The organism is Rhodococcus sp. 1163, from assembly GCF_002091985.1.
Taxonomy (GTDB): Bacteria; Actinomycetota; Actinomycetes; order Mycobacteriales; family Mycobacteriaceae; genus Rhodococcoides.
In genome coordinates, this window is record NZ_MKKX01000020.1 from 287,864 (window position 1) to 329,545 (window position 41,682).

The window sequence follows — 41,682 nt, forward strand, 5'->3', positions numbered from 1 at the left end:
CGAGTCGGTGCTGACGGTGCTGGCAGTGCGCGAGGGAATCATTCCTCCCACACTGAATTTGGATAATCAGGATCCGAAGATCGATCTCGATGTCGTCAAGGGCGAGCCCCGCGTCGGACAGATCGACTACGCGATCAACAACTCGTTCGGATTCGGTGGGCACAACGTCGCGCTCGCCTTCGGTCGAGCTTGATCCTGTCCGAGTAGTTCACTCGTGACGATCGAGCTCACACTCGAACCCCGGGAGGGGTCCTACTCGACCTCTCCCGGGGATCGCCCGCCCCGGGCATCAAGAAGGAGAACGCGATGACCATCTTGTCCCCCGCTACTCGGTCCCACCACGCGACCGATCCCCGCGATCCGGTCGCGCGGCTCGAGAAGCTCTTCGACGCGGGGACAATGGTTCCGCTCCACGACCGTGACAAATCCGGTCTACTCGCAGCTTCCGGTGACATCGACGGCGTTCACAGCGTCGCGTACTGCTCCGACGCCACCGTCATGGGTGGCGCAATGGGTGTCGATGGGTGCAAGCACATTGTCTCGGCCATCGACATCGCACTCGAACGAAATGCTCCCATCGTGGGAATTTGGCATTCCGGCGGAGCCCGACTCGCTGAGGGCGTCGAAGCTCTGCATGCAGTCGGCCTCGTATTCGAGGCCATGGTTCGCGCCTCCGGGGTTGTCCCCCAGATCTCCGTCGTCCTCGGTTTCGCTGCCGGCGGCGCCGCGTACGGCCCAGCCCTCACCGACGTCGTCATCATGGCTCCCGAAGGACGTGTATTCGTCACCGGTCCCGATGTCGTACGCAGTGTGACGGGCGAGCAAGTGGACATGGTGTCTCTCGGCGGACCGGATACGCACCACAAGAAGTCCGGCGTCTGCCACATCGTCGCGGACGACGAGCTCGACGCCCTCACGCGCGCACGTCGACTGGTCTCCATGTTCAGCGAGCAGGGCGCATTCGACATCGCCGCCGCTGAACATGGTGACACCGACCTCAAAGCACTACTGCCCGAGTCGAATCGGCGCGCCTACGACGTACATCCCGTCATCGACGAGCTTCTCGACAATGTCGAGGGCGAGTCGACGTTCGAGGAATTCCAGGGCGGCTGGGCTCGTAGCATCGTCATCGGTCTCGGTCGACTCAGTGGCCGGACCGTCGGCGTGATCGCCAACAATCCGATTCGCCTCGGCGGGTGCCTCAACTCCGAAAGCGCCGAGAAGGCAGCACGATTCGTCCGCCTGTGCGACGCGTTCGGCATCCCGCTCGTGGTTGTCGTCGACGTTCCCGGCTACTTGCCGGGCGTCAGCATGGAGTGGGAGGGCGTCGTCCGTCGTGGCGCAAAGCTCCTGCACGCATTCGCCGAAGCCAAGGTTCCGCGAGTCACCCTGGTGACTCGCAAGATCTACGGCGGTGCGTACATCGCGATGAACGCGCGGGCCCTCGGCGCTACCGCGGTCTACGCCTGGCCTGGTTCCGAGGTCGCTGTCATGGGCGCCAAGGCTGCGGTTGGGATTCTGCACAAGAAGGCGTTGGCAGTTGCGCCGGAAGAAGAGCGCGAGGCGCTACACGACCGACTGACAGTGGAGCACGAAACCATCGCCGGTGGCGTCGACCGGGCCGTGGCCATCGGCGTCGTCGACGCGGTCATCGAGCCTGCCCTCACGCGTTCGACCATCGCAAAGGCATTGGCCGCTGCGCCTGCAGCGCGTGGCAACCACAAGAACATCCCGCTGTAACCGCTTGGAGCGGAAAGAAAAGCAGTGCGCTGGTGTCTCGGACACCGGGGCACTGCTTTTCCGGCTACAGAGAGTCAGCCTTCGAGCCACTTGTGTGACGCGGCGATCCGAATGACGGCCTCGCGCACGTCGAGCACTTGCTCGGCGGTGAGACCGCGGTTCGCCTGTAGGAGAGCTTCGGTCAATTCGGTCGAGAAGTCGGAACGCGCGAGGACGTCGCATACGACGTCGTCGTACTCGTGCCCGGTCGATGCTGTCGCTACGTGTGCAACTGGGTGCGCTGGTCGATGTTGCACCGGCGCCGCGGAGTCGACTATCTGGACCTGGCCTGCTTTGAGGCCTCGATCGCCGTGCTCGGCGACATACTCGACCCGAACCCCAGGGGCGAGAAGTCTTTTGTCGAAGTCGAGGTCGTTGACATGGATGAAGACATCCTCACCGCCCTCGTCGGGCGCAACGAACCCATAACCCTTGAACTCGTCGAAGCGAATTACTTTACCTGTCGACAACATAGAACCACCCCTCGAGAAACCGTCGAACCCGCATGCCTAGCCTGGCACAGTTCCGACCCTACCGAAGGATGAATTCACTGGGAGATCCGGTCATCCCGCGTTGCGGCTGAGCCAGGTGACCTCGGCCCCCGCTCCACCGGTCCGGTACGGTTCGAGCGCGTGATCCCAGGCGCTGCCCAGGGCGTGTTCGATCTCGGCCGTAAGGTTTCCCGAATTTCCCTCGATCATCGACTTGAGTCGCATCTCGCCGAGGATCACATCGCCGTTCGCGCTCGTGGAGCCACGCCAGAGTCCGAGACCTGGCACGTGGGCAAAGCGTTCGCCGTCGACGCCATCGCTGGCGTCCTCGGTGACCTCGAACCTCAGCATCTGCCACGTCCGAAGAATGCCTGCTAGCGCAGCTCCCGTACCCACGGGACCGACCCAATCAGTGGCAGCACGAAGCTGACCGCCGCTGGCCGGCTGCGCGGACCACTTGAGGTTCGCACGGCAGTTCAGCGCGTCGGATAGTGCCCATTCGACGTGCGGGCACAACGCGGCGGGTGAGGCGTGTATGTACACCACACCCGACGTGGCATCTGCGAACTGATTCAATGCACGCATTCGATTACTCCTCCAGCTTCGACGAGGGACGTCTTCCCCAACGACCTCTTACACGAACTGGTATGTGAAGCTTTCTCCTGCGTACATGCACTAGTGTGCCCCGAGTTACCCCTGTTGCGCCAGTGCACTAGTGATTCCAGTGATGATCTGGCCGGCGCCGATGGTTCTACCTGGGATTATTGTCGAGAACTTCATCGGACAGTTCTGTCCACAAAGGTTTGGCCCACTCGCCGAATGCCAGATCCGTGAGAACGACCGTGGCCAGTGAGACATCGGGGTCAACCCAGAGGAACGTTCCGGACTGCCCGAAATGACCGAACGTTCGAGTCGAATTCCGTTGCCCGGTCCAATGTGGTTCTTTACCGTCGCGGAGTTCGAATCCCAGGCCCCAATCGTTCGGCCGTTGAGATCCGTAGCCGGGCAGAATGCCGTTGAGGCCGTCGAATTGCACGCTGACCGCGGATGCGAAAGTCGACTCCGACAGCAGGGTCGGCGACAAGAGTTCTGATGCGAATACCGATAGATCGCGCACTGTCGAACGCGCACCGTGACCGGCCGGTCCATCGAGCGTCGAGGCGGTCATGCCGAGCGGCGCGAACACGGCCTCGGCGAGATAGTCGTCGAACGCGATTCCGGATTCTGACTCGATCAGTGCGGCGAGCAACTCGAAACCGACGCTCGAGTAAATGCGCTTGGTCCCGGGGGCCGCTTGTACCTTGTTCTCACCGAAGGCGAGTCCCGAACTGTGCGCGAGAAGATGACGGACGGTCGAGCCCTCGGGGCCCGCTTGCTGATCGAGATCGATTGCTTCTTCTTCGACTGCGACGAGTGCCGCATAAGCCACCAGAAGTTTGGTGACGGACGCCAGCTCGTACACGCGATCCATATCGCCGTACTGCTCGCTCGCACCTTCCGTCGACACCACCGCTGCGGATGCATTGTCGACGGGCCAACCAGCGATCAAATCCAAGGAGTGCACGCGGATGAGCCTAGTTGTAGACAAGAGAGTCGGTGCGGGCGTCTGCCCGCACCGACTCGTCTGCCAAGGCCAAGCGCTTGAATGGTCCCGTCAATTCAGCTGATCGTATGGATGTGTCATTCAAGCGATCCGGTGACTACCGGTCGGCGTCGGTGAACTTGATGACGCCGCGAATGTTCTTCCCTTCGAGCATGTCCTGGTAGCCGGTGTTGATGTCGTCCAGCGCGTAGGTTTTGGTGACCATGTCGTCGAGGTTGAGCTGGCCACTCTTGTACATCTTCAGCAACAACGGGATGTCGTGACGTGGATTGCCACCGCCGAAGATCGCGCCCTGCAGGTCCTTCTGGAGCATCGTGAACAAGAACAAGTTCAGCTTGACGTCCATGTCCTCCATGCGTCCCATTGCAGTGACGACACAGCGGCCCGCTTTGGCCGTCAGCAACAGTGCAGCCTCGATATCTTCGCCGGTGATCTCACCGACGGTGATGATGGTCTTGTCAGCCATCAGCCCCCAGGTCAGCTCCATCATCGGCATCAAAGCTTCGGCTGCCGTGGCATATACGTGGGTGGCGCCGAATTTGAGTGCCTGATCTCGTTTGTACTGGACGGGATCGATCGCAATGATCTTGGATGCACCGGATTGCACGGCACCCTGGAGGGCGCTCATACCCACGCCACCGACACCGATGATCGCGACGGTGTCTCCTGGAGTCACCTTGGCGACGTTCACCGCCGATCCCCAACCCGTCGGTACCCCGCAACCGACCAAAGATGCGACCTCGAACGGGATGTGTTCGTCGATTTTGATGGCCTGGGTCTCGTGCACGGTCATGTACGGAGAGAAGGTTCCGAGCAAGCACATCGGGATGACGTTCTGCCCGCGAGCCTGGATGCGGTAGGTGCCGTCGCTGATGGCCATTCCGCTGAGCAGGCCCATTCCGAGGTCACAGAGGTTCTGGTGCCCGTTGGCGCACGCCGGACAATGTCCACATGAGGGGATGAAGGAGAGCACGACGTGGTCTCCTTCCTTCAATGTCTTCACCTCGGGGCCGGTCTTGATGACGACACCGGACCCCTCGTGTCCACCCATTACCGGGAACGACGGCATTGGCGTCGCACCGGTCACGATGTGGTGATCGGAGTGGCACATCCCCGCAGCTTCCATGCGGATCTGAACCTCGCCGGCCCTTGGGTCTCCGATCTCGATTTCTTCTACCGACCATGGCTCGTTGAGGCCCCACAGCACAGCGCCTTTGGTTTTCATCGCGATTCGCCTTTCACACGCCGATAGACCCGTTGTTCGGGCCGCTTGATGTTGAGTTCGACGATAGTCATACGAACGGCAAATTGGAACACGTTCTAGATTTTTGGTCAGTAATCGACGCAGGAAGCAAAGACCGTGCGAGCGAGACCGGAACCGGGTCCTCCGAAGAATGCGTTGACCCTGTCGACGATGACTGGCTGCGATGCAAGAATTGCTTGGCGCTGCCACACCGGTGCGGCCAGGAACGCCGCGAAACTTCCCGCCATCGGTGATGCGGCGAGTGCTGCTCCCTCTTCTTCGTCCTGTGCGTACGTGGCGGCAACGATCTGCGAGAACGAGCACGGTGTGTTGACCACGGTCTCGGCGGGTGTGGCCGTGGCGACGCCGCCGAAGAGCAGAGCTCCGACAGCAGTAGCGCCGAGCACGGTTGCGACCTTGGTTGTGGACAAGCGAGAGATCATGAATTTCCCCAATCGAGGTGAGCGTTGTGGTGGGATCGACAAGTGTTCGCCAGCAACGATATCGGCAGTCCAGGCTTCCTGTCGCACTGGAGGACATACTGGTAGAACGCCCGAAAACACCTATCTCGGCGGGTTATCGGTCGGTTCGGCCGTGAGAGGGACGACTCTCGTCGATAGGGTCGAGCTACTAGGGACAGGAGACCCGATGACGATCGCTTACGGCTCGTGCAATCTGTGTGAAGCGATGTGCGGACTCGAATTCACGGTCGAGGAAAATACGGTCACCTCGATTCGAGGCGACAAGGAAGATCCGCTCTCTCGCGGGCACATCTGTCCGAAGGCACTGTCCTTGATCGATCTACACGCCGATCCCGACCGGTTGATCAAGCCTGTTCGACGCGAGGGCGCCGACTGGGTGGAGATCGAATGGAGCGAAGCGTACGGCCTGGTGGTCGAGGGCCTGGTGGCCACGCGTGAGCAGTACGGGTCCAACGCTGTCGGTGTCTATCAGGGGAATCCGAACGTCCACAGCCTCGGTTCGATGACGCACGGAATTCCATTCACGTCGATGCTGCGCACCCGCAATCGTTACTCGGCCACTTCACTCGACCAACTCCCCCATCAGCTCGTGAATCACCTGCTGTACGGCCACCAACTGGCCCTACCGATTCCAGATATCGACAACACCGACTTCTTTCTCATCCTCGGTGGCAACCCGATGGCCTCGAACGGCAGCATGATGACGGTGCCTGACTTCGCACGTCGCGCCCACGATCTGCAGGCGCGCGGCGGCACTCTCGTGGTGGTCGACCCCCGCAAGACCGAAACTGCGGACATCGCGGACGTCCACCACTTCATTCGGCCCGGTACCGATGGGCTCCTGCTCCTCGCGTTGATCAACGTCGTCATAGCGGAAGGGACAACCCGGGTCGCGGACTATGTCGACGGCACCGAGGAGGTGGCGAATCTGGTCCGGGATTTCACTCCCGACGCGGTCGCGTCCGTCGTGGGCATCGCGGCTGCCGACATCGTCTCGCTCGCGACACAGTTCGCCACTGCGCGATCCGCGGTCGCCTACGGCCGAATGGGTGTCTCGACACAGCAGTTCGGCAGTCTCTGTCAGTGGGCGATTCAAGTACTCAACATCGTGACAGGCAATCTCGACCGGGTCGGCGGTGCACTGCTCACCGACCCTGCGGTGGATCTCATCCGGAAAAAGATCGTCGGCCGAGGGCATTTCGACAAGTGGCGCAGTCGTGTTCGAGACTTGCCCGAGTTCGCGGGCGAATTTCCGTGCTCGACATTGGTCGACGAAATGACGACCCCCGGCGACGGTCAGATCAGGGCCATGGCGGTGTTCTCCGGCAATCCGGTGTTGTCCATGCCGGGCGGCACCAGGTTGAACCAGGCCTTCGCCGACTTGGATTTTTTGGTGTCCTTCGACTTCTACATCAACGAGACATCACGGCACGCGGATGTGATTCTTCCGCCCACGATGTCGCTCGAACGTGATCACTACGACCTGATCTTTCAGTCCTTCGCTGTCCGCAACACGGCGAAGTTCATGCCGGCAATCCTGGCGAAAAAGCCTGGTGCGAAATCGGATTGGGAGATCTTCCGTAATCTCGGCATTCGCTATCGGGCACGCCTCGCCGGGTCGTCCACGCTCGACCGCCTTCGTACGCGCCTGACACCGAAATCGCTTGTCGCGGAAGCTCGGCTACGCCTGTCGCCACGACGAACGATCGATCTACTGCTCCGCAGTCATCGCGCCGGCCTCTCGGTGGCGAAGCTGAAGAAGTCTCCGCACGGCACCGATCTCGGCCCGCTCCGCCCCGGGTTTCCCGGAAAGCTGCAGACCCGGAACAAGCGAATAAATCTGTTGCAGGACATCATCATCGCGGAACTTCCGGCTCTGCGCGATCTCATGACATCGGCGGCGGTGCCCAGCGGAGATCAACTTCTGATGATCGGTCGACGGCATCTACGCAGCAACAATTCCTGGATGCACAACTCTGCGAGGTTGACGAAGGGCAAACCGCGCCATCAACTCTTGGCGCACCCCGATGATCTGCTCGAGCGCAACATCGAAGACGGCTCCGTGGTGTCGGTGGCCTCGACCGCCGGATCGGTGCAGATCGAAGTACTCGCGACCGACCGCATGATGCCCGGAGTGGTGAGCATGCCGCACGGGTTCGGACACCAACGCCCCGGCGTCGAATTATCCGTGGCGACGACGGTCGTAGGAGCGAGCGTCAACGACATCACCGACCCACACCGGGTCGACGCGGTCTCGGCCAACGCGATCCTCAATGGCGTGCCCGTCACGATCTCGCCGACATGACCGACCCCGCGGGCACACGTCGGCGATGCTTTGAAGTAGCATTCGTCACGGCTCGCTCGGTGCGAGATGGGGCGGTAGCTCAGTCGGTTAGAGCCGTGGACTCATAATCCATTGGTCGCGGGTTCGAGCCCCGCCCGCCCCACCGATAAGGACAGGCCAGGGGTCGGCTCGCAAGGTAGTCGTCAGGACTGCGGTGCCGTCCGGGCCGCAGTGGGGTCGTTTTCCGGCTTACGCGCACTTGTGGTACCTATTCGGGATGGTTATCGCGGCATTTGTGGTCTCCCTGGTCGCGCTCTCGGTCTCGGCGCTTATGGGCATTCGCAATTTGAGGATGTCGCAACTGTCGACGTCTACCAAGGTCCTGGTCGACCTGTTCACAGAACATCGTGGCAAACGACTTGCAGATGCGCGCGAGTTCATTCACTCAGAAGAGTTCAAGTCTTATGACTACAAGAGTGGCTTGAAGGGGATGCCGGAGGAAAAGATGCTCCTGGTGCGCGATCTTGCCTGGTTCTACGACAATCTCGGGGTTCTCGTCGCTTACCGCGTAGTCGATATTCGACCAGTCGCTGGATACCTCGGGGGTTCAGTGCTCGACGCCTGGCCACGACTTCTTCCCATTGTGAAGGCCGAACGCCGCGGACGAGTCAAGGCCGGCTGCAGCGACCCTGGGATTTGGCAGAACTACTTCGAGTACCTTTACGAGAGAATTCATGAGTCGAGGACACTCGACGCTGCTAGGATTCATCCCCAAAGACGCTGGTATCACGTCATACTAGGGCCGTAAGACTGCTCAATCGCACCGCGGGTCCGGAGACGTTCTGGTTCGACGACTTCGCAAGGTGCGTAGTTTGCGTTCATCGCAGCTCTTCAGTTCTTCGTGGCGATCTACGGAACCACGGTGACGGGCCAGCGTCCGCTTTTCACCAGCCGCACCGCGACGGACCCGAATATCCGGTGGCCTGCATGTTCGGATGCCCCGACGACGATGGCGTCGACCCGTAGTTCGTCGGCGATTGCGACGAGGCCGCTGTAGGGATCCCCCTGTGCGGTACGAAACTCCCACCGGATCGATTCCATCCGCGTGGCAGAATCTTTTAGGTAGGCGAGCAATTCTTCGGCGATCTGTTTGCCCGTCTCGACGAGCGGGATGCCAGTTTGACCCCATCCGGTGGTGAACAACTGCTGGACGTAGGCGAGAACCAGCAGGGAGTCTTGGCGTCTCGCCAGCCCCGCGGCGTATGCCGCTGCTCTCCATGCGGAATCCGACCCGTCGATTCCGACGAGAATCGCTTTCGGCCCGTCGACACCGTATTCGAAGGTGTGCGCTTGGTTGTCGCGAGTTTCCGCTGACTCATCCACGTCTGCAGGTTACTCAGCAACACTACGTAACTCGCTGATACCCACCCCAGACCCCATTGCCGGGTTCTAGTCTGGACTTCCGCTAGCGGCCCACCGACGAGAGGTTCGTTTTCATGTCCAAGATCGTCCGCTCGGCCACAGTCGGGTTCTGCTGCATCGCTGCTGCGACGCTGTCTCCTGCGCTCGCCGATGCCACTCCGCCGTCGGGCGTCACGGCCGAGACGCTGGCGCACGTATCGTTTCCGCTCATTCCCGGCAGTGTCGACCTTGCCGGAACCGACTTCACTGCACGCAAGATCACGATCGCGCCCGGTGGCTCCACTGGATGGCATTTTCATGACGGCCCGGTGTACGCGTATGTCGAATCTGGTGTCCTGACCAGGACCCTGACGGATTGCAGCGAGGTGTCGACCCCGGCAGGCAACGTCGTCGCAGAGGATGTCGGGGGCAACCACGTACATGAGGGCATCAATGCCGGGACTGTTCCGGTCGTTCTGTACGCGGCGTACATCGAGCCTCCCGGTAAGCCGTTCGCAGAGGATGCGCCTGCTCCGCCGTGTGCCTGAGCCACCTGACGCTGGATCGGAGCTGTGCGGTCGGTACTCTTGTAGGTCGGATGTGGCTCCTCGAGAAACGGGCAGCGCACGGAAAGCATTCCTTTTTTCGAACGGAGTCTTGATGAACGACGACTCGATTCTCGACAAATCGGCCACGGCCGACCCCGCGACGGTCTTCGCCGCACTTGCGGACATCGTGTATCGCGGTCGGGCAGCGGACGAGGTCTACACGGCCATCTGCGTTGCGGCGACGCTGCTGGTACCCGGGTGCGATCATGCCAGCCTGATGCTGACCGGACGGGGCAAGCCGGTGACGGTGGCGGCTTCGGATCAGATCGCACGGGTCGTCGATGACATCGAGCGCGCTACCGGCGAAGGGCCCTGCCTCGACGCGATCACCAGCGAGGCAGCCCAGATCGAATCGGACTTCAACACTCCCGGGAAGTGGCCGGCCCTTGCCCGTGGTGTCCTTGCGCGGACGCCCGTGCGTGGCGCAATGGGTTTTCGATTGATGCTCGACAGCAAGAAGGTAGGCGCACTCAATCTGTTCAGCGACACCGCCGGCCGATTCGACAGCGACACCGCTGACAGGGCAATCGTGGTCGCAGCGTTCGCGGCCGTTACGGTTGCCGCCATCCTCAAAGGCGAACAGGCCGACACTCTGCGTCTCGGCCTCGAGAGCAACAGGGAGATCGGCAAGGCCATCGGCTTGTTGATGGCCATGCACGAGGTCACCGACGATCAGGCTTTCGAGATGCTGCGCAAGACATCTCAGGATATGAACGTCAAGATCGCTGCGTTGGCGCGATCGGTAGTCGAGTCGCACACCCGGAGCTTGCAGCCCTGAGTGACCGACCACTCGGGTTGTGTGCAGCCGGTCTCCGCGGACTGCACACAACCCCGGCTGGCTACTCGCTCGGAACCATGGGTCCCGGAGCGTCGACGCGCTTGGGCAGCGCGAACACCAGCAGCAGTGCCACGACTCCGAATGCCGCGCTGACAGACATCGCAATCGATGCCCCGTGCATGAATCCGCTGGCTACGGTCTCCGGTCCGGTGATGTTCAGATTGCCGAACAGAACGCTGCCGATGACCGCGATACCGACGGCGCTACCGATCCGCTGCATCGTAGCGATGACGCCACTCGCGGCGCCTGCATCTGCTCGGTCCACGGTTGCCACGATGAACTGAGCATTCGGGGCGATGAACGCTCCGTTACCCAGACCGCCGATCAGCATGGGCAGCAACAGTTTCCAGTTGGTGAGATCGGCGGCATCGGTGGTGGCCAGGACGAGCCACATCCAGATCAGGCTGATCGCGACGAACGAGGTGCCGATCAACAGAACTGTACGACCGAGCCTCTGTGTGAGCCGGTTGCTCTGGGACGCGGCGATGATGCTGCCGATTGCGAACGGAAGCATCACGATGCCGGAAGACAGTGCGGAGTTTCCGAGCCCGCTCTGCCACAGCAGCGAGATGGTGAAGAAGATACTGGTGAACGACGCGAAGTAGACGAGCGCGAGAATTGTCCCACCGGTGAAGGCGGGGTGAGCGAACAGCTTCGGCGGCACCAAGGGGTTGTCACGACGCTTGGTGTAGAACACTTCCCACGCGGCGAATACGGCGATGAGAACTACACCCGACACGATCGAGACATAGGTCCAGACCGGCCAACCCTGGTCCTGTCCTTCGATGAGCGGGACCAACAGTGCGACCAGACCTGCGGTGATGAGGATGAGCCCGATCCAGTCGATCCCGGTCTTCGCCGTGGCCGTTCGGTTCTCCGAGCGTCCTGGAAGCAACAGTGCAGCAGCAACGAGTCCGACGATTCCGATCGGTATGTTCACCCAGAACACGCCACGCCAACCGTTTTCATCGCCGAAGGCTTCGATGATGAGACCGCCTGCAATCGGCCCCAAGGCCGTCGAGACACCGATCACTGCGCCCATGATCGCGAAAGCTTTGCCACGCACCTGAGCTGGGAACAGGAGTTGGATGAAGGCCGTTACGGCGGGGACGAAGATTCCGCCTGCGAGTCCCTGCACGATTCGCGAGATGACCAATTGAAGGTCGTTCTGTGCGAGGCCGCAGGCAAAGCTGGCGACGGTGAACAGTGCCAGTCCGGTGAAGAAGACCCACTTGTGGCCGATCCGGTCGCCGATCTTTCCTGCCGGTATCAGCGCCAGCCCGAAAGCAAGGGCGTATCCGGAGATAATCCACGCAAGAGTTGCCTCGGAGGCGTCGAGGCTCGTGCTGATCGTCGGAAGCGCAACGTTGACGATGGTCGTGTCCAGCAAAGCCATGAACATCCCGAGCAGCAGTACAACCAGTGCCTGCCATGCGCGACGTGGCACTTCGACGGGAGGCGCCGATACCCGTGAGCTGTTGTCGGTCATCTTGTCTCGCTGTTCTGTGTTCAGGTGGGAAGTGGGGGGTGAATTCTGTGTCGTTCGTCGGCGAGAATGCCCGGTAATGCAGCAACGAACCCTTCGTGCCAGTCGATCTCTGCCCGCAGACGATGTTCGCGATGCTCGAGCGCGTAGGTTTCGGCCAATGTCAGATACGGATGCGCTTGCTCGTTCGCATCGACGGTGGTCCGAAGGAGGTCGTTCAACAGTCGGACCCGTTCCGCAATCACCTCGGGTAGGTGGTCGAGCCGGTCGGGGTCGAGCCTGGTCAGAGCCAAATCGAACGGGTCGGGGCGAAGCACGAAGTTGGACAGGCCCTCGCTTTGCAAGGCTCGCAGCTGCTCGCGCCCACGCTCGGTGATCGCATACACCTGCCGGGCCGGGAAGTTCCCGTCCTGCTCGGTCCGCACATCCGCGATCAGACCCTCGGCATGAAGTCTCTTCAGCGCACCGTAGAGGCCTCCCACCGAAATATCTGTCCACATCTGCACATGTTCTTCTTCGGCCAAGAGACGAAGTTGATGACCATGCATCTCGCCTCGTTGCGCGAACGAGCCGAGAATGAACAATCGGATCGAAGACACGCGAGTACTCTTGCACGAGTACTTATTCGTGTCAAAATCCGCTTCACCGTCACTGCGGTGCCACTGTGAGGACAACGTCACGTCGGGCTAACTGATGCGTCATCGACGTGAATCGTCCGGTGCGCATCGTGGGAGTCGTGTTGCCAATGCCCCTCGATATCTCCCCAAGTGATATCTCGATAGTCACGCACACCGTCAAGACGGTATGCGCGTACTGCGGCGTCGGTTGCGGAATGAAACTTCAGATCGAACAACGCCAGAATCACCCCTCGACCATCACCACCTCGGTCGGTGACAAGTCCCATCCTGCCAATTTCGGGCGCCTTTGCACCAAGGGCTCGACGACGTCGGACATGCTCGCTGCGCCCGGACGCCTCGACGCCGCGCGTGTACGGGCCAATCGCGGCGATGATCCGCAACCGGCGGACACGAGAAAAACGATCGAGCGAACGGCGCGGAAGCTGCGCGCACTGATCGACGAGCACGGTCCCGACGCTTTTGCGCTGTATGTCTCGGGACAGATGTCCATCGAGGCGCAGTATCTGTCCAACAAGTTGGTCAAGGGTTTCATCGGAACCAATCAGATCGAATCGAACTCTCGCCTCTGCATGGCGAGCGCGGGCACCGGTTACAAGCTCTCGCTCGGCGCAGACGGGCCGCCCGGGTCGTACGAGGATTTCGATCATGCCGATGTCTTTTTGGTGACCGGGGCCAACATGGCCGACTGTCACCCGATTTTGTTTCTGAGGATGATGGACCGCGTCAAGCGCGGCGCGAAGTTGATCGTCGTCGACCCTCGGCGGAATGCGACTGCAGACAAAGCCGATCTTCACCTGAAGCTCGCGCCGGGGACGGACTTGGACCTGCTCAACGGAGTGCTACATATCCTGCTGGCGGAGGGGCTGACCGACGACAGATTCATCGCCGAGTTCACCGATGGCTGGGGCGTCATGGAGGACTTTCTGGCCGACTACATACCGTCTCGCGTGAGTACCAAGACGGGTATCCCCGAGGCCGATCTGTACACGGTCGCACGGTGGATCGGCGAGGCAGAGAACTGGATGAGCTGCTGGACAATGGGACTCAATCAGTCTACGCACGGGACGTGGAACACCAATGCCCTGGTCAATCTGCACTTGGCGACCGGGGCGATCTGCAAACGTGGCAGCGGACCGTTTTCGCTCACCGGCCAACCGAACGCCATGGGCGGCCGCGAAATGGGTTACATGGGACCGGGTCTTCCCGGCCAGCGGACAGTGCTGATCGACGAGGATCGAGCCTTCGTGGAGGACAGGTGGAACCTCCCATCCGGCACGCTACGTACCGATGTCGGTGCGGGCACCATCGACATGTTCTCCCGGATGGCCGACGGGGATATCAAGGCATGTTGGATCATCTGCACCAATCCTGTTGCGTCGGTAGCTAATCGAAAGACGGTCATCGCAGGCCTCGAGCGGGCCGAATTGGTGATCACCCAGGATGCATTCGCCGACACGGAGACCAATGGCTATGCCGACGTCATCCTCCCGGCGGCCCTGTGGACAGAGTCCGAGGGCGTCATGATCAATTCCGAACGGAATCTCACTCTTTTCCAGAAGGCCGTGGACGCTCCCGGCCAAGCTCTGCCGGATTGGCAGATCATCGCGTTGATGGCGTGCGAGCTCGGCTACTCCGATGCGTTCACCTATTCGTGCGCAGAGGAGATATTCGAGGAGATCAAAGAGTTCTCCAACATCAGGACCGGATACGACTTACGCGGGGTCACCTATGAGCGACTCCGTACGACGCCGCTGCAGTGGCCGTGCCCACCGGACGACGACGAGGATCGCCACCCGATAAGATACCTCAACGACGGCGTCAGCCAACCTCTGCGCACGCTCGACGACGGCAGTACCCCGCGCCTGTCCTTTCCCACGCCATCAGGTCGGGCGCAGTTCTTCGCCCGGCCGTCGATGTCACCAGCTGAAATGCCGGACGACGACTATCCCTTCCTGCTCAATACCGGCCGCCTGCAACATCAATGGCACACGATGACCAAGACCGGGAAAGTGGCGAAGCTCAACAAGCTCAACCCGGGTCCTTTCGTCGAGATCCATCCGCGCGACGCCGAGCGCCTAGGGTGCGAGTCGGGTGACCGGATCGAGGTCGCGTCGCGCCGCGGGCGGGCGGTACTGCCCGCGCTCGTCAGCGATCGGGTCAGGCCAGGCGACTGCTTCGCACCGTTCCACTGGAACGATTCGTTCGGTGAATACCTGTCGATAAACGCGGTGACCAACGACGCGGTCGATCCGTACTCACAGCAGCCCGAATTCAAGATCTGTGCGGTCACTCTGACGAAGGTTCCTGCAGCGCAATCGCAGTCGTATTACGCCCCTGAGCACGGAGGAAATGCCTTGTCGCCGATCGACGCCTTTGCAGACCTCGTGGGCGAAGTCTCCGGGCCCTCGCTGCCCCTTCCGCTGATCGAGCAACGCTATGTGGCGGGCCTGTTGGCCGGATTACGCACGGACGCCGGGCGGAGTGCCGCAGGAGTTCCCACTCTGCCGACGACGACGCCATTGTCCGCAGAGACTCACGCCTGGCTCGGCGGCATGCTCGCCGGCTTGTTCTCACGCAGCGCCACCACTGCGGCGCCGCAGACACCCGTTCTCGTCGATTCGGCCGGGGATAACAAAGGCAATGACGAACCACCGGTACTCGTACTGTGGGCTTCCCAGACGGGGACGGCAGAAGAATTCGCGTCGAGCTGCGTCGAGCATCTCCGGTCGACGGGTCTTCTCGTCGAAGAGCACGTCATGGAGAACTTCGCACCAACCGAGCTGGTGCGGTACCGCGATGTGCTCCTGATCAGCAGCACTACCGGCGACGGCGACGCCCCCGACAACGGCACGTCCTTCCTCGACGGACTGTCCGGCGACAGCGCTCCCGATCTGTCCGGAAACAGATTCGCTGTTCTCGCCCTGGGTGATTCGAGCTACGAGGATTTTTGCGGAAATGGTCGACGTCTCGACAGTCGATTCGCTGAACTGGGCGCGCAGCGTCTGGTGGGACGCGTCGATTGCGAGCCGGAATTCGAGGAAGCGGCGTCGGTATGGCTGGACCGCGTGGTATCCAGACTGGGCACACCGCCGCCGATGCAACCCGCCGCCTCCACTGGAACCACGTTGGCTACCGCTACGCTCATCCCGACTTACGGGAAGAAGGCACCGCTGGCAACGGCTCTGGTGCGCAACACTGTTCTGACGGTGACCGGGTCGCGAAAGGATGTCCGCCAGTTCGGATTCCACCTCCCCGACGGCACGTTGAGCTACGAGGCAGGCGATGCGCTCGGTGTGTGGCCGCGCAACAGCGTCGCACTGGTGGACGAGTGGCTCGAATTGACGGAGCTCGACGGCGATAGCGTCGTAGACATCGCCGGGCACGATGCGATGCCTCTTCGCAACGCCCTACGTGAGCGGTTGGAGATCGCAAAAATTTCCCCGGATCTATTGAAGTTCATCCACTCCCGCACGCGCGACGACGACCTGGAACGCTTGTTGATGCCGGAGAGCAAGAAGGACCTGCAGGATTGGATCTGGGGCCGTCAGTCGGTCGACGTCCTGACGCATCTTCCGGTGCGGGCGGGAATCGACGAATGGCTCAGTGTCCTCAAACCGCTTCAGCCGCGGCTCTATTCGATCTCTTCGAGTCCCAAGGAGAATCCGCGGGAAGTGCAGCTGACAGTGTCCACAGTGCGTTACAACATCCATGGCGTCCCTCGACGCGGTGTCTGCTCGACGTATCTGGCCGATCACGCCGAAGGTGAAGAGGTCGGCATTTTCGTGCAGAAGTCGGCGCACTTCAAACCACCGGAGGACCCGACCGCGCCGATGATCATGGTCGGGCCCGGCACCGGCGTCGCCCCGTTCCGCGCCTTCCTGTACGAGCGTCGGGCACGCGGACACACCGGACCGAACTGGTTGTTCTTCGGCGAACAGCATGCCTCCACGGACTTCTACTATCGCGAGGAACTGACCACGATGCTCGACGACGGGTCGCTGAGCCGGCTCGATCTGGCTTTCTCACGTGATCAGAGCGCGAAGGTCTACGTGCAGGATCGTATGAGCGAACATGGTGCTCAGCTGTGGGAGTGGCTCCAGCGTGGTGCGCACTTCTACGTGTGCGGCGATGCTTCACGAATGGCAAAAGACGTCGACAGTGCCTTGAAAGGCATTGTTGCTCAACATGGTCGGCTCGCGCCCGCCAGCGCAGAGGCTTACGTCAAAGCGTTGGCGGCAGAAAAGCGTTACGTGCGGGACGTGTACTGACTATCCGTCGTGTTCTGACGCAACCTGGCTGATCGTCAGTCCGGGATTGCTGCCACGTCGGGGGCGACGACGCCGAACAGATCTGCGATCGACGCCAGGCTCGCGGCCTGGAGTGCGCCGGCGTCGACGCCGCCCGCACCGGGCAACGATCGGGTGGCTGTGGTGCTGGCGACGACTGTCGGACTGTAGCCCAGGCTGAACGCTCCCCGGGCGGTGGAGTTGACACACATATGTGTCATAAATCCGGCGAGCAGCAGATTTTCCACCCCGAGCGCACGCAATCTCTCGTCGAGGTCGGTACTCACGAACGAGTTCGGGTAGTTCTTCACGATCACCGATTCATCGCCGCGGGGAGCGACTCGCTCGACGATCTGACCGATGTCGGCGCTGATGTCGTACGGACTTCCTACCCCGGCGTCGTGCATGATGTGGAAGATCGGGGTACCAGCGCTGCGCGCCCGGTCGAGTAGGTCAGCAGCGGCATCCAATGCAGGTCGAACGCCGACGAGTTCCAAGACACCCTGGGTGTAAGTGTTTTGAAGATCGATCATGATCAAGGCCGAATCGGCGAGCGCAGACGGCACGTCGGGCATTCCGGTCAGTTGGCGAAGTGTCACGTTGTCGGTCATTCTTACATCCTCCTGGATGCTCGGAACTCGGACACCGAACCTAAATCCGCGCACGTTGCTTCCCCGTTGCAACCCGCGCCGATCGAGCGTCAGGCCAGCAAACCCGCAGTTCGAAGCGCTGCCCGGACGTCCTCGTAATGCCACTCGTCGAGCGGAACCAGAGGAAGCCTGATGCCTCCGGGCATCAATCCCATCTCCGCCAGCGCCCACTTCACGGGAATGGGGTTCGGTTCGGCGAACAAGGCCGTGTGCAGGCCGACGAGCTTCGCATCGATTTCCGACGCACCTTCTGAGTCACCGGCCAGCGCAGCTGCACACATCCGAGCCATCGCCTCCGGTGCAACGTTCGCGGTCACCGAGATGTTGCCGTGGAAACCGGCCAACATGCTGGCTCTGGCCGTACCGTCGTCACCCGAATACAAAGCGAATTCTCCGAGTTCGAGAGCAACCAATTCGCGGACGCGATCCAGGTCGCCTGCGGCCTCTTTCAGGCCGACGATGTTCGGGATCTCCGCGAGCCTGGAGACAGTCGAGGGCAGCATGTCGCACCCGGTACGCGAGGGGACGTTGTACAGGTATTGAGGGATGTCGACGGCTTCTGCGACCGCACGGAAGTGCCGGTACAGACCTTCTTGCGGGGGCTTGTTGTAGTACGGAGTAACCAGAAGCGCACCATCGGCTCCGGCGGCCTTGGCAGCCCGGGTGAGGTGAATCGCCTCGGACGTCGAATTCGCGCCGGTTCCCGCAATGACCGGAATCCGCCCGGCAACCACGTTGATGGTTTCTCGAATGATCTCGGTGTGCTCGGCCACCGAGAGCGTCGACGATTCGCCGGTCGTTCCAGCTGCAACGATCGCCGAGGTTCCGCCGCTGACCTGGCGCTCGACTAGTTCAGCGAACGATGCATGGTCGATCTCGCCGTTATCGGTCATAGGCGTGACAATTGCAACGATGCTTCCGATGATCACAGCGTGACGCCTTCCGTCCAGAGTTCGATCTACGTCGGGAATGGTAGACGAACGCAGCGATGCCCGGGCTTCGGCCATCGCGGCCAGTGGATCGCGGCGTCGCTGGGCGGGCCGAATCCGGTCGTTGTGGTTGACTTGAATTCAACCGAAGGGGCCCTGTGAACCAGCTCAACGTCGCAGCCACAACGCGGCCGCTCGAAAGCGCGAAACCATGATCGTCGACCCAACCACCCTCGCCTCGAAAGATCGCGAACTCTCCGAGCCCGAGGGCCCGATGGTCGTGTGGACCGAGAACGGGCAGGAGCGCTCGGCGCGGTGGCGTTCGGAGAACAACGCCCCACCACCGAAGGCCATCCACATCATCGGCGACGACATCACCGCCGATGTCGCATACAAGCGGGCGTCGATCGGTGAGTCCTTACTCTGGCGTGGCGATTTCAACAATGCACGCCAATTGCTGAAGGCGATCACCCGGCGAGCCGAGCCACGGGCACGACGGCCGTCGTCCACTCCGGCGGAAGACTTTCATCTCCACCGCCAGGATCAGGCGCGGCGTGCGCGCACTCTCGGAATGCTGCTCGTCGAACTCGATTCGAATTTTGTTCTCGACTACGGCAGAGCACCCGACGTCGGGCTCGCAGCCCGTGAGGTCTACGGCGAGGCCTCGACGCCCTCGCTGTTGTCTCTTCGAGAACTGCTCAGTCTCATCGGCGCACACGAATGGCGACGCAAGGGTGTTCGCATTCCCGCACTGGACGCCACCATCGAGCCACACTTCGGCGTCTTCTCGCCACTGCGTGGCGAATACGTGCAGCTCGTGGCGAACACTCCCCTTCCCGACGGAACGACCACGGCCTTCGACATCGGTACCGGCACAGGCGTTTTGGCTGCTGTCCTGGCACGACGCGGTGTCACCGACATCGTCGCGACGGATCGGGACCCACGGGCGGTTGCGTGCGCCACCTCCAATCTCGAGCGACTGGGTTTCGCCGACAGCGTCGACGTGCAGCTCACCGACATCTTTCCTGCCGGACGCGCATCCCTGGTGGTGTGCAATCCGCCGTGGATTCCCACGAAGCCGACCTCGGGGATAGAACATGCGATCTACGACCCGGGAAGCCGCATGCTGCGTGCTTTCCTGGATCGGCTTCCCAAACATCTCGAACCCGGCGGCGAGGCCTGGCTGGTGATCTCAGATCTGGCGGAACTCCTCGGGCTCGCGACACGCGAGGACCTCCTCGCGGCAATCGACCGCGCCGGCCTGGAAGTACTCGGCAGAACAGACACCGCGCCGACGCATTCCCGTGCGCGTGACACCGACGATCTCTTTCACGCCGCGCGGTCACGCGAGACGACGTCCCTGTGGCGGCTGGCTGCGCGCTGACCGACCGACCTGGTCATCTCATCCGTGCCGCCTGCGGTATTCCGCTTCGGCCCCGGGATGAAGAGGGATGGCGCCGGTCATGACGAGCGACCGAGCGTCGAGGAATTGGCTACCGATCGCCTGTCGGGGAACCAGCGAGGACGACTGATCGAGCAGCAGGCTCACCAATCCCGCCACAGTCCGATCCGGCACGTCCGGGTGGGCCAGCAGCAGGTTCGGGATTCCGACGGTCGTCACTTCCGGATGTTCGCCGTACACGTTCGCCGGCACCAGCACCGATTCGTACGCGGTCCCGAACTCACGCCGCAAGTCTGCGACCACGGCGCCCAGATCGAGTAACCGGATCGCCATCGGCGGGTCGGCGAACGCCGGGGTCGGCAATCCCCCAGCCCACATCACGGCGTCGATCTCGTTGTCGGACAACGCGTGTGCCGCGGAACTCATCGACATCTGGACTTCACGGACCGCACCGGGACCGGACAAACCCGTCGCGTCGAAGATACGCTGGGACACCAGGGTGGCACCGGATCCCGGGGCGCCGACGCTCACCGGCCGCCCCCGCAGATCACTTACCGTCTCGATGCCCGAGTCGGCTCGCACCGCAACCTGGAAGTAGTTCTCGTAGACGCATCCCACCGCCGCCAAATCTCGACTCGGATGGCTGTAGGCGGCGTCGGCCAACGTAAGTGCCAGCTCGGCACGTCGGCAGTCCAAGGCTTCCAGGTTGTCGAGGGAGCCCGCCGTCGTCAGCGGAACGACCTCCGCCGTAGCCGTCGAGGCTGCCGCGTCGGCGAGCAGGCCCGAGAACTCCCAGAAGAAACCTCCGACCTCACCTGATGCGAGGCGGAGTTGCGGTGGAGGATCCGACGCGCAGGCAGTGCCCGCCGCGGCGGCGCTCACAGCCAGCAGTCCCGCCCGCAGCGCGGCTCTGCGGGAGAGCAACGCTGCGGGCGGGACCATGTTCGTCACTGTAAGGCGTGGCAGATCACTCGAACGCTCGACCCTGCTCCCGGTCGAGGACGGTCTCGGACTTGTTCCGCAGAACGAAGATGTAGACCAGCAGCGATACTGCGATCACCACCGTCACGTAGACGATGAACCAGGTGACCTGCCCGCTGTTCTTCGCTGCCTGGTAGATCAGCGGGGCTGTGCCGCCGAATGCAGAGTTGGCGAGCGCGTAGCCGAGCCCGACGCCGAGTGCACGCACGTGAGAGGGGAACAACTCGGCTTTGACGATCGCGTTGATCGAGGTGTAGCCGGTCAAGATGACGTAACCCACGCACACCAGGGTCACCGACGCGAAGACGGACGTCGCCGTCGGCAGATACGTGATGAGGAAGTAGGTGTACAGCACGCCGCCGATTCCGAAGAAAACGAGGAGCGGTTTGCGACCCACCTTGTCGCTGATCATCCCACCGATCGGCTGCAGAAGCATGAGGAAGACCAGGCCGAAGAGGTTGATCCACGTTCCGGTCATCCCCCGGTCCTCGTACGCGGTCCTGATCATCGAGGGCGCGTTGACGCTGTAGGTGTAGAACGCGATGGTGCCACCGGCCGTCACCAAGAAGCAGACGAGAAGTGCGCGCCAATGGTTGCTGAGAAGCTCCCTCATCGAACCGGAGGCTCGATCAACTCCGCTGCGAACGGCGGCGAGCTGATCCTTCGTCAGCGATTCGTCCATGCTGCGCCGCAGCCAGAAGACGACCACGGCCGCGACACCGCCGATGAAAAACGCGATGCGCCAGCCGAATTCCTCCATCTGCCCGCGATCGAGAAACACCTGCATGATCAACAGGGTCACCTGCGCGAGAACATGCCCGCCGACCAGCGTCACGTACTGGAACGAGGAGAAGAAGCCACGACGCTCACGGGTGGCTGCCTCGGACATGTAGGTCGCCGACGCACCGTACTCACCGCCGGTGGCGAAGCCCTGGACCAGACGGCTCAGAATGAGGATGATCGCCGCCCATACTCCGATGCTCTCCCGTCCCGGGGTGAGTGAGATGACCAGCGAGCACGCGGCCATCAACGAGACACTGAACGTGAGTGCAGCGCGTCGACCGTTCCTGTCCGCGTAGCGGCCGAAGAACCACGAGCCGACCGGTCGCATCAGGAAGGTGACCGCGAAGATCGCGTACACGTAGAGGGTCGAGTTCTTGTCCGCCGAATCGAAGAACTGATTCTCGAAGTACGTCGCAAAGACGGTGTAGACGTACACGTCGTACCACTCGACGAGATTGCCCGACGATCCCCGCAACGTGTTGTAGACGGCGCGACGGGTGGCAGCGGGAGAGGAGACAGTCGGGGTCGGGCGCGACGGATCGGCGATCGAGGTGGCCTCGTTGGCCATGGGCTGGTCCTTCCACAGAGTGCTGTTGGGCGGATTGCCATGGAGCGAAGCGGCAACCGGAGTCCCCATACTGTGACCGCAGGCACAGCCCAAAACCAAGCTGTTCCGACTTTCCTAACACTCCCTTAGGAAAGTGAGCTCAATTTTCAAACCCGAGGGTCGACGCGCACTCACTTCGATAGTTCCGCCGGCCCGCTCGGTCAGCGCGTGGACGATCGACAAGCCGAGACCGGTGCCTTCACCGTGGGCGCTCGATGCCCGATAGAACCGATCGACGATTTTCGGGAGTTCGTCGGCGGGCACACCCGGCCCGCTGTCGGACACCCATACGGTGACGTGGCCTTCGCTTGTTCGGTGGCCGATTTCGACGTCTGCACCGGCGTCTGCATATTTCGTCGCGTTGCTGAGTAAGGCGTCGAGAATTCGAATCAGGTCGTCCTCCGATATCGCGGCAAGGGTGTTCTCCTCGGGGCTTTCTACGTGCACACCGATCCCCGCCATTGTCATTGTGCTCGACCAGAATTCGACACGAGCGGCGATCGCCGCTCCTACGTCGCACCCGGTTGTCTGCTTCGTGAAAGGCGTCTCGGCGGCGGCGAGAACGAGTAGATCTTCGACGACGGTAGTCAGACGGTCGACTTCGAGTGTGGTCTTGAGATGTGCGTCGGCTGCCGAATCGGGCACCTTCATGCCCAGCACATCCATGCGGATTCTCAGTGCCGCCAAAGGGTTACGAAGGGCGTGGGCGGTGTCCGCCACCAGTCGGCGCTGCGCAGCCGTCGCTGCTTCGACGTCGTCGGCCATGGCGTCGAACGCACTGGACAGTTCTCGAACTTCCGGCGGCCCCACGTACTCCGCGGGCTTCGACATGTGGGAACCAGCACTCGGCAGCTGATCGTGGAACTTGTCGCCGAACGAACGGACACGCGAGGACAGTGCGGTCAGTGGACGAACGACCCAGCGCGACAGGGCAGCAGCGATCACCGCGACGGTAGCAAGAATCAGCAGGGCCCCAACAGCGATGACCAGCCATACCACCGCGACGTCCCTGCGGACGGCATCAGTGGACGCAGCGATCACCACGGCGCCGTCGACCTGCGTGCCCCCGCCGACCGGGGCCGCGATCAACACCGAGGACTGCGACCATGGCGTCACACTCGACGGGAGGTGCCCACGTTGGTTCCGCAGCGCTCCTGCTATCGCCTGCTGCACGTCGGCTCGCTCGATGTCCAGCCCTGCCAGCGCACGCGGCGATCCGGTCCGATCGACGATGACGATCCCCTCGTCGTACAGACTGTTGTATCGCTGCACGGACTCTCGGAGTCGAGGTACACCGGATTCGCCTTCTCGTGAACTGAGTTCGGCGAAAAAGGTTGCTGCAGCGGCCCGGTTCTCGCCGAATCGTTGGGCGCGTTCGCGGCCGACCAGCAACCCAAGGGGCACCGATAGTGCGAGGACGACGACGGTGGAGTAGATCATCAGCACCACCAGGACACGGCGCCGCATCTCACGTGTCCCAGCGGTAGCCGAAGCCGCGGATGGTGACGATGGTGCCGGGTCGCGCGAGCTTGGAACGCAACGCCGTCATGTGCACGTCGAGTGTCCGTGAGATCGCGACGTAGGCGTCACCCCAGATGGCGTCCATCAGCTGTTCCCGGCTGACCGCTTCACCGCGTCGCGTCACGAGATGAGCGAGGAGTTCGAACTCCTTGGTCGTCAGCGCAATGTCGCGTCCGTCGACTTGCGCACTGCGGCCGATGAGATCGACGACGATGTCGCCGAGAACCAGACCGCCGATGGCAGGTTCGCTCGACGCGATTCGACGCCGCGCCGCCACCTCGAGTCGCGCGTGCAGCTCCCCCAACCGAGCGGGTTTGACCACATAATCGTCCGCCCCGCCGCGAAGGGCCCGGACCACCGAGCGTTCGTCGTCGCGCGCAGTCAGCACCACCACCGGGACCGAACTCAACGTCCGAAGCTTGCGGAGAACCTCCAGGCCGTCCATATCCGGCAGACCGAGATCGAGCAGTACGACATCCATGTCGTGGTACCTCAGCAACAAATCGGCGCCGCGGCGCATGCGGACAGGCGCATGTCCCACCTCGGTCAGCGCGTCGAACAGCGCGTCACCGACCCCGTCGTCGTCCTCCACCACCGCTATACGCATCCACGCCAACATAGGCCAGCGTGGCAAGGGTTTGAACTGCGCCTCCTCGACGTGGTGAAGATGCACTCGCCAGATCACGTTCGGAGCACGCAGTTCTTCGGCGTTGACCTTCCGGCGAAGTGCACTATGGAGTGATGACTGATCTGTCCGGCAAGGTGTTCGTCGTCATCGGTGCCACCGGCGCACTGGGTTCTCGCATCGCGAAACTGCTCGCCCAACAGGGTGCGTCGCTCACCATCAGCGGGCGGTCCGGCGAGGGACTCGACGCGCTCGGGATCGAGAGCGCGCACAAAGTCACGGCAGACTTGCGTGAACCCGATGCGGCGCGGTCAGTGATTGCGGAGGCGAAAGACCACCATGGTCGCATCGACGGCGTGGTCATCTCGGCCGGCGTCGCTGCATTCGGTCCGATTGCCGAGATCGACGACGACACCGTGGACGACCTGGTGCTCATCGACTTCCTTGCCCCGCTGCGGCTACTACGGGCAGCGCTGCACGTCGTGGAAGAGGGCGGGGTGATCGTCGGGATCAGCGCAGTGCTGGCCGAGCAACCGGTCGCCGGTATGGCGACCTACTCCGCTGTGAAGGCTGCGGCATCGACGTTGTTCATCGCGGCAGCGAAAGAGGCGCGACGTAGCAAGATTCGCGTGGTCGACGTCCGGCCACCGCACACTGAGACCGGCCTGGCCGGTCGCGCGATCGCAGGTAACGCGCCGAAAATGCCCACAGGCCTGAGCCCCGAGGTGGTCGCCGACCGTGTCCTCGCGGCGATCGTCGGTACCGACCGCGAAGTGGCCAGCACCGATTTCAGCTGAGTCGACGCCGGGGGAACCGCCGGGTTCGGCGTGTCGAGTGCAGTGCAGATCTCTGCGGAATGAGGCCCGCGCCGCTCGGTCTCGACTACCAACCGAGCCACACAATCAGTTATCGAATCCTCCAACAGATAGCTCGGCCGATGCCCAAACGTTCTGAGAAATAGGACGAAGGGCCCTATTTTTACGCCCTGACGTGCACCGATACTGAAAACTACCGACTTCCGAGTTGGCACACCGGTGGCATTCAGGTCAGCCGTTGGTCGATCCACCGACAGTCCGAGGAGCAGACAAAATGATGTATTGGCATGGCAACGATCCCAGTGGGTGGAGTTATGCGTTGATGATCATCGGGATGGTGGTGTTCTGGGGTGTACTGATAACCGGAGTGCTTCTGCTACTCCGATCGCAGGGGGCTCGTGGATCCCAGCCGACGCATCCCCCCGTGCTGTACACCGCTGAGCAGTTGCTGGCTGAGCGGTACGCCCGTGGTGAGATCGACGCGGACGACTACCGCGCACGACTCACCACTCTGCGCCAACAGTAAACAAGTCCAACGCACCCGAAATCGGTGCTGCCCTGCCAGTTGTGGCTGCTCGCAACATTGACACCTACATACCCATGGGGGGTATAGTCGGCTGATTAGGTACCCCCCATGGGTATGCGCGCACGCGATCGGAGACCAATGAACACCACCTCCAACTCGGATCTCACTTTGACCGACCTCTCACCGAACAACGGCTGCGGTTGTGGTTGCGGTTCATCGCATCCCTCGACGGCTACTAAAGTTCCTCCGAGCCCAACCGGTCAGCAGTTTGCCGTCACCGGGCTCACCTGTGGGCACTGCGCGCGGGCAGTCACCACCGAAGTCGAAGCTATCGAGGGTGTCCGCCATGTCACCGTCGTACTCGTCGCCGGCGGTGTTTCGACGGTATCGATCGACTCCGCGTCGCTTCTCAGCCGGAGCCAAGTTGCCGCCGCGCTCGACGAGGCCGGTGACTACCATTTGACCTCCGACTGATCGAGCCGGGAACCCAGACATGAAGGCACATATGAGGCGTTCTGAGTCTGGGGCGTTCTGAAGTCTTTCCTCGGCCGGCGTCGGCGCGAAATATGCACTGCCCAATGCGAGCGCAGTCGACCGCCCACGGAGATCGCTCGACTCTGGTGGTTCCCCGCCGACGTGGCGCGGGACCACCAGTTCGATCACAGCGTGCTCAGCCACCTCACAGTTGCCATCATCGATCGCCATCCGTTAGAGAAAGAGTAAAAAGTAACCGGAGCACTCCTTTCAAATGTAGCCGCTGATACATTTACCTGGTGTACGACGAAGAAGCCTCTACCCACTGGCGAATAATCTTGACCCAGATCCCGGCCGAACCATCACGACACCGTGTTGCGGTATGGCGCGAACTTCGCAAGATCGGCGCATTGTCGATCGGCCAAGGCACCTGGGCCGTACCGAATGTGCCTGCGTTCTCCACCGGAATCGACCGCGCCCGCGCCCTGGTAAAACGTGCCGGAGGTGAGATCATCTTCCTCCACGCGAGCGGTGCCACCACCGAGGACGGTTCCCGGTTCGAAGCGATGTTCACCGCTGCACGCGAGGATGACTGGACCGAATTCCTCTCCGACTGCGCCAAATACAAAGCTGAACTCGACAAGGAAATCAGGATCCGCAAGTTCACCTTGGCCGAACTCGAAGAAGAGGATCAGAGCCTCGACCGACTACGCCGCTGGCATCGTGATCTGAAAGCACGGGATGTATTTGGCGCGAACAACTCCGAACGCGCCACAGAAGAATTACAAGAATGTGGGCAGCGATTCGAGGACTACTCCGAACGCGTGATCGCCGCCCTGCACGATCCCGAATCCATCGACAACAACCACCACGCATGAACAATGAAACCGCCGTGGAACGCTGGCGCATGTGGCCCCTGTACGCGGCAGGTTTCACCACGGCATTCGGCGCCCATGCCGTCGCAGCGAACCTCGTGTTCGACCTCGACAATCTCGCCGACTCTCTTCTCTACCTCGGCCTACTCCTGGCCCTCTACGACGGCGCCGAAGTACTCCTGAAGCCAGTCTTCGGGACACTCGCCGACAAGGTCGGAGCAAAACCCGTCCTCCTCGGCGGTTTGATCGGGTTCGCCGCAGCCTCACTCCTGTTCGTCCTCGTCGCCGACACGAACTGGTTATGGCTCGCGCGCCTGGGGCAAGGTGCCGCAGCGTCGGCATTCTCCCCCGCAGCAAGCTCCCTGGTAGCGCGCCTGAACCCGAAAGCCAAGCGCGGAAAAGGTTTCGGAACCTACGGCTTCTACAAGAGCCTCGGCTACACCGCCGGCCCACTACTGGGCGGCGTAATAGTGTGGATCGGCGATCTAACACTACTGTTCGCTGTGACCACCGTCCTCGCAGGCGTTGTTGCAATCTGGGCTCGAGCAGTCGTGTCGGCAGTGCCTGCACTTCCTCGTCAACGCCAAACAGTGGTCGATCTCGCCCGCCGTCTGAGCGACTCACACTTCCTGCGGCCCACCATTGCGCTCGCTGCTGCAACCGCAGCTTTGTCTGTCGGAGTCGGATTCCTCCCGGTCTCTGGCGCAGCCGCCGGCCTGGGGTCCATCGAGACAGGAGCAGCGGTGTCAGTGCTGGCGTTATGCGCTGCATTGACGCAACCACGCGCCGGCCGCGCCCTCGATAGCGGCACGATCTCCGCTACGGCAGGTATGGCCGCCGGGCTGGGTCTGACTGCTCTAGGCCTTGCCGCCGCGATGCTTCCCGGACTGGCCGGTCTCCTAGGTGCCGGCATCGCCATTGGAATCGGTACCGGCATCATCACTCCCCTAGCGTTCGCCTCGCTCGCTGCCTCGACCCCCGAAGAACGCATGGGCCAGACCATGGGTGCCGCTGAACTCGGCCGTGAACTCGGCGACGCCGGCGGCCCACTCCTCGTCGCCGGGGTAGCGGCCGCCGCGACGCTCACCGCAGGTTTCGGCGCGCTCGCTGCCCTGGTGCTGCTCATCGGCGTTGCAACCGCACGGCGGTGAGTATCCATATCCGATCCCAAACACTAGCAACGGAACTCCGCGGAGCACCGCGCGAAACTGAACGGAACCAGCGAGCACGGTACGCATACTGCGACCTGGAGGCGGCAGTCCACCGACGATCGACTCTCCACTCCTGCAGCAAGAATCGCGACTTGCCTGCTCTGCGGGAACGGAGCTACATGCTTCTCACAGGTGTCTGCCAGGCGTCTCGGACTCGTGGGCGGGGTACGCATGAATAAGAGCAGTCGTGAGCTTCGGAACGGTGTGGGTCAGGGTGTGCTCTGCGCGGTGGGCTAGCCGATGCGCGTCGACGAGACTGGTGGAAGGGTCGATATCGAGTTCGGCGTCAGCGTGCAATCGATGCCCTATCCACCGCATCTTGACGCTGCGCACAGCAAGGACACCGCTCTCCTGCGTCAACGCTGTCTCAGCTGCCTCGACGAAGTCCGGCTCGACACCATCCATGAGCCGCCGAAAAACATCGCGCGCTGCCGAGCGCAGTACAGCGAGAATTGCGGCGGTAATGACCAGACCCACGATCGGGTCGGCCAGGGGAAATCCCAGCGCCACACCGCCGGCACCGATCACCACTGCCAGCGAGGTAAAACCATCAGTACGAGCGTGCAACCCATCGGCAACCAGTGCGGCAGAGCCGATTTGGCGACCGACCCGGATTCGGTAGAGCGCGACGAGTTCGTTGCCGACGAACCCGACGATACCGGCAGTGGCCACCCAGCCGAGGTGTTCGATGGGGACCGGATCGATCAGGCGACGCACGGCTTCGATGCCGGCGATCAGAGCGGACAACGCAATCATCGCGACAACGAACAAGCCGGCGAGGTCTTCGGCGCGTCCGTAACCATAGGTATAGCGCCGCGTCGCCGCTCTGCGTCCCAGGGCGAAGGCAATCCACAGCGGGATCGCCGTCAACGCGTCGGAAAAGTTGTGGATGGTATCGGCGAGCAATGCTACCGATCCAGATACCGCGACGATGATGACCTGCGCAATAGCGGTCACTCCCAGCGCAATCAAACTGATTTTGACGGCACGGATGCCGATTCGGCTGGATTCGAGGACGTCGTCGATACTGTCGGCGGCATCGTGGCTGTGTGGTGCGAAGATCTCAAGCATTACCGAATGAACCTTCCCCGCACGGGCATGACCGTGCCCATGCCAATGCCCATGCCCGTGCCCGTGCCCGTGGCTGGGCTCCTCGCCGTTCATCTGGACTTCGTCGCCCCTGGGAGTATGTGTCATCGCCCCTCCTCCACTGAATGACGTTCGACGACCGCATGATTGAGCGAAGATGCTGAACTGGCGGCTGGTTCGACCGCATTGTGTGGGTGCAGCTCGCGCAAGCCTGCCGTTGCGCGGTGGTGTCCGGGGATGCCGGGGCCGGCATGTTCGGCATTGAACACAGCATCGGTGACCAGCTGCTGGACATGCTCGTTCTCGAGGCGATAGATCACCTGCGTGCCCTCGCGCCGTGTGCGGACCAGACGCGCCATCCGTAGTTTCGACAGATGCTGCGACACGGAAGGGGCCGGTTTTCCGACGCGATCGGCAAGGTCGTTGACCGACAACTCTCGATCGACCAGCGCCCACAAGATCTGGACCCGTGTCGCGTCGGCCAGCATGCGGAACACCTCGACAACAAGTCCGACCTCGTCATCGAGTAAGCGGCGTCTACATCCTGGACTATCTGCATTCATACGCAGATAGTAGCGCACGCGCCGCGTGGGCCGTTTCGAGATGCAGGTACTCGTTGCCGAAGTACATATTCCGGTTCGACAGCGTGTGCCATACTTATTCCACTAACAGACTAGTGGAATGTGAGGCTCATGATCGTCTACCGGATCGACCGGCGTTCCGGTATCCCCACGTATGTGCAACTCGTCCTGCAGACCAAACAAGCACTTCGCCGTGGCGAGCTGGCCGTCGGAGATCAACTCCCCACCGCAAAGGACGTAGTCGGCGCACTCACGATCAATCCCAATACCGTTCTGAAGGCTTACCGGGAGCTCGAACGCGAGGGGTTGGTCGAGCCGCACCCCGGGGTCGGGACCTTCGTCGTTGCCACTCTCGCAAAACCTGGCATGGCCGAGAAGACCGCTCTGCAACGAGAGCTGAACCGATGGTTGGACCGTGGCATCTCGGCTGGCTTGGACAGAGCCGACTTCGAAGCTCTGGTTGCCTCTGCGCTCGACTCCCGCTACCAAAATGAAGGAGAGCAGTAATGACCGACACGGTTCTGTCCATGGCGGGCGTCGACAAATCGTTTCGCCGCACAACTGTCCTGAACGACTGCACGTTCTCGGTCGAACGTGGCACCGTCACAGCACTTGTGGGGCCGAACGGAGCCGGTAAGTCGACGATCATGTCGCTCGCAGTCGGGCTGCTCGCCCCTGACCGAGGAGACGTCACCGTGCTGGGTCAGCGCGTCGGGCAACGCGGGATCACTCCCGGATTGTCCTACCTCGCTCAACACAAGCCACTGTATCCGCGGTTCACGGTCAAAGAAATTCTCCGCTTCGGACGAAGTACCAATCCTTCCTGGGACCAGGACTACGCCTCCGAACTGGTCGAGGCAGCTGAAGTCCCGCTGTCTGCGCAGGTTAAATCTCTATCGCCAGGACATCGAACGCGCGTCGCACTCGCGCTCGCTCTCGGACGTCGACCAGAAGTGCTTCTGCTCGACGAACCCCTCGCAGACCTCGACCCCGTTGCCCGACGCGACGTCGCGCGGACCTTGATGCGTGACGCCGCCGAGCACGGCACCACCATCATCCTGTCCTCGCATGTTCTCTCCGAACTCGTCGACGTCGCAGACCAACTATTACTGCTGCGCGACAACCGAATTCGACTTGCCGGAGCAATCGACGATGTCACCGACGACCATTACGTGCTGGTCGGGTCAGGTGATCCTGCAGCCGTCGCGAATCTCGGCTCGGTAATTGCCGAGGTCAAAGGTTCCGACGGCACTGCGTTCGTAGTGCGAGGCCCTCGGCCCTCCGCGGCACCTGGGTGGCAGGTCGACGACGCCTCACTCGACGACGTCGTGCTTGCACACCTCACAGTCAGGAGTGCGTCGTGATCTGGGTGACGTGGAGGCAGTTCCGCGGGACTATCCTGCTGGGAGTCTTGGCACCGCTGTTGCTGGCGACTGCCATCGCGGTATTAACTTTCCTTGCGGACCGCCTCGGGTCGAATTATGTGTTGTTCCGATGCTTCGGTCTGTCGACCACGACGTGCCTGACGGAGTCCTCGCTTACTCTTGCAAGCTTGGCAACCATTGCCCTGCCCGTCGTCCTCGGTGTGTTCGTGGGCGTGACGGCTTTCTCACGCGACATCGAACGCCGAACTCACGTACTGGGTTTGACCCAGGCAGTCGGGCGCATGCGGTGGTATTGGACGCGCGTGCTCGTCGTATTCACGCCGATCGTCTTGGCGATGGTGGTTCTGGGTTATGTGGTGCTGTGGTCCCGGTTCGGGACAAGTCCATTCGGGTCCAGCTTCGTCGACGCGTTCTATTCGCGCCTGGAATTCCCTACCTTCGGTACCATAGGCGTCGTTCCCGCCGGTTACACCGCACTCGGATTGGTCATCGGTAGCACGGCAGCGCTTTTGCTACGCAACACTATCGGCGCAATGGTTGTCACTATGGTTGCGACCGTCGCTGTCATCATTGCTTTTCCGAGTCTGGTTCGAGAGCACTACGCGACGCCCGAGGTGGACCGCCTCACCCTCGAGATGAGCGAATCCGGTCGAAGCGTCGCGTACGAGGTGGCCCCATCCGATGTGCAGCGTGCGAGCTGGATGGTCGACTCCTATTACGCCGACGTCGCAGGGAGGCGCATCGATCTGCCGTACGACGCGTGTTCGAGCGAGGACGACATCTGGCCTGATCCGCGCGAGGACGAGACCACCGCGGACTACAACGACCGAGTGGACGCGTTCTTGACCGTCCGTTCAGAGGCGCGCGTCGCATGTCTGACCGAGCTGGGCGCCGACCACTACGAGCACTTGCTGTTCGAGGACCGGATGTTGTGGCGGTTCCAGTTCACCGAAACTGCCCTGTGTCTTCTTCTTTCGGCCCTCCTTGCCGGAGGTTCGACGCTGGCGGTTCGACGGTTGCGACCGTGATCTGGTCGGCATGGCGTTTGAACCGGGCGCCTCTGCTGGTCTCGCTGACATTCATCGTGATCCTGATCGTGGCAGCGTTGACGGCGGGGATATACATTCCGAACTATCCGAATTGGACATGGTCCTTCGGGGGCATTTGTTCGCGCTGGAACGATGTAGGGCCGTGCAGGCCAGAAACAGCGTTGACGTTGTCGACGCTGTTCGCGGTGCTGCTGCCGTTACTGTTCGGCATGTTCGTCGGTGTCCCCACGTTCGCCCGTGAAGTGGATTCCCAAATGCACGTATTGTCGCTGACGCAATCGACAAGCAGGGTTCAGTGGTACTTCGCACGCATTGTTGTGGTCTTCTTGCCGATCTCGGGTGCAATGTTGTGTCTCGGGTTGGCATTGCACTGGGCCGCGGGTCCATCACGAGATTCAATGAGCACGAGTGGCAAGCCGTCCGTCAAGTTCTCGTTGTTCGATTTTCCGCACTTCGAAACCGCCGGTGTCGTTCTCGGCGCGTACACACTCGTCGTATTGCTCATCGGTAGCACTCTGGCACTCGTGTTCCGTAGCGGGATCATGGCCATGCTCGCCACGCTGTTCGTATTCCTTTTCGTCCCTGTCGCTTTCACGTGGATCGCACGTGAGCACTACGGAACACCCACGGTCCGAAGCGAGGCGATAGACGGTCTGTACCGCGAATCCGAATACCCTCCGAACCCGTACTACACCACGGACGGAACCTGGGTCATCGACGCCGGCTACGTCGATGCGAGTGGTGCAACTGTAAGGCCCGAAACCACACGCTGTCGGCCGCAGTACCAGGATGGATCCGGAGAAAAGCGTGCCGATGAGTCGGACGAACAGCGCGCGGAGCGGGCGCGACTCGACAGAACGAACCGTGCCGATCGATTCGATGCGTGTCTAAAGGACCAAGGCGTCGATGGCTTCGACATTCGCTACTACACCGAGGACGACTTCTGGCGGTTCCAAGCCATTGAAACTGGGCTGATGCTTACCTTCAGCGTCGCCATAGGTGCTATCGGACTGTTACAGGTCCGCCGTCTCAGCTGAACTCGAGGCGACCGGTCCTACTGAGGACATCGGTCGTCGTTACACCGGAGGCGGCTATCCGCGTAGATATGACGGTCGCCAGTATGGTCGAGGAATGACGGTGCGCGCGGGTGTAGTGGTTACAGGAAACGAAGTTCTGGCCGGACGGGTCACCGACAGGAACGGCCCGTGGGTAGCTCAGCAACTCTTGGAGATGGGAGTGGACGTTGCACACATCACGATCTGCGGTGACCGCCCCGAGGACCTGACGGCGCAACTGCAGTTTCTCGCGGATCAGCGTGTCGACTTGATCGTCACCACCGGAGGCTTGGGCCCGACCGCTGACGATCTCACCGTGGAGACCGTTGCCGCTCTGTACGACCGCGAATTGCACCTCGACGACGAACTCGAACAGCGCATCCACGCAATCGTGCAGCGATGGCGAAGCCGGTTGAGTTCTGCAACCGACTCAGAGCCGTTGCTGGCAGGTATTCGCAAGCAGGCAATGGTTCCGCACGGTGCGTATTCCATTCCACCGACCGGAACCGCCCCCGGTGTAGCGATACCTGCCGGAGACTCCAGGGCACTGCCCGCTGTCCTGATATTGCCTGGCCCACCTCGCGAACTGCAGGCGATGTGGCCAGAGGCACTCGATACCGCGCCGGTCGTCGAGGTCCTGGCCCGAAGCACTCAAATCCGTCAGAACACCATTCGTGCGTACGGGCTGTCCGAAGCCGACCTCGCTGCAACGCTACGGACGGCGGAGCGCCAGATCACGGGATTCGGCGATCTCGAGATCACCACTTGCCTGCAGCTCGGCGAGCTCGAGATGGTGACCCGCTATGCAGAGCCTGCCGCAGCCGCATACGCGGATCTTGCTGGTCTCATCGACAAACATCATGGCGCGCAAGTCTTTTCGATCGACGGATCCACCATCGACGACATCGTCGCGAACCGGCTGGCCGGCCATCGAATTGCCACCGCAGAATCGTGCACCGGTGGCATGATCGCCGCCCGTCTCACCGATCGCGCGGGTTCCTCGGCCTACGTCGTCGGCGCGGTCGTGTCCTACGCAAACGAGGCGAAGACCGGCCTCCTCGACGTCCCTGCCGAGATGATCGAAGAACACGGCGCCGTCAGTGAAGAAGTGGCGGCACAGATGGCAGAGGGTGCACGAAGCAGACTCGGCGTCGACATCGCGGTATCCACCAGTGGCGTGGCGGGACCGGGGGGCGGCACCGATCTCAAACCGGTCGGCACTGTCTGCTTCGCAATCGCCTCCGCTGACCGACCGACCATGACCCGCACACTCCGGCTCCCCGGCGACCGCGCGAGCGTGCGTGCGCTGTCCACGACCGCAGCGATGCACATGCTCGCCGACGCGTTGGCGCCTGTGAATTGACCGCTATCGTTCACGCGCGGTGGTCGAAGGCCAAGCAGAAGCGCCGGCTAATCCGTTTGCGAGTCACCTTGATGCTCAATGGATTCAGTGACTCGGTAACCGTTCGGTCGAGCCAGCGGCCAAGGCAACAGTGACATGGTCGATACCCTCCCTCACGATCCGGCGGTAGCTGTCGTCGGAAAGCGCTCCCAGCCGACGCTTCGCTTCATCCAAGTGCCGCGCGGCAGCGGCAAACGAACTGAGCCGACGGTAGTTATCGGCCAAATTGAGATGCAGCGAGGGATAGAACCCAGCGACGTTCAACGACGCATGGTGCGCCTCGACGCGGTCGTCGGTCAGCATGTCTGCGGCGTCCAACGCACGGATATCCCAGGTCAGCGCCTCCGCCGCATCGTCGCACACGTCCGCCAAATAGTGGCCGATCGTGCATCGATGCAACGGATCGCCGCCAGCACCGACGCGCTCCCACAGCGCGAGCAGCCGGTCGCGCCGATCGGCCACCCCCGCGGTCTGCATCGCCACGGCGATAGCCGCCATCGTCTCGTCTGGTCCAGTGCCATTGTCGGTGGGGTCTCCCATGGCGGACAACCTAGCCAGCACCACCGACAGAATCCCCGAACCCGCGGATCAGCAACACCCCGGTAAACACCGATGCGCATGACTCCCGAACCGTTGGAATCGCTCGCCCTACTTCTTGACACGACGATAGGTACTCCCCTGGCAAGTGCGCCGGGTCTGGCCGCGGTCGGCCGAGCCGCGGGCCGAGCGGAACGCAGATAGGCAACGTCTCTGAGTTCATTTCGCATGTGCTGCAACCATTCTGGTGGGACGCTACATTCTTCAGCCCGCCGCACGACTCGAACAGCAACAGTGGACAGAACTGGCTGCCTACGCCGATGCTCTACCGTAAAACTCCCCAGCGAACCTTGATTGACCTAGTTGACCGCAGTACCGTGATGGGATGAGCACGCCGCTGCAGGACCTCGTTGCCGCTGAGCTCGCGGCAAGCGGACTCGACCAAATCGAGCTGAATCTGAGCGATGTCGCATACGTCGAGAACGGCATCCGCCGCGTGCTGTCCGGTCTGAAAGCGCGCCGCGCCTGGGAGAACCACATCGGCGCGATCCTCACGCACAAGCAGGTCCTGGACGTGACCGGCTGGACGAAACAAGCACTGAGTCAGGCAGTTCACGATCACCGAGTACTGCGATTGGTCGCCGCAGACGGCTCGGTGGGATATTCAGTTGCCGGGTTCGACGATGTGCTTCCCGCACGACCGATCCTCGGAATCAAAGAGGTACTACGGGTCTGGGTAAGCGCCGACACCGGCGGGTGGATGGTCGCGTCGTGGCTGATGACCGAACAACCCGAACTCGGTGGCCGCACCTCCCGGCAGGCGTTGCTCGACGGTGACGGATCGTCGGTCGCTGATCTTGCCCGCGCAGCGACCGAGCAACTCGCCGCGTGAGCGAAACCCGCACCGCACTGCACCTCCCCCACCGGATCACCTCAGTGATCGCTTCCCCGACTTCGAGGTTCAGGCCGACACGGAGGTGTTTCGCTGCCACAGCGTTACCCGCGGGCCTTTGTGGTTCGCCAACGGCGGGCATGGACGTTTCGATCTCGCCGACCCGGACGGCACCTGCTATACCGTCGAGTCCGAACAGATCACCCTTCTCGAAACCTGGGGCGGGATGCGGGTCGTCCCGAGCACCGAACTCACCGCACGCGCGGTCACACGGTTGGAGATAGTCGACTCACGTTCGCTCGCGGATCTGACATCGAACACTGCCACGCAATTCGGCGTCACCGCAGAGAACTTCAGTACCGGGAACTATCAGGCTGACACAGCTATGGGCATCGGCGCTTAGCAGTGCAGTGTTTTCCGGGATCCGGTACTGGGCCCGGCACGACCTCGCGCACACCTACGCCTGCACGGCCAGTTCGGTACCTCCGGCGCCCACTCATCAACGACTGAGGGTCAAGGAACTACGAAGTGACCGAGACCGACAATCTCTCCGAACGACCGGACCTTATCGACGCACTAAAACGCGACACCGGCATCACCGTTCTTCCCGTTCCACCGTCTCTCTGAGGCGGCTAGGACTGACGAGCATGCAGGGAGCTGTTGACATGCGTACCATTATTCGAACGGTATACATCGGATGGGTTGGGGTCATTCGAACAGCGGACGGCCTCGGTCGGCGCGGATGCTGCGTAAACGACAGTTACCGCACCGTCAAGATGTGTTGACGAAGCAACTGGGACCGATTGCTGGCGAATGTACAACGCCAGCTCTCGCGCCCGCGTTGCTTCTACGAGTGGCTGGTGCCTCGGTGTGACACGTAAGCCGCTACAAGGCCCCACGTCACTGGATTAGCTAGGATCGCAGTATTTGGTGTGAGAGCTGACAAACCAACCCGGCCGTCGGATCCGATCCAACAAGGCCATGACGCTGAGAAAGGTGGTCTGGCAATGAATTCGTGGTTCGAAACCGACACCTTTGCAGGCTGTCTGGCTTTGTCGCTAAATCTGCCGCTACTCGTCCCCTTAGCCAATATGATCCCCGTCGACATCGATACTGAACGGCTGCAGCGCAGTGGATACCGCGACGTTCCGATCGACGCATCATGGCTGAGGCTACCTACTACTATCCGACTGTTCTGGTTCGCATTTCCGACACCCATACCTGATCTCACCACCACGACGGACCATTCCGCACGTGCGCTTGGACACGTGACAGGGGCCGAAGCGCCACCGGGGTTCTCTATGCCGCGCCCTGGTATGACGTCGGTGGTGATCGCCCTAATTCCTGTTGTGACGCGGGTTCCGCAATCACTCCCGCTGGCATCCAGCGGACAGTTTGGGCCGCTTGATGCTGCTGTGTGGGCAATAGCTGATCTGGTGCGTGCGGCTCGTTTGCTTGACGACATGCCACCGCTACCAGATGTGACAGTGCAATCTCTTCCTGGACAGTCGATTCCGGTCGCGCATGCATGCGTTAGAGACGACACGCTGATCTGGAATGACGAGGTGTGGCGCCACCGTCTCGATGGCCCCATGGTCGAAGTGACTACATACCGCGATTCTCCACTAGCGGCCGTGGATCAGCAGCGGCTACTGGACTCGTTCGCGGACCTCCGCGTTCGATCTCCGTCTTACGTCCTGTACGACCTGTTGGGCCGCGCCGACGCAGCCATGGATGCGGGACAACCGGAAAACGCAGTCATTGGTTACGCGATCACCTGCGAATACTTCATCACAAATCTAGCTCTTGCGCTGGCCTGGGAAACCGCCAACTCTAGCAGCGACGCTGCCATCGAAGCCGCCGCAACGGCTCTGAAGCCCTGGGCAGCCTCTGTCGAGAACTTGCTCGAACGGTGCAGCCCAATCGGCGAAGGACGTTGGAACGCCAACGACGTTACCGTTGCAGCATGGTTGACAGATGTAGTGCACATTCGCAACCGACTTGTCCATCGAGGCGAGAACACAACGATGCACCACTCTCGGTGGGCGCGCGAAGCCGCTCTCGGCCTTATTGAGATGGTCAAGAGGCGTCTCATGTCATCCACAAAATTTCCCAAGGCTAGAGCACAGTTCACTGGCCAGCTCAGCGTCAAGCGGTGGTCCTCTAACCGACGCCGCACGGATCACGAGCAGCGCCTTGCAAATCGACATGCCTATATTGCGCAGAGCGAGTCGTTCCGGGAGTGGCGAGACCGGGTCTACGCAGAGGACCCGCGCGACTAGCTTGATAGTCGTGCGGCTGGCAGTGACCACATTTGCGGTTACTATCTAGCGGTGGCGACTCATAGCAACGTGTACCCAGGAGGGCCCCCGGAGACAGAGTTCCGACGTCTGACTCTTTCCGGTTTCCGGCAGTTCGGGGTCATCGATCTTGACCTATCCAAACGGTTGACTATTCTAACGGGTGCCAATGGGGCGGGTAAGACAACTCTTCTTGGAATTTTGGGATCTCATTTCAACTGGCACGCATCTTTGCTGGCGAACCCGAGACGAAAAGCCCACGGTTCGTCTGCGTACACCCTCGACGTTGGTCGGCCGGACGAGCTTGATTTAGTCGGTTTGCTCGTGGGATTAGAGCCGGACAAAATCCAAACGATAAAAGAAATTTTAGAAAAACCGATTAGCGCGCCCGATTCAAACGGCTATCCTCCAGGGCATCCGGGAGGATATTCACCCGCCGACGATTCTACCAAGATTGGCCAACTTCAGTATATGGCCGGCCCAGATGGGGATCTGTTAGTGCCCAAAAACCTGTACTCGCTCCAGTACAATATCAATGTTTCTCCTCAAGGCAACGTTCCTGGCGTATACCTCTCGTCTCATAGAACGCTAAACTACTATCAGCCTGTCACCTCAATCCCCGCTGAATTTGCACGCGCGGAACAGATTTTTTCGGAATACACCAATGAACTGCGTTCTGCGGTTTTTGGGGGAAGAAGCGAAAAATCCAGCATGATGCGGATGAAAGAGTCTCTACTGGCGGCCGCTATCTATGGCGAGGGTAATAGTTCGGTAAGGGCTAGCTCGGATGCCCAAACCGTTTGGCGTGGTTTCCAAGAAGTACTATCCAAGTTATTTCCGCCTGAAATTGGATTTCAGCGGCTAGTGGCCGATCCCCCAGAGATACTCATCGAGACCACGGCGGGTGAATTTTCAATTGATTCGCTATCTGGCGGCCTGAGTGCGATCTTTGAGCTGGCTTGGCAAATCCACCTTAGAGCTGCAAGTGATACTAGAAGTCATTTCACCGTGTGTTTCGATGAACCAGAAAATCACCTGCACCCTTCATTGCAGAGGACATTAATGCCAGCGCTGCTCCGGGCCTTCCCGAATGTTTCTTTCATCGTCGCGACACACAGTCCATTCATTACGGGCTCGGCGAAAGATGCGGCCGTTTATGCCCTGCAGTTTAATGGCGAGGGAAAGGTTGTGTCTTTAGAGTTAGACTTCGAGAACAAGGCTAAATCTGCCGAGAAAGTGCTTACTGACGTTTTGGGAGTCACTAGCACGTCGCCAATATGGGCGGAAGAGAAGTTCAATAGCATTATTGAAAAGTATTTGGAGTTTGACATGACTCGGTCGAACCTGTTGAGCTTGCGCAGTGAGCTGGAAGACAATGGTCTGGGTGAAGAACTTCCAATGGCTGTCGAAGCCCTTCTGGGTTCCACGCAGAACCCGGGAGTATAGTTGCGAAAAATTGCTAAGCTTCCTAAGCCCCCCATACTGCAGACAAACGAGGATCTGTGGACTAAAGAATACTTAGAAGCAATCAAGTCTGATTCGAAGTCGCCAAGCAGGTGGCGGGATAAAAGAATTCGGTCGGTTTTGAATCTAGAGACTTCCGAGCGGTGCGCGTACTGCGACTCAGAGATGCTGTCCGTTTCCTTTGGTGACGTCGAGCACATAAAGCCTAAGTCAAAGTTCCCAGACGAGGTTGTAAAATGGTCAAATCTCACGTTAGCTTGCCAGAGGTGTAACAACGCAAAACTGGACTACTACTCCGATGTAGAATCAATTTTAAATCCGTACATCGACGATCCATTGGATCACTTGATTTTCGCCGGAGATCTAATATATCACAAGCCAGGTTCAGTAATGGGATATACGACGGTTTCGCAGCTAAAGCTTTCGCGCTTAGAGCTCGTTGCAGCGAGACGACGCCGTCTCGATCTGATCGCAACGCAGTTGAGGAATATCGAGGTGGCGCCGAACTGCGAAATTGCTTCAACGCTACGAGAAATGCTTTTGGACGACTACAAATCTGGTGAGTTTAGAAACTCGGTGCGAAGCATATTGTCGATGCATGGATTTCCCGCTACTGAACTGGATGATTCTCCAGTCATTGTTTAGCTGTCAACGGGCAGAGTATCTGCCGCGTTAAACAACGCTTATAGCGTTAATCTGCTCTAACTTAAGAGTCTGGGTTGAGTTTTATTCTCCATTTTAGGCGAGACTTAAGAATATACGTCGAGTTGCACCAAGATTTCGCGAGACCTTTGCAGATGATTTGCAGTCAGCGCAAATGAAACGTTGAAAATCTGTCCGACCAAAAGATTCTTTCTAAAGTACCTGCACTTCGTCGTCACAGGCCGATGTCGCTGACGGCGTTGCCGACCAGCGGGGCGTGTTCACGGCGGTATACCTCCACGGAATCGAGGCTTGCGTGGCCGGTTTGGCGGGCGATGGCGGATCCGTCGGCGCCGTTGCGGGTGCCTTGGGTGACGAAGCCAGCGCGGAGCGAATGCCCGCCCAGTTTGCTCAGTGCGGTGGGGTCGTAGCCGGCGTGTTCAGCACGCCTACGGATGGTCTGGTGAATCGCAGCTCCGGACAGAGCCGTGGCACCGAGGTTGCCGTTCTTCGCGACCGCCCGGAGCAACGGTGCCCGAGCTACAGTTCGCGGCACTCCCCTACGGCACACATGCCCGTCGAACGACTCAGGCTTTCGGAGTAGGCGGATCACCGACGGCCGCCCGCCGACATCGAATGCCGCGACGACCTGAGCCTGGCGTGTCCCCGGCGAACGGGGCCACCCTGTTTTAGAGTCTTGTTGCCCATGAGCTGGGCGGATAGGACTATGGAGAACATGGCTGGACGG

The 41,682-nt window shown here is 61.2% G+C and carries 41 protein-coding genes and 1 tRNA gene (1 of these 42 running past the window's edge); 24 read left to right on the plus strand and 18 right to left on the minus strand.

The genetic code is table 11. From position 1 onward, the window contains the following. Both BJD99_RS10300 and BJD99_RS10305 read left to right on the plus strand, forming a co-directional pair. On the plus strand, window positions 1–193 hold the final stretch of the coding sequence (locus tag BJD99_RS10300) for a KasA/KasB family beta-ketoacyl-ACP synthase (protein ID WP_084346703.1). Its footprint begins 1,058 nt before the window's first position; only the last 193 of its 1,251 coding nucleotides appear in the window; its start codon lies off the left edge, out of view; it ends in the stop codon at window positions 191–193. 113 nt (window positions 194–306) lie between these two features. Next, entirely contained in the window at window positions 307–1,740 is a 1,434-nt protein-coding gene (locus tag BJD99_RS10305) for an acyl-CoA carboxylase subunit beta (protein WP_084346704.1), read from the plus strand. Window positions 1,741–1,814: 74 nt separating this feature from the next. On the opposite strand, the gene BJD99_RS10310 is transcribed toward BJD99_RS10305, so the two are convergent. The 5 genes from BJD99_RS10310 to BJD99_RS10330 form a co-directional block, all read right to left on the minus strand. Further along, window positions 1,815–2,252, minus strand: coding sequence for a cold shock domain-containing protein (locus BJD99_RS10310; RefSeq protein ID WP_084346705.1), 438 nt, complete (start codon window positions 2,250–2,252; stop codon window positions 1,815–1,817). Window positions 2,253–2,342: 90 nt separating this feature from the next. Next, window positions 2,343–2,855 (minus strand): DUF3145 domain-containing protein, encoded by a 513-nt coding sequence (locus BJD99_RS10315; protein ID WP_084346706.1) that lies wholly within the window; start codon window positions 2,853–2,855, stop codon window positions 2,343–2,345. Between the two features lie 166 nt (window positions 2,856–3,021). Then, on the minus strand, window positions 3,022–3,834 hold the full coding sequence (locus BJD99_RS10320; protein ID WP_084346707.1) for a serine hydrolase: 813 nt from the start codon (window positions 3,832–3,834) through the stop codon (window positions 3,022–3,024). 136 nt (window positions 3,835–3,970) lie between these two features. After that, window positions 3,971–5,098, minus strand: coding sequence for an NDMA-dependent alcohol dehydrogenase (locus BJD99_RS10325; protein WP_084346708.1), 1,128 nt, complete (start codon window positions 5,096–5,098; stop codon window positions 3,971–3,973). A gap of 107 nt (window positions 5,099–5,205) precedes the next feature. Beyond that, window positions 5,206–5,547: a hemophore-related protein gene (locus BJD99_RS10330; RefSeq protein WP_256895589.1), complete on the minus strand. Its 342-nt coding sequence runs from the start codon at window positions 5,545–5,547 to the stop codon at window positions 5,206–5,208. 217 nt (window positions 5,548–5,764) lie between these two features. Between BJD99_RS10330 and BJD99_RS10335 the strand changes: the two genes are divergently transcribed. From BJD99_RS10335 to BJD99_RS10345, 3 genes are all read left to right on the plus strand, one after another. Then, a complete protein-coding gene (locus tag BJD99_RS10335; protein WP_084346710.1) occupies window positions 5,765–7,903 on the plus strand; it encodes a molybdopterin-dependent oxidoreductase in 2,139 nt (712 codons plus the stop codon). A gap of 68 nt (window positions 7,904–7,971) precedes the next feature. Further along, window positions 7,972–8,045 (plus strand) — tRNA-Ile (locus BJD99_RS10340). A 114-nt stretch (window positions 8,046–8,159) separates the two neighbouring features. Then, window positions 8,160–8,690, plus strand: coding sequence for a hypothetical protein (locus tag BJD99_RS10345; RefSeq protein ID WP_143542105.1), 531 nt, complete (start codon window positions 8,160–8,162; stop codon window positions 8,688–8,690). 101 nt (window positions 8,691–8,791) lie between these two features. On the opposite strand, the gene BJD99_RS10350 is transcribed toward BJD99_RS10345, so the two are convergent. Continuing rightward, complete coding sequence (locus BJD99_RS10350) at window positions 8,792–9,265, minus strand: universal stress protein (protein ID WP_084346712.1); 474 nt, start codon at window positions 9,263–9,265, stop codon at window positions 8,792–8,794. A 113-nt stretch (window positions 9,266–9,378) separates the two neighbouring features. Between BJD99_RS10350 and BJD99_RS10355 the strand changes: the two genes are divergently transcribed. After that, entirely contained in the window at window positions 9,379–9,831 is a 453-nt protein-coding gene (locus tag BJD99_RS10355; protein WP_084346713.1) for a cupin domain-containing protein, read from the plus strand. Window positions 9,832–9,943: 112 nt separating this feature from the next. Further along, the gene (locus BJD99_RS10360) at window positions 9,944–10,669 is read left to right on the plus strand and encodes a GAF and ANTAR domain-containing protein (protein ID WP_084346714.1); all 726 of its coding nucleotides are present in this window, start codon (window positions 9,944–9,946) and stop codon (window positions 10,667–10,669) included. Window positions 10,670–10,730: 61 nt separating this feature from the next. On the opposite strand, the gene BJD99_RS10365 is transcribed toward BJD99_RS10360, so the two are convergent. Both BJD99_RS10365 and BJD99_RS10370 read right to left on the minus strand, forming a co-directional pair. Then, window positions 10,731–12,218, minus strand: coding sequence for an MFS transporter (locus BJD99_RS10365; RefSeq protein ID WP_084346715.1), 1,488 nt, complete (start codon window positions 12,216–12,218; stop codon window positions 10,731–10,733). A 20-nt stretch (window positions 12,219–12,238) separates the two neighbouring features. Then, on the minus strand, window positions 12,239–12,814 hold the full coding sequence (locus tag BJD99_RS10370; RefSeq protein WP_256895592.1) for a PadR family transcriptional regulator: 576 nt from the start codon (window positions 12,812–12,814) through the stop codon (window positions 12,239–12,241). Between the two features lie 146 nt (window positions 12,815–12,960). Between BJD99_RS10370 and BJD99_RS10375 the strand changes: the two genes are divergently transcribed. Continuing rightward, window positions 12,961–17,121, plus strand: a complete 4,161-nt coding sequence (locus tag BJD99_RS10375) for a bifunctional nitrate reductase/sulfite reductase flavoprotein subunit alpha (RefSeq protein WP_084346793.1) — start codon at window positions 12,961–12,963, stop codon at window positions 17,119–17,121. A gap of 35 nt (window positions 17,122–17,156) precedes the next feature. On the opposite strand, the gene BJD99_RS10380 is transcribed toward BJD99_RS10375, so the two are convergent. Next, window positions 17,157–17,750: an isochorismatase family protein gene (locus BJD99_RS10380; RefSeq protein WP_084346717.1), complete on the minus strand. Its 594-nt coding sequence runs from the start codon at window positions 17,748–17,750 to the stop codon at window positions 17,157–17,159. 89 nt (window positions 17,751–17,839) lie between these two features. Continuing rightward, on the minus strand, window positions 17,840–18,718 hold the full coding sequence (gene dapA / locus BJD99_RS10385) for a 4-hydroxy-tetrahydrodipicolinate synthase (protein WP_179142273.1): 879 nt from the start codon (window positions 18,716–18,718) through the stop codon (window positions 17,840–17,842). Between the two features lie 274 nt (window positions 18,719–18,992). Between dapA and BJD99_RS10390 the strand changes: the two genes are divergently transcribed. Then, the gene (locus BJD99_RS10390) at window positions 18,993–20,102 is read left to right on the plus strand and encodes a class I SAM-dependent methyltransferase (protein WP_084346794.1); all 1,110 of its coding nucleotides are present in this window, start codon (window positions 18,993–18,995) and stop codon (window positions 20,100–20,102) included. A gap of 18 nt (window positions 20,103–20,120) precedes the next feature. Here the strand turns inward: BJD99_RS10390 and BJD99_RS10395 are convergent, their stop codons facing one another. The 4 genes from BJD99_RS10395 to BJD99_RS10410 form a co-directional block, all read right to left on the minus strand. Next, on the minus strand, window positions 20,121–21,062 hold the full coding sequence (locus BJD99_RS10395) for a TAXI family TRAP transporter solute-binding subunit (protein ID WP_084346795.1): 942 nt from the start codon (window positions 21,060–21,062) through the stop codon (window positions 20,121–20,123). Between the two features lie 25 nt (window positions 21,063–21,087). Next, a complete protein-coding gene (locus BJD99_RS10400) occupies window positions 21,088–22,452 on the minus strand; it encodes an MFS transporter (RefSeq protein ID WP_084346796.1) in 1,365 nt (454 codons plus the stop codon). 114 nt (window positions 22,453–22,566) lie between these two features. Then, a complete protein-coding gene (locus tag BJD99_RS10405) occupies window positions 22,567–23,958 on the minus strand; it encodes a HAMP domain-containing sensor histidine kinase (protein ID WP_084346719.1) in 1,392 nt (463 codons plus the stop codon). A 1-nt stretch (window position 23,959) separates the two neighbouring features. Then, window positions 23,960–24,619: a response regulator transcription factor gene (locus BJD99_RS10410; RefSeq protein ID WP_084346797.1), complete on the minus strand. Its 660-nt coding sequence runs from the start codon at window positions 24,617–24,619 to the stop codon at window positions 23,960–23,962. 134 nt (window positions 24,620–24,753) lie between these two features. On the opposite strand from BJD99_RS10410, the gene BJD99_RS10415 reads away from it, so the two are divergent. The 5 genes from BJD99_RS10415 (at window position 24,754) to BJD99_RS10435 (ending at window position 28,478) form a co-directional block, all read left to right on the plus strand. Then, entirely contained in the window at window positions 24,754–25,434 is a 681-nt protein-coding gene (locus BJD99_RS10415; protein ID WP_084346720.1) for an SDR family oxidoreductase, read from the plus strand. Window positions 25,435–25,726: 292 nt separating this feature from the next. After that, window positions 25,727–25,978, plus strand: coding sequence for an SHOCT domain-containing protein (locus BJD99_RS10420; RefSeq protein WP_084346721.1), 252 nt, complete (start codon window positions 25,727–25,729; stop codon window positions 25,976–25,978). Window positions 25,979–26,116: 138 nt separating this feature from the next. Next, window positions 26,117–26,452 carry a heavy-metal-associated domain-containing protein gene (locus tag BJD99_RS10425; protein ID WP_084346722.1) on the plus strand — a complete coding sequence of 112 codons (336 nt, stop codon included), beginning with the start codon at window positions 26,117–26,119 and terminating at the stop codon, window positions 26,450–26,452. A 299-nt stretch (window positions 26,453–26,751) separates the two neighbouring features. Next, a complete protein-coding gene (locus tag BJD99_RS10430) occupies window positions 26,752–27,330 on the plus strand; it encodes a Chromate resistance protein ChrB (RefSeq protein ID WP_136171933.1) in 579 nt (192 codons plus the stop codon). Next, window positions 27,327–28,478, plus strand: a complete 1,152-nt coding sequence (locus BJD99_RS10435) for an MFS transporter (protein ID WP_256895593.1) — start codon at window positions 27,327–27,329, stop codon at window positions 28,476–28,478. Before BJD99_RS10430 ends, BJD99_RS10435 begins: the two co-directional genes overlap by 4 nt. Window positions 28,479–28,664: 186 nt before the next feature. Here the strand turns inward: BJD99_RS10435 and BJD99_RS10440 are convergent, their stop codons facing one another. After that, on the minus strand, window positions 28,665–29,702 hold the full coding sequence (locus BJD99_RS10440; protein WP_084346799.1) for a cation diffusion facilitator family transporter: 1,038 nt from the start codon (window positions 29,700–29,702) through the stop codon (window positions 28,665–28,667). A gap of 29 nt (window positions 29,703–29,731) precedes the next feature. Then, a complete protein-coding gene (locus BJD99_RS10445; protein ID WP_084346800.1) occupies window positions 29,732–30,190 on the minus strand; it encodes a metalloregulator ArsR/SmtB family transcription factor in 459 nt (152 codons plus the stop codon). 129 nt (window positions 30,191–30,319) lie between these two features. Between BJD99_RS10445 and BJD99_RS10450 the strand changes: the two genes are divergently transcribed. The 5 genes from BJD99_RS10450 (at window position 30,320) to BJD99_RS10470 (ending at window position 35,060) form a co-directional block, all read left to right on the plus strand. After that, window positions 30,320–30,715, plus strand: a complete 396-nt coding sequence (locus BJD99_RS10450) for a GntR family transcriptional regulator (protein ID WP_084346724.1) — start codon at window positions 30,320–30,322, stop codon at window positions 30,713–30,715. Then, window positions 30,715–31,572, plus strand: a complete 858-nt coding sequence (locus BJD99_RS10455; RefSeq protein ID WP_084346725.1) for an ABC transporter ATP-binding protein — start codon at window positions 30,715–30,717, stop codon at window positions 31,570–31,572. Before BJD99_RS10450 ends, BJD99_RS10455 begins: the two co-directional genes overlap by 1 nt. Continuing rightward, window positions 31,569–32,621, plus strand: a complete 1,053-nt coding sequence (locus tag BJD99_RS10460) for a hypothetical protein (protein WP_084346726.1) — start codon at window positions 31,569–31,571, stop codon at window positions 32,619–32,621. The genes BJD99_RS10455 and BJD99_RS10460 overlap by 4 nt, the downstream gene beginning before the upstream one ends. Then, window positions 32,618–33,679, plus strand: a complete 1,062-nt coding sequence (locus BJD99_RS10465; protein ID WP_084346727.1) for an ABC transporter permease — start codon at window positions 32,618–32,620, stop codon at window positions 33,677–33,679. Before BJD99_RS10460 ends, BJD99_RS10465 begins: the two co-directional genes overlap by 4 nt. A 94-nt stretch (window positions 33,680–33,773) precedes the next feature. Further along, the gene (locus BJD99_RS10470; RefSeq protein WP_084346728.1) at window positions 33,774–35,060 is read left to right on the plus strand and encodes a competence/damage-inducible protein A; all 1,287 of its coding nucleotides are present in this window, start codon (window positions 33,774–33,776) and stop codon (window positions 35,058–35,060) included. A gap of 84 nt (window positions 35,061–35,144) precedes the next feature. On the opposite strand, the gene BJD99_RS10475 is transcribed toward BJD99_RS10470, so the two are convergent. Continuing rightward, window positions 35,145–35,639, minus strand: coding sequence for a hypothetical protein (locus BJD99_RS10475; protein ID WP_084346729.1), 495 nt, complete (start codon window positions 35,637–35,639; stop codon window positions 35,145–35,147). A 382-nt stretch (window positions 35,640–36,021) separates the two neighbouring features. Here BJD99_RS10475 and BJD99_RS10480 point away from each other — a divergent pair, with 382 nt between their 5' ends. From BJD99_RS10480 to BJD99_RS21505, 5 genes are all read left to right on the plus strand, one after another. Then, window positions 36,022–36,528: a hypothetical protein gene (locus tag BJD99_RS10480; protein WP_084346730.1), complete on the plus strand. Its 507-nt coding sequence runs from the start codon at window positions 36,022–36,024 to the stop codon at window positions 36,526–36,528. Window positions 36,529–36,646: 118 nt separating this feature from the next. Continuing rightward, on the plus strand, window positions 36,647–36,931 hold the full coding sequence (locus BJD99_RS21270; RefSeq protein ID WP_256895594.1) for a hypothetical protein: 285 nt from the start codon (window positions 36,647–36,649) through the stop codon (window positions 36,929–36,931). A 604-nt stretch (window positions 36,932–37,535) separates the two neighbouring features. After that, complete coding sequence (locus tag BJD99_RS10490; RefSeq protein ID WP_143542106.1) at window positions 37,536–38,810, plus strand: hypothetical protein; 1,275 nt, start codon at window positions 37,536–37,538, stop codon at window positions 38,808–38,810. Between the two features lie 51 nt (window positions 38,811–38,861). Next, window positions 38,862–40,274, plus strand: coding sequence for an AAA family ATPase (locus BJD99_RS10495; RefSeq protein ID WP_084346732.1), 1,413 nt, complete (start codon window positions 38,862–38,864; stop codon window positions 40,272–40,274). A gap of 138 nt (window positions 40,275–40,412) precedes the next feature. Then, a complete protein-coding gene (locus tag BJD99_RS21505; RefSeq protein WP_373270533.1) occupies window positions 40,413–40,937 on the plus strand; it encodes an HNH endonuclease in 525 nt (174 codons plus the stop codon). 232 nt (window positions 40,938–41,169) lie between these two features. On the opposite strand, the gene BJD99_RS10505 is transcribed toward BJD99_RS21505, so the two are convergent. Beyond that, window positions 41,170–41,682, minus strand: a 513-nt coding sequence (locus tag BJD99_RS10505) for a tyrosine-type recombinase/integrase (protein WP_179142274.1), incomplete at its 5' end; no start/stop codon positions are given.

Coding starts and splice junctions, on each gene's coding strand:
- BJD99_RS10305 (WP_084346704.1), top strand. CDS start 307: ATGACCATCTTGTCCCCCGCTACTCGGTCCCACCACGCGACCGATCCC.
- BJD99_RS10310 (WP_084346705.1), bottom strand. CDS start 2,252: ATGTTGTCGACAGGTAAAGTAATTCGCTTCGACGAGTTCAAGGGTTAT.
- BJD99_RS10315 (WP_084346706.1), bottom strand. CDS start 2,855: ATGCGTGCATTGAATCAGTTCGCAGATGCCACGTCGGGTGTGGTGTAC.
- BJD99_RS10325 (WP_084346708.1), bottom strand. CDS start 5,098: ATGAAAACCAAAGGCGCTGTGCTGTGGGGCCTCAACGAGCCATGGTCG.
- BJD99_RS10335 (WP_084346710.1), top strand. CDS start 5,765: ATGACGATCGCTTACGGCTCGTGCAATCTGTGTGAAGCGATGTGCGGA.
- BJD99_RS10345 (WP_143542105.1), top strand. CDS start 8,160: ATGGTTATCGCGGCATTTGTGGTCTCCCTGGTCGCGCTCTCGGTCTCG.
- BJD99_RS10355 (WP_084346713.1), top strand. CDS start 9,379: ATGTCCAAGATCGTCCGCTCGGCCACAGTCGGGTTCTGCTGCATCGCT.
- BJD99_RS10360 (WP_084346714.1), top strand. CDS start 9,944: ATGAACGACGACTCGATTCTCGACAAATCGGCCACGGCCGACCCCGCG.
- BJD99_RS10365 (WP_084346715.1), bottom strand. CDS start 12,218: ATGACCGACAACAGCTCACGGGTATCGGCGCCTCCCGTCGAAGTGCCA.
- BJD99_RS10375 (WP_084346793.1), top strand. CDS start 12,961: ATGCCCCTCGATATCTCCCCAAGTGATATCTCGATAGTCACGCACACC.
- BJD99_RS10380 (WP_084346717.1), bottom strand. CDS start 17,750: ATGACCGACAACGTGACACTTCGCCAACTGACCGGAATGCCCGACGTG.
- BJD99_RS10390 (WP_084346794.1), top strand. CDS start 18,993: ATGGTCGTGTGGACCGAGAACGGGCAGGAGCGCTCGGCGCGGTGGCGT.
- BJD99_RS10395 (WP_084346795.1), bottom strand. CDS start 21,062: ATGGTCCCGCCCGCAGCGTTGCTCTCCCGCAGAGCCGCGCTGCGGGCG.
- BJD99_RS10400 (WP_084346796.1), bottom strand. CDS start 22,452: ATGGCCAACGAGGCCACCTCGATCGCCGATCCGTCGCGCCCGACCCCG.
- BJD99_RS10405 (WP_084346719.1), bottom strand. CDS start 23,958: ATGCGGCGCCGTGTCCTGGTGGTGCTGATGATCTACTCCACCGTCGTC.
- BJD99_RS10410 (WP_084346797.1), bottom strand. CDS start 24,619: ATGCGTATAGCGGTGGTGGAGGACGACGACGGGGTCGGTGACGCGCTG.
- BJD99_RS10415 (WP_084346720.1), top strand. CDS start 24,754: ATGACTGATCTGTCCGGCAAGGTGTTCGTCGTCATCGGTGCCACCGGC.
- BJD99_RS10420 (WP_084346721.1), top strand. CDS start 25,727: ATGATGTATTGGCATGGCAACGATCCCAGTGGGTGGAGTTATGCGTTG.
- BJD99_RS10425 (WP_084346722.1), top strand. CDS start 26,117: ATGAACACCACCTCCAACTCGGATCTCACTTTGACCGACCTCTCACCG.
- BJD99_RS10435 (WP_256895593.1), top strand. CDS start 27,327: ATGAACAATGAAACCGCCGTGGAACGCTGGCGCATGTGGCCCCTGTAC.
- BJD99_RS10440 (WP_084346799.1), bottom strand. CDS start 29,702: ATGAACGGCGAGGAGCCCAGCCACGGGCACGGGCACGGGCATGGGCAT.
- BJD99_RS10445 (WP_084346800.1), bottom strand. CDS start 30,190: ATGAATGCAGATAGTCCAGGATGTAGACGCCGCTTACTCGATGACGAG.
- BJD99_RS10450 (WP_084346724.1), top strand. CDS start 30,320: ATGATCGTCTACCGGATCGACCGGCGTTCCGGTATCCCCACGTATGTG.
- BJD99_RS10455 (WP_084346725.1), top strand. CDS start 30,715: ATGACCGACACGGTTCTGTCCATGGCGGGCGTCGACAAATCGTTTCGC.
- BJD99_RS10470 (WP_084346728.1), top strand. CDS start 33,774: ATGACGGTGCGCGCGGGTGTAGTGGTTACAGGAAACGAAGTTCTGGCC.
- BJD99_RS10475 (WP_084346729.1), bottom strand. CDS start 35,639: ATGGGAGACCCCACCGACAATGGCACTGGACCAGACGAGACGATGGCG.
- BJD99_RS10480 (WP_084346730.1), top strand. CDS start 36,022: ATGAGCACGCCGCTGCAGGACCTCGTTGCCGCTGAGCTCGCGGCAAGC.
- BJD99_RS10490 (WP_143542106.1), top strand. CDS start 37,536: ATGAATTCGTGGTTCGAAACCGACACCTTTGCAGGCTGTCTGGCTTTG.